This window comes from Kocuria sp. MNB10 (assembly GCF_054073685.1).
The window spans coordinates 2,638,474-2,695,018 of record NZ_CM133411.1; the positions used below are offsets into that span (position 1 = coordinate 2,638,474).

A 56,545-nucleotide genomic window follows, 5' to 3' on the forward strand; every position below is an offset into this window, starting at 1 on the left:
AGTATGCCGCGACCCGCCGCGTGATCCCGGTGCGCACCACGGTGCTCGCGGACTCACTGACCCCCGTGGGTCTGTACCGCGCGCTCGTGACCCGCGAGGGCGAACCCCGCCCGGGCACGTTCCTGCTCGAGTCCGCCGCGGAGGGCGGGGTGTGGTCCCGCTACTCGTTCGTGGGGGCCGGTTCCGTGGCCACGCTGACCTCCCGGGACGGGCAGGCGCACTGGATCGGTGACGCACCGGCCGGGGCACCGGTGGACGGTGATCCCCTCGACGCCCTGCGCGCGACCATGCAGTTGCTGCACACCGCACCCTTCGAGGGCGTCCCACCGCTCACGAGCGGGATGGTGGGTTTCGTGGGCTGGGAGGCCGTGCGCCGCTGGGAGACCCTGCCCAACCCGCCCGAGGATGACTTGCACATGCCCGAGCTGGCCATGAACCTGGTCGCGGACATGGCCGTGCACGACAGCAAGGACGGCTCCGTGCTGCTCGTGGCCAATGCCGTGAACGTCAACGGCACGGACGAGAACGTGGATGCCGCCTACCACGACGCCGTGTCCCGGTTGCGCTCCATGGTGACCCGCCTGGCCACCCCGCTCGAGCGCACTACGGTGTCCATCGCGGAGCAGGGAGCACCGGAGCTCACGGACGTGGAGTCCGTCGCGCGCCAGTCGTGGGACCGGGAGCTGTTCATGTCCGCGATCGACCGCGGCAAGCAGGCGATCGTGGACGGCGACATCTTCCAGGTGGTGGTCTCGCGCCGCTTCGAGGCTGAGTGCCACGCGAGCTCGCTGGACGTCTACCGCACGCTGCGCCGGATCAACCCGAGCCCGTACATGTACCTGTACTCGTTCGAGGACGTCCAAGGTCGGCCGTACTCGATCGTGGGTTCCTCACCCGAAGCGCTCGTGACGGTCACGGGCCGCCAGGCCATGACCCACCCGATCGCGGGCTCCCGCCCGCGAGGTGCCACGGTGGACGAGGACGTGGCCCTGGGCCAGGACTTGCTCGCGGACGAGAAGGAACGCGCGGAGCACCTCATGCTCGTGGACCTGGCCCGCAACGATCTCTCCAAGGTCGCCGAGCCCGGCAGCGTGGACGTGAGCGAGTTCATGGAGATCGAGCGTTTCAGCCACATCATGCACCTGTGCTCCACGGTGGTCGCGCGCATGCGCGAGGACGTCACCGCCTACGACGTCCTCGCCGCCACGTTCCCCGCGGGCACGCTCTCGGGCGCGCCCAAGCCTCGCGCGTTGCGCCTGCTCGACGAGTACGAGCCGCTGCGCCGGGCCGTCTACGGCGGCGTCGTGGGCTACATGGACTTCGCGGGGAACATGGACATGGCGATCGCGATCCGCACGGCGCTGCTGCTCGAGGGTACGGCGTACGTCCAGGCGGGCGGCGGTATCGTGGCTGATTCGGATCCCGAGTCCGAGGCCCAGGAATCCCTCAACAAGGCCACCGCGCCGTTGCGCGCCGCGCTGATCGCCCAGACCCTGCGCGAGCCGGGCACGGACACCCGGGCCTCCCGTCCCCCGAGGAGCTGACGTTGCTGCGCCGCACCGCACCCGCCGTCCTGGTCACGCTGTTGTGTGCCCTGGCGTTGTTCGCCACGACCACCGCCACCTGGATCCACGCGGACGTCCCCACGTCCCTGCAGTCGGTCACGGTGGACGTCCCCGGGGCCGACGCCGCTCCGGCCGTCACCGCCCTGGGTCTTGTCGCCGCCGTGGCCGCGGTGGCCTCCACGCTGGGAGGCCGGGTGCTGCGCATGATCGTGGGCGCCGTCGTCGCGCTAGCGGGCGTGGGCGCGGTGCTCGCGGTGCTGGCCGTCACGGGGGACTCGCGTGCGGCCGCGCAACCCACGGTCGGCGCGCAGACGGGTGTGATCAACGACGGCGGGGACTACGCCCTTACCGGGTGGCCGTGGGCCGCCGTGACCGCCGCGATGCTGCTCGCACTGTGCGGCGTGTGGCTCGCGGTGGTCGCCCGGCACGCGCGACGGCGCAATGCGCAACGCTACGATCGCGCTGCGGTCGCCGGCAGCGTGGGAACCGCCGCGACGACGGCCGCGATGCACCCGCGGGGTGGCGAGGCCTCGGCCGGGGAGACCCAGGCCGCGGAGCACGCGGACGACATCGACACGTGGGACGCGCTGACTCGCGGCGACGACCCTACACAAACCGACTGAACCGCGTGGGCTGCGGCGCGCACGCGCCGGGAAGTGGCACAATGGGGTCAGAGAATCCTCGGTCCCACGGCTCACGCGGGACCGGCAATCCAAGAGCCGAGCGGCTCAACCGGCACGGGAGAGTGGACACGCATGTCGAACACCGATCAGATCATCCTGGACCACACCGCCGCGGTGGGCCACGGCAACACCGTGGCCGCGTGGGCCTGTGTGGGCGTGATGACCGTGGGTGTCATCGTGGGCTGCGTGGGTTTCGTGATGGCTTCGGTCCCTGTGACGGTCGTGGGCATCGGTCTGATCATCGTGGGCGTGATCGTGGGCGGCGTGCTCAAGTCCATGGGGTACGGCAAGGGCGGGTCCAAGACCAAGTCCCACTGATCGCCGCAGGGGATCGGTACCGCATTCATCCGTCGATGACCAGTTCCGCGCTGTCGGGGAACTGGTCATCGTCGTCCGTGCGCCGGGTGCACCGCACGCCGGCGTGCACCGAGAACTAAGTGAGGAATCGCATGACGCAGCAGCACACCGGTACGGTGCTGGACCGGATCATCGAGGGGGTGCGCGAGGACCTCGAGACCCGGAAGGCATCGGTGTCCCTGCGAGACGTGCGCCATGCCGCCGCGGAACAGACTCCCGCGCTGGACGCCGAGTCCGCCCTGCGCGGTGCGGATCCCGCGTCCGTGCAGGTGATCGCCGAGGTCAAGCGCTCGAGCCCGTCCAAGGGTGCGCTCGCAGCGATCGAGGACCCGGCGCAGCTGGCCGCCGCGTACGAGCGCGGTGGGGCCTCCGTGATCTCGGTGCTCACCGAGCAGCGCCGCTTCGGGGGCTCGCTCGCGGACCTCGACGCCGTGCGCCGCGCCGTGGGCATCCCCGTGCTGCGCAAGGACTTCGTGGTCGAGGAGTACCAGGTGTGGGAGGCCCGCGCGCACGGTGCGGATATCGTGCTGCTCATCGTGGCGGCCCTCGACGACGCCACCCTGCGGGAGCTGCTCGAGCTGACCCACCACCTCGGCATGCATGCGCTCGTGGAGACGCACACCGAGGAGGAGATCGATCGCGCCGTCGCCGTGGGTGCGCGGATCATCGGGGTGAACACCCGCAACCTCAAGACCCTGGACGTGGACGTGGACACGTTCGGTCGGCTCGCCGAGCGGTTGCCACGCGAGGCCGTGATCGTGGCGGAGTCCGGTGTCCTGGGGGAGGAGCAGATCCGGTTGTACGCGGGCCACGGCGCCAACGCGGTGCTGACCGGTGAGGTGCTCGTGCGCGCCGAGGACCCCGCGCAGACCATCGGTCGCTTCCGGGAGGTCGGCGCAATGTCCCGGGCCGAGTACTTGGCTGGGGCCACCCCGAGCGCCGCGCAGGAGGAACTCGCCGCGGCCCAGGTCTCGGGGGAGGCTTCCGCACGGGACGCCGAGTCCCTCCGGCACGCCCCGGGCCCTTACTTCGGGGACTTCGGTGGCCGGTGGATGCCCGAGTCCCTCGTGGCGGCCCTGGACGAACTGACCGAGACGTTCGACAAGGCTCGTACGGATGAGACCTTCCAGGACGAGTTCCAACGGCTCTCCCGCGAGTACTCCGGCCGACCCTCCCTGCTCACCGAGGTCGAGCGCTTCGGCGCGGAACTCGGGGTGCGCGTGTTCCTCAAGCGTGAGGACCTCAACCACACCGGTTCCCACAAAATCAACAACGTGCTGGGGCAGGCCCTGTTGGCCCGGCGCATGGGCAAGACACGGCTGATCGCCGAGACAGGCGCGGGCCAGCACGGTGTGGCCACGGCCACCGCAGCGGCCCTGTTCGGCATGGAGTGCTGCGTGTACATGGGCGAGGAGGACACGCGCCGCCAAGCGCTCAATGTCGCGCGCATGCGGCTGCTGGGAGCGGAGGTCGTGGCCGTGAAGAACGGTTCCCGCACCCTCAAGGACGCGATCAACGAGGCCCTGCGGGACTGGGTCGCGTCCGTGGAGACCACTCACTACCTGCTCGGCACCGCCGCCGGACCGCACCCGTTCCCGGCTATGGTCCGCTACTTCCACGAACAGATCGGTGAGGAGGCCCGCGCGCAGATCCTCGAGCAGGCAGGCCGCCTCCCGGACGCCGTGACGGCGTGCGTGGGCGGCGGGTCCAACGCGATCGGGATCTTCCACGGCTTCCTGGACGATGAGTCCGTGCAGCTCTACGGCAACGAGGCCGGGGGTGACGGCGTGCAGACCGGCCGCCACGCCGCGACCATTACACTGGGCCGACCTGGCGTCCTGCACGGCGCCAAGACGTTCCTCATGCAGGACCCGGACGGGCAGACCGTGGAGTCCCACTCGATCTCCGCCGGCCTGGACTACCCCGCCGTGGGGCCGGAACACTCCTACCTGCACTCGATCGGGCGCGTGAACTACGAAGCGGTCACGGACGTCCAGGCCATGGACGCCTTTCGGCTGCTGTGCCGCACCGAGGGCATCCTCCCGGCCATCGAGTCCTCCCACGCGCTCGCCGGCGCCCGCGAGGTCGCTGCCCGCTGGGTCGCGGAACTCGGGCCCGAAGAAGCGGCGCAGAAGATCATCGTGGTCTCGCTCTCCGGGCGCGGCGACAAGGACGTGGCCACCGCGGGGGAGTGGTTCGACCTCCTCCCGCAGGACAGCCACGAGGAACGCGTGGCGCAGAAAGGCGAACAACTGTGAGCACCACCGAGCACACCCCTGCGGGCTTGACCGAACGCATCGTCCCGCGTGACCTCACGCGCAGCGCGGACTCCGCGCTGTCGTGGCGGATCGAACAGTGCAAGGCCGAGGGCCGCCCGGCCCTCGTGGGCTATCTGCCCGCCGGGTACCCCACCGTCGAGGAGTCCGCCGCCGCCGCCGTGGCCTTGGGTCGCAACGGCGCGGACATCATCGAGATCGGCATCCCCTACTCGGACCCCGTGATGGACGGACCGGTCATCCAGGCGGCGACCACCCAGGCGCTCGCCAACGGTTTCCGGGTCGAGGACGCGTTCACCGTGGTGCGCGCCGTCGCCGAGCAGACGGACGCGGTCCCCGTGGTGATGACGTACTGGAACCCCGTGCTGCAGGCGGGGGTGGACGAGTTCGCGCGCCGGCTCAAGGAGGCCGGGGGAGCCGGGATCATCACGCCGGACCTGATCCCGGACGAGGCCCAGGAATGGTTCGCGGCCTCCGAGGAGCACGGTCTGGACCGGATCTTCCTGGTGGCCCCGTCCACCACCCGTGAGCGCATGGATATGACTGTGAGCGCGGCCTCCGGCTTCGTGTACGCGGTGTCCGTGATGGGCGTGACCGGGACCCGGGACCAGGTGTCCTCGGCCGCCGAGGACGTCGTCGCCCGCGCACGCGGGGCCGGTGCGGAGCGGGTGTGCGTGGGCCTGGGGGTGTCCAGCCGCGAGCACGTGCTGGAGATCGGGGCGTACGCGGACGGCGTGATCGTGGGCACGGCTCTCGTGCGCGCGCTCGGTGAGGGCGGGCCGCAGGCCGTGGGTGAGCTCGCCGCGCACCTCGCGGGACGCGACTGATGCCGCCGGTGCTGCCCGCCTCCATCCCGTCCCCGAGCATCAGCAGCATCCACCTGGGGCCGCTCACGGTGCACTTCTACGCGCTGTGCATCCTGCTCGGGATGGCCCTGGCCATCTGGCTCACCATGCGGCGCTGGAAGCAGTGCGGTCAGGACCCGGACGTACTGTGGGACATCGTGTTCTGGGCGGTGCTCGCCGGGATCGTGGGGGCGCGCGCCTACCACGTGCTGATCACGGACCCCGCCGGGTACTTCGGGCCCGGCGCGGACCCCCTGGCCGTCTTCCGGATCTGGGAGGGCGGACTCGGCATCATGGGTGCCGTGCTGTTCGGCGCCGTGGCCGCGTGGTTCGTCTCGCGCAAGAACGGGTTGTCGCTCGCCGTGTTCGCGGACTGCGTGGCCCCCGGACTCCTGCTTGCCCAGGCCGTGGGACGGTGGGGCAACTGGTTCAACCAGGAACTGTTCGGCAGACCCACCACACTGCCGTGGGGGCTCGAGATCTCCCCGGCGTCCCCGAACTTCCCCGCGGGGCTGCCCGCGGACACGCTGTTCCACCCCACATTCCTGTATGAGAGCTTGTGGAACCTGCTGGGTGTGGTGCTGCTGCTCGCCATCGACCGCCGCATGCGGGACCCGCACGGGCGGATCTTCGCGCTGTACATGATCTATTACGGGATCGGGCGACTGCTCATCGAGCTGTTCCTGCGCGTGGACCCGGCCCTGATGATCGCCGGTGTGCGCGTGCACGTGTGGACCTCGCTGCTGATCGTCATCGCGGGCATCATCCTCTTCGCGGTCCTGGGTAGGCGTGTCCGCTCTCGTGCCGGGGCAGCGGCCGAGCCTGCCCGGGCCGGGCGTTCCTGACGCGTCCTCCGGGTCTCCGACCACGACGCCGCACGCGGACCCCGCAGAGCTCTTCACGACTCCGCGGGGCCCGCGTCGTCGTCCGTGCGATCCGTCACGCATGTTCGTGTGACATGGCCTACGTGGTAAATTACCCGAGCACCGTGCCTGTCCCGCTCATCCGTGGGACCCGCCGGTTCGATCCACGGCCCACGGGCCGCTTCCTTCCGCAACGGGGCGGACACGCGCGTCACCTGGATCCCGCGTCGCCCGCTGCGCACCCACCGAGTGCTCCCCGGGCCTCGTCCGACGCATTCGACCTGCCGGCCCTTGGTGAGGAGTACCGCCATGAGCAGTGACCAGATAGCAGCCCCGAACTCCCGCGAGCAGCATCGCGTGAGCACCACGGATCCCGTTCGCCGGGACGCACCCGAACCACGCGACGCCGCCGAACCGGTGTCCCCGTTCGAGCGTTTCTCGGCGGTGCCCGAGGATCAGGGCCTGTACCGCTCGGAGGACGAGAAGGACGCGTGCGGTCTGGCCGTCGTGGCCACCCTGGACGGCGTGGCCTCCCACGACATCGTGGACGCCGCGCTCACGGCCCTGCGCAACCTCGAGCACCGCGGTGCGGTAGGTGGGGACGAGGGCACCGGGGACGGCGCCGGTCTGCTGACCCAGATCCCGGACGAGTTCCTGCGCGAGGTGGTGGACTTCCCGCTGCCGCCCCAGGGGGCCTACGTGGTGGGCACGGCGTTCATGCCCACCGGCGGTAAGCACCTCGAGGAGCTCAAGCGCTCGCTTGAGGAACTCGCCCGCATGGAACGCCTCACGGTCCTGGGCTGGCGGGACGTCCCCGTGGTCGACGACGCCGTGGGCGCGTCCGCGCGCGCCGTGATGCCAACGTTCGTGCAGTTCTTCGTCTCCGACAGCAGTCACAACGAGCGGGCGGCGTCCCTGTTTGCGCAGGACGCAACGTCCTACGATCCCGTGGCCGCCCAGCTCGAACTGGACCAGAAGGCGTTCCGCGTGCGCAAGCGCGCGCAGAACAAGTTCGGGGTGTACTTCCCGTCCTTCTCGTCCCGCACGCTCGTGTACAAGGGCATGCTCACCACGGCTCAGCTCGAACCGTTCTACCCGGACCTGTCCGATCCGCGGTTCACGACCAAGCTCGCGGTGGTGCACTCGCGCTTCTCCACCAATACGTTCCCGTCCTGGCCGCTCGCCCAGCCCATGCGAACGCTCGCGCACAACGGTGAAATCAACACCGTGGTGGGCAACCGCAACTGGATGCGCGCACGCCAGTCCACGCTGTCCGGGGCCGTGCTAGGCCGCCAGCCCGAGGACCTGTTCCCCATCTGCTCGGAGGGCGCGTCCGACTCGCAGTCGCTCGACGAGGTCGCCGAGCTGCTCCAGCTCGCGGGCCGGCCCGTGACCGAGACCATGCTCATGCTGATCCCGGAGGCGTGGCAGAACCATGAGACCATGGATCCGCAGCTCAAGGCGTTCTACCAGTACCACGCCACGCTCATGGAGCCGTGGGACGGTCCCGCGTGCGTGTCCTTCACGGACGGCGTGCGCGTGGGCTCGGTCCTGGACCGTAACGGGTTGCGCCCGGGGCGGTTCTGGCAGACCGACGACGGTCTGGTGATCTTCGCCTCCGAGGTGGGCGTCGTGGACGTGGGGGAGCGCGTCGTCGTCCGCAAGGGCCGGGTGTCCCCGGGGACCATGTTCCTCGTGGACACGGACGAGGGCCGGATCGTGGAGGACAGCGAGATCAAGGCCGAACTCGCCGCCACCAAGCCGTGGCAGGACTGGGTGCGGGACTCGGTGCTGCCCATCACGGAGCTGCCCGAACGCGAGCACATGACCCACCCGCCGCACTCCATCCGGTTGCGGCAGAAGACCTTCGGCTACACCGAGGAAGAGCTCAAGCTGATCATCGGTCCCATGGCCGTAGCCGGCGCCGAGCCCATCTACGCGATGGGCACGGACACGCCCGTGGCGGTGCTGTCCAACCGCTCGCGGCTGTTGTTCGACTACTTCGTGCAGTCCTTCGCGCAAGTGACCAACCCGCCGCTCGACGCGATCCGCGAGGAACTCGTCACGTCCATGGCCGGTGCCGTGGGGCCCATGGCCAACATGCTCTCCACGCAGCAGACCCGGACGCGCCAGATCCAGCTGAACTTCCCGGTGATCGACAACGACCAGCTGGACCAGTTCGTGCACCTGGACGACGACGGCGTGCCCCTGAGCCTGCGCGTGCGCGGGCTGTACCGCCCCGTGGACGGTGCGGACTCACTGCGAGCCAGGATCGCGGAGATCTGCGAGAAGGTCTCCGCGGCCGTGAACCGCGGGGTGCAGTTCGTCATCATTTCCGACCGGGGTTCCAACGGCGTGTGGGCTCCCATCCCGTCCCTGCTGCTGACCTCCGCCGTGCACCACCACCTGTTGCGATCGGCGACCCGCACCAAGGTGGCCCTGATCGTGGAATCGGGGGACGTGCGGGAGGTCCACCACGTGGCCCTGCTGCTGGGCTACGGGGCGTCGGCCGTGAACCCCTACCTGGCCATGGAATCCGCCGAGGAACTCGTGCGCCGCGGGGAGATCCGGGGGGTCACGGAGGAACAGGCCGTGGCGAACCTCATCAAGGCGCTGGGCAAGGGCGTGCAGAAGATCATGTCCAAGATGGGCATCTCCACCGTGCAGTCGTACTGCGGTGCGCAGACGTTCGAGGCCCTGGGCCTGTCGAGCGAGCTCGTGGACGACTACTTCGCGGGCACACGGACCCAGATCGAGGGTGTGGGTCTGGACGTGATCGCCGCGGAGATCCAGTCCCGACACCGCCTGGCCTATCCGGAGGACGGCGTCACCGAACCGCACCGGGACCTCGCCACGGGCGGCGAGTACGACTGGCGCCGCGAGGGACCGCGGCACCTGTTCGACCCGCACACGGTCTTCCGGTTGCAGCACGCGACCCGCACGGGCCGCTACGACATCTTCAAGTCCTACACGTCCCGCGTGGACGACCAGGCCAAGGAGCTCGCGACCCTGCGCGGACTCATGAGTTTCGCGTCCACGCGCGAGCCCGTGAACATCGACGAGGTGGAGCCCGTGAGCGAGATCGTCAAGCGGTTCTCCACGGGTGCCATGAGCTACGGCTCGATCTCCGCGGAGGCCCACGAGACGCTCGCGATCGCCATGAACCGTCTGGGCGCCAAGTCCAACACGGGCGAGGGCGGTGAGGACGTCGAGCGGCTGATCGACCCCGAGCGGCGTTCGGCGATCAAGCAGGTGGCCTCTGGCCGGTTCGGGGTCACGAGCCTGTACCTCGCGACCGCGGACGACCTGCAGATCAAGATGGCCCAGGGCGCCAAGCCCGGCGAGGGCGGGCAGCTCATGGCGCAGAAGGTCTACCCATGGATCGCGCGCACGCGCCACGCGACCCCGGGGGTTTCGCTGATCTCCCCGCCGCCGCACCACGACATCTACTCGATCGAGGACCTCGCGCAGCTGATCTACGACCTCAAGCACGCCAACCCTCGCGCTCGCGTGCACGTCAAGCTCGTGTCGGAACGCGGGATTGGCACGGTCGCGGCGGGCGTGACCAAGGCCAAGGCCGACGTCGTACTGGTCTCCGGTCACGACGGCGGCACGGGCGCGGCGCCCCTGAACTCGCTCAAGCACGCGGGCATGCCGTGGGAGCTGGGACTCGCGGAGACGCAGCAGACCCTGCGGCTGAACGGGCTGCGCGAGCGCGTGGTCGTGCAGGCGGACGGCCAGCTCAAGACGGGGCGCGACGTCGTCGTCGCCGCGTTGCTGGGCGCCGAGGAATTCGGCTTCGCCACGGCGCCGCTCGTGGTGGAGGGCTGCATCATGATGCGCAAATGCCATCTGGACACGTGCCCCGTGGGAGTTGCCACGCAGAACCCCGAACTGCGCAAGCGCTTCACGGGCAAGGCCGAGCACGTGGTGAACTTCTTCGAGTTCATTGCTCAAGAGGTGCGCGAGATCCTCGCCGAACTCGGGTTCCGCAGCATCGCGGAGGCCGTGGGGCACGCCGAGGTACTGCGCACGCGGGAGGCCGTGGCGCACTGGAAGGCCAAGGGGCTGGACCTGAGCCCCGTGCTCGATTCGTTCCGCGCAGAAGGGGTCACGGACGGACTGCGCAACACCGGCGTCCAGGACCACGAACTCGAGAAACACTTCGACACGAAGCTCATCCCGCTTGCGCAACCGGCGATCGAACGCGGTGAACCCGTGCGCGTACAGGAACGCGTGATCAACACGGACCGCGCCGTGGGCACGATGCTCGGATACACCGTGACCAGCGCGCTCGGGACCCGGGAACTGCCGGATGACACGATCGACGTGACCCTGACCGGTCAGGCCGGCCAGTCGCTGGGCGCCTTCGTGCCCCGCGGTATCACGCTGCGGCTCGAGGGGGACGCGAACGACTACACGGGCAAGGGCCTTTCCGGCGGACGGATCGTCGTGCGGCCCCCGCGCGACGCCGGATTCGTGGCCCACGAGAACGTGATCGCGGGCAACGTGATCGGTTACGGCGCCACGAGCGGCGAGATGTTCTTCAACGGCACCGTGGGGGAGCGCTTCCTGGTGCGCAATTCCGGGGCCACCGCGGTGGTCGAGGGCATCGGTGACCACGGCTGCGAGTACATGACCGGGGGTGTAGCCGTGGTGCTGGGTGAGACGGGCCGCAACTTCGGGGCCGGGATGTCCGGCGGTGTGGCATACGTGCTGGACCTGGACGAGCGGGACGTGAACAAGCAGGCCCGCGAGAGCGGTGAACTGCACCTCGAGCACCCGGACGCCAACGACCGTGAGTTGCTCGCCGACCTCATCAAGCGCCACGGTGAGGAGACCGGGTCCGAGTTCGCGCGCCAACTGCTCGCGGACCCGGACCGCACGATGTCGCGCTTCACCAAACTGCTGCCGCGGGACTACTCCGCGGTGCTTGCACTGCGCAACGAGGCCGAAGCCGCCGGGGACGACCCGGACGGCGACGGCACCTGGCACAAGATTCTGGAGGTGACCGGCCGTGGCTGATCCCCGTGGTTTTCTCAAGGTCCGCACACGCGAGGACCGTCCCAAGCGCCCCGTCCCGGTGCGCCTCATGGACTGGGCGGAGGTGCAGCAACGCCAGGAGGCGGGGACGCTGCACGAGCAGGCCGGGCGCTGCATGGACTGCGGTGTGCCGTTCTGTCACCAGGGGTGTCCCCTGGGCAACCTCATCCCCGAGTGGAACGACCTCGTGTGGCGTGACCGGTGGGACGAGGCCTCCGAGCGGATGCACGCGACCAACAACTTCCCGGAGTTCACCGGGCGCGTGTGCCCCGCGCCGTGCGAGTCCTCGTGCGTGCTCGGGATCAACCAGGAGCCCGTGACCATCAAGCAGGTCGAGTACGCGATCGGCGAGAAGGCGTTCGACGACGACCTCATCAAGCCCTACGTCCCGCAGCGGCTCGTGGGCAAGACGATCGCGGTGGTGGGTTCCGGTCCCGCCGGACTCGCGGCGGCCCAGCAGCTCACGCAGGCGGGGTTCACGGTGGCCGTGTACGAACGGGACGACCGGATCGGCGGTCTGCTGCGCTACGGCATCCCCGACTTCAAGCTCGAGAAGTCCGTGCTCGAACGCCGGCTCGAGATCATGCGCCAGGAGGGCACCAAGTTTCGCCCGGGCGTGGAGATCGGCACGGACATCACGTGGGACGCGCTGCGCAGGCGTTACGACGCCGTGATCGTGGCCACGGGTGCCACGCGGCCCCGTGAGCTCGCGATCCCCGGCCGCGAGCTCGCGGGGATCCACTACGCCATGGACTTCCTCGTGCGAGCCAACCACCTGGTGGCCGAGGACCACGTCCCCGACCCCATCGACGCGCGCGGCAAGCACGTGATCGTGTTGGGCGGCGGTGACACCGGTTCCGACTGCATCGGCACCGCGCTGCGCCAGGGTGCGGCGTCCGTGACGTCGCTCGCGATCGGTCGCAAGCCTCCCGTGGACCGCGCGGACGAGGAACCGTGGCCCATGATGCCCCGGGTCTTCGAGGTCTCCACGTCCCACGAGGAGGGTGGCGAACGCACGTACCTGGCCTCCACGGTGGAGTTCGTGGGGCAGGACGGCCGGGTCACGGGACTGCGCGTGGCAGAGACCGAGTACCGCGAGGACGGCTCCCGCGGTCCCGTGGCCGGCACCGAGAAGGTGTTGCCTGCGGACCTGATCCTGCTCGCCCTGGGATTCACGGGCAACGAGTCCCGCGAGCTCACCGAGCAGCTACCCGTAGCGCTGGATTCCCGGGACAACGTGGCGCGGGACGAGACCTACATGACCGCCGTGGACGGGGTGTTCTCGTGCGGTGACGCAGGTCGTGGGCAGTCGCTCGTGGTGTGGGCCATCGCGGAGGGTCGGGCGTGCGCCGCTCACGTGGAACGCCACCTGACAGGCCAGACCCGGTTGCCAGAACCCGTGACCCCGTCCGAGCGGGCGATCGACCTGAGCCTGTGACCCGCCCGCGTCCGTGATCCTCCCGGCACCCGCCATGAGTCCTGCCATATCAATTCCCGGGGCTCGTTGCTAAGGTAGGAACGGACATCGGCGAAGCGGCCGCGGTCGGGCAGCACCAGGCTGCTCAACCCGGCCGCTTCGTCATATGCACCAACCATCCGCCATTCGAAAGGGAGTCACCCATGCGTCGAGCGAAGATCGTGGCCACCATCGGCCCCGCCATCTCCTCGTACGAGAACGTCACCCAGGCGATCCAGGCCGGAATGAACGTGGCTCGCCTCAACATGAGTCACGGTGACCACACCGTGCACAATACGTCCTACGAGAACCTGCGCCGGGCCAGCGAAGAGCTGGGCACCACGGTCGCGATCCTCGCGGATCTGCAGGGGCCCAAGATCCGGCTGGGCAACTTCGCGGACGGCCCCCATGCGCTGGACGTGGGTGACACCTTCACGATCACGATCGAGGACGTCCCCGGCTCCAAGGAGCTGTGCTCCACGACCCACAAGGGCCTGCCCGGCGACGTCAACGTGGGGGACCCGCTGCTGATCGACGACGGCAAGGTCGCCCTGCGCGCCACGGCCGTGTCGGACACCGCCGTCACCACCGAGGTCGTGGTCGCCGGGACAGTGTCCGACCACAAGGGCATCAACCTCCCCGGCGTGGCCGTCAACGTCCCCGCACTGAGCGAGAAGGACGAGGCGGACCTGCGCTGGGCCCTGCAGCGCGGCGTCGACATCATCGCGCTGTCCTTCGTGCGGGACGCCCAGGACATCACCCGGGTGCACGAGATCATGGCGGAGGAGGATCGCAAGATCCCCGTGATCGCCAAGATCGAGAAGCCTCAGGCCGTGGATGCGCTGCACGAGATCATCGACGCGTTCGACGGCATCATGGTTGCCCGCGGCGACCTCGGTGTGGAGCTGCCGCTGGAGGCCGTGCCGATCGTGCAGAAGCGCGCGATCGAGCTGGCCCGCCGCTGGGCGAAGCCCGTGATCGTGGCCACCCAGGTGCTCGAGTCCATGATCGACAACCCGCGCCCCACGCGCGCCGAGGCCTCGGACTGCGCGAACGCCGTGCTCGACGGCGCCGACGCCGTGATGCTCTCGGGCGAGACCTCGGTGGGCAAGTACCCCATCAAGACGCTCGAGACCATGTCGAACATCATCCTGGCCACCGAGACGCAGGGCATGGACCGCATGCCCCCGCTGGGGACCGAGCCCCGCACGCGCGGCGGCGCCATTACCCGCGCGGCGGTGACCATCGCCCGGCAGCTGGACGTGAACTACATCTGCACGTTCACCCAGACGGGTGACTCGGCCCGCCGGTTGTCCCGGTTGCGCCCGGAACGCCCGATCCTCGCGTTCACCCCCGAGAAGAGCGTGCAGGCGTGGCTGCAGTTGCTGTGGGGCGTCCAGCCCATCCGGGTGGATCGCGTGGAGCACACCGACGACATGACTCGTCAGGTGGACCACTACCTGCTCCAGCATGATCTCGCCAACACCGAGGACATGGTCATCATCTGCGCCGGTTCGCCCCCGGGCCACGCCGGGTCCACCAACCTCGTGAAGGTGCACCGCGTGGGCGACCTCCAGGACGCCGGCGAGGCGCCCCAGCGCGAACCCCGCGAGCGCGTGGGGCCGTGGGGCGGCATGGCCGGGTCCGCCACGTGGCGGGAGCCGTGATCGGTCGCTGACCCACGCGGGTCGGCCGTATGGCGGACCGCTGCGAGCGGTTCTCGTCGCGGCATCTGCGTGTGGGTGTCGATCCGATGTTCTAGTGGAGTAAAGGCAGTCCGGACGCCGTCCGAGCTGCCTTTACTCCACTCTGCGTGCTGACCGTGGACGCTGATCGATCGCGCGAACAGCGGCTGGGGCCCTACGGTCTCCGAAAGGTTTTGCTACGCGCCTTGATCACGGAGCCGGTCCCGCATGAGGGGTTCGAGCAGCGTGATGGGCAGGGGCCGGTCATAGGGAAGCGTGATGAACCCGGCGCCGTATTCCCCCCCCCCCCCCGCAGCCGCTACCCGTGACTGGTGGGGTGCGAAGAACTCGGGGGTGAACCGCAGGGAGCAGTGGTGCTTGAAGTTCTACAGCATCCACAGAGTGGTGTTGTCGTCGAGCACGGGCGGGCCTCCCCATTGCTGACAGGTTCCCGACCGGTCCACCCACCCGCCCGACCACGGATGCGGGGAGACCCACGACCCCCCGTGCATTCGCCCTGTCTTCGGCCACGAAAAACGGCCCCGCGGGTGCGAGGCCGTTCCAAAGGTGCTCCGACGGAGCGAGTTGTCGTGCCCAAGGTGGGACTCGAAAACGCCTCCCGCGCGTGTCGTGTGCCGGTACGGTCCGGAACGACGCGGAACTCTTCGGACCCCCAACTGGTCGACCCAGGGGCCTCGTTGACGCGGTCAACACGCACCCAGGCGCCCCATGGCCGCCCGCAACTCCTCGACGCTCGCGTAACGGAGGCGGTCAGTGAGGACGTGGGTGGTAACTCCGAGCTCCTGCGCGAGATGCCAATCGTCCAGTTGTGATCCGGTGTGCGCCGTGATCGCGTCCCAGGGTACAAGCAGACGCGCGGTGTCCGCGCGCACGCGATCTTCGATGGCCGGGGACTGATGGCTGTCGTGGCCGTAGCTGATGTGCACGAGCTCGTGCGTGAGCGCGCACCGCGCCTCTATGTCGGTTAGACGGGAGTCGAGCCAGATGCGCCGCCCGTCTGTGCATCCGCTGAGGTCCTGCAGGAGGATGCGGCTAACCTCGATGCCGCGATCGTATGTGATAGCCCAGGGGTCAAACATGCGTTCGAATGTAGTTGTGATCGAGGACACGGATAAGGCCCCACGTGGAACGTAGGATCCGTTCGCATCGGTAGGACCACTTTCGATGCAGATCAGTCTGATGAAGGTGCAATATCTGGTTCTGCGGGACCTCCATCTTGCTCGGCCTCATCCGCGAGTACGAGATACGGCTCGGGCGTCATGGATCCGAGATCAAGAGACGAGTCAGCTAGCCCGGATGTAACCAGCCGCAATTGCGTCGTAGCGAAGTCCCAGATGACGTGAGCTGCCCATGGGCCCCACTCCTTGAGGAACGCGTTCGCATCAGTGGGGTCCCGTGGGTCGAACTTGAATCCTTCCCCGGGGATGCAACTCGCTGCGACAGTAACGCCGGCCATGTGTGCACCTGTGGTAGTCGACGCGACAACTTGACCGAATAAGACTGGATGTTCTAGATCTTTCTCCGTAGTTGTTACGCCGCCCGACCACAAAGAGAATTGGGGTTCATCGACTCCGTCTTCGGGGTTTGCATCGCAGATCGAGCGGACGACATGCAGGAACCCTATGGTGAATGGGTGCTGGGGGTTGGGCTCGACGGGGCTCAACCACCTGCCTTCGGGCTCAGACGCCATGATTGCTCTTGGATGAGGGGAATGCGCGTGGTGCGTTCGCGGCCCACTCAGTGGGTGACACTCTGGTCAGAACCCAGGGAGCGGAGTCCTCTCCGTGGAGCGAGGGTATCTGGAGTGGCGTCACGTGAAAATCGATGCGGCCGCGTACGGCGTGCGCGTAACGCCGCACGGTCGACAGGTGGAGATCGCGGTGCCCACTCTCGATTCCCCGGACGTCGTCAACTGGAATGCCCATTCGTTCGGCGACGTCGTGGACGCTGAGTCGAGAAGCCTGCCGACAGCTAACGAGAGACCTGAAGAGCTCGCGCTCGTTGTCGAGTAGTTCCCGGGCCAGCCGTTGCGTCGGGGAGTTGGGGTCGATGCCCAGGATCTCGTCGATGGAGAGCGGCATAGTTCCTTCCCTTCTTATTTTTGGACGGCTACGGGAGCGTTTGTATGTCATGGTGCCACACGCTTCTGCGAACAGTAGACATCGAATGCCTCAAGGCGCGTGTGTGCCTCGTCAATGTCTGAATTCTGAATGGCTCGCCAGTTGGTCGTGTCTGGGCGTTTGATAGTCATGGACGCCAGCCAGAGTGCCCGAGGATAAGACTCTGGTTCGGCATAGTACATCCGGAACAGCACCTCTTCAGGACCTGTCGAGTCACGGAGGGTAGCGCCGGAGAACGCCGCGACTCGTAGCTCCAACACGTCCTCCCGGCGCGCGGTCACACAGACTCGGCCAGGTGCTCGCTCCCCATAGGGAAGTTCTCCTTGCTCTCCGAGCTTCATTGCGGCCCGCAACTCTTCGAGAAGCGTCTCCCGCTCGGTATCGCCCAGTTGGGCATTGATCTTGATCAAGTCAGCGTAGAAGTGCTTCCTATCGGGGGAAGCTCGGCAGGGATCCCATTCGCCGCCACTTCCACATGGCCCATCCAGATACCGGCTTGAACGCTTACCGGGTGGCTGTGTCGTTCTCACGCTTCACCCCAATCACCGCTGTCCTGTGATACCTCGGCCGCTTCGTCCTGCGCGCGCCGGCGCTCGCGGCCTTCGCTGGGTGCGTCGTAGGCGGCCAGTGCGTACTCGTCGGGAAGGGGCGGCGCGTCGTCCCCATCGTGTGCCGGGCTCTCCCCGGCGTGGTTCATGGGGGACGGTTGCGCCGGCTGCGCGCCGCGCGCTTCCGTCCGCGGTTCCTGCTCTTGGTCCTGGGGTTCGGGTTCATGGGTGTCTGCTCCTTCAGTGGCTGCGCGGATCACGTGCAGGATGGCGTCTTGCATCATCGGATCCAGCGTTGAGACGGTGGCCGGCAGGCGAACCTCGAACGGGCTGCGGGTCTCGCGAACGTCGATGCCGAACGATGCCGCGTAGGCCAGCACCACCGTCCGCTCGGGGATGTCCAGAGCGATCGACAGGGCTTTCACCATGTCCGCGCTCTTGGGCCACCCCTTGGGTCGGTTATTCGCGAGATCCGACAGCTGCTGCTTCGTGAGACCAAGACCTGCACTCTGCGCTCGCTGGGCGAGGGCTTCGTAGGACAGGTCGCTGGCCGCCTTCTGGGCCTTCACGAGTTCGCTGATCGTCTGCACAGATCCAATATCTCCACTGCCGGGGGAGCGGTCTAGCGGGCCGCAACACATACCGTCTACCACTGATTGACGTCCCCACCCTATCTAGGCGGCTACTAGAAAAACGCTATTGAAGCGACGCGACGCGCAATAACGGCGCGGATTGCGCGGTGGTGCACCCCTTGCACCGTCTACCAGTAGGCACTACTGTGTCTATCAGTAGTTGACAGATATACGCCTACTAGGAGACACTCAGATGCACAAGGTGACGAGACTGAAGCACCGTTGGCCGAAAGGAACTTGGATGCGACTCAAGAGCGCAGACACCTTGCGGGCATTGATGGATCAGGACGGGTTTTCCCACGGTCGACTCGCGCGCTACGCCGGATGCAGCAAGGGGTTTATCTCCCACCTGCTGGCCGGTCGCCGCAGCTCATGCACTCCCGAGCTCGGAGCTCGCATCGCGGAGGCGCTGAATGTGCCCGTCCAAGTCCTTTTCGACGTCCACAAGTCCACCAGCAGCAGTACACATGACAATCATGAGAGGACGGCGGCATGAGCCAGGAACTCACCCCGTTCGTTTACGACGGCCAGACCGTGCGGGTGATCGAGGTCGACGGCGAGCCTTGGTTCGTGGCGCGTGACGTCGCAACCGTCCTCGGTGCTCGCACATCATCGGACATCAGCCGCATGGCGGATCCCGAGGACAAGGGGTCGCACAAGGTGCGAACCCTTGGTGGCGAACAGAGCATGCAGGTCCTCAACGAGTCTGGCCTGTACACGGTTCTGATCCGGAGCAACGCGCCCATGGCCAAGCCGTTTCGTCGGTGGGTGACGTCGGAGGTGGTTCCGCAGATCCGCAAGACCGGCACTTACACCGTCGACCAGACCCCGCAGCTCCCGAAGTCGGACGACGAGCGGGTACTCGAGGCGATGCAGATCCTCAGCGCCCGGGTGCAGGAGGCGCAGGCCAAGGTCCTCGAGCTCACACCGAAGGCCAACGCCTGGGACGAGTTCCTCTCCGCCGAGGGCGATGTCTCGGTCAACGAGGCCAGCAAAGCTCTCTCCCGCAACACGCCGTGGCGCATCGGCGAGAACGGGCTGTGGGATCTGCTCTACGCCTCGAAGTGGATCTACCGCGACGCGCGCTCCCGCCCGCGTGCATATCAGACGCAAGTCAACTTGGACCGCCTCGCCGAGCGCGCGCAGACGTTCCTCGATCCGAGGACCGGCGACCCACGGCAGGCAACCCCGCAGGTCCGTGTCCGAGCGAAGGGCCTGGACGCACTGCGCCGGATCCTCGATGAGCAGCACCGCAGGAAGGCAATCGCGTGATGAACGACCCCGAGCTGTCCTACTTCGAAGGCCTGAACAAGGTCGGCAACCCGTTCGACGACCTCCTCGCGGAGGACGAGTCCCGGATCCTCGGCCGCAGCCTGGCTGTGCTCCTCGATCTCGAACACTCCTGGGAGGTGCTGGCCACCGCCGCGCGCGACGCCGCCACCATCCTCAACGGCGAAGGCATCCAACCCATTGTCTGGCAGGACCGCGCGCCAGCCGAGCGCGACGACTTCCTCATCACCACCCGTGAGGCGCTCTACATGACCGTCGCAATGATCGGCGACGCGAACCCCGCCACCCGCGCCGGGCTCCGCCGCATCATCTCCACCGCGGCCACCGTCGACTCCTTCCAACGCATCATCACCGGGCAGGAGGCAGACCGATGAGCACCCCCACGGACTTCACGCCCATGACCCCGGCCGAGGTCGCGCAGACCACGCTGTTGTACTCCGAGTCGGAGCTCAAGCGCATGGCCTCCCGCGGAGAGATCGCCCACCACCGCGGTGGCCGCGGCAAGATCCTGTTCTTCCCGGAGGACGTGCGCGCGCTCCTGCGCCACACCGCCGTCCGCCCGTCCGACAGGAAGAAGCCCGGGCGTGCATCAGACCAGGGCCCGGAGCCGGCGGCGGAGCTCACCCCGCCCACGGTCTCACCGTTCCGCACCACCTCGCGCTCGCGGGCTGCGCATAACGAGCGGGCGGCGTCATGAGCGCGGGGGAGGCCACCACCTACGAGCAGGTCACGTTCACGGACCTGCGTTCAGACACCGACCGGGAGGTCGTGGGCATGGTCCGTCACACGGACGCCCGCTCCCGCCGGATCGCAGTGGCGAGATTCGTCCAGCGCTGCCTGTCTCGGGCCGTGCGGAACTCCGCGCCGTTCGAGATCTCGTGGGGGAACTCGGGGACCGCCCCCGCACAAGTGTTCTTGGGGGACACATGTGCCGCGGACCTCGAGTTCTCCCCGGCCTCTTTCGATCGGGCACCCGCCCAGGACACGACAGGACAAGATCAATGAACACGATTCTCAACGCGGTCTGCGCGCTGATCCCGGACCAGCTCGAGGCCTGGTTGGCCGGCGGTGGGAACATGACCGTCCTCATGGCCGGCCTGATCGGCCTTGGCCTGTACACCTTGGCCCGTGGCGGGGTGGGTGATCGTCGTGGCTGAGCCGCAGTTCTCCCAGCGCCTCGCGGCGTTCGCCGCCGCGGTCACGAAGGCCATGACGGGCGCCCGTGAAGTGGTGGAAGCCCACGAGGAGCAGCAGCGCCTGGCGCAGTCCCGAGCGCGACGTCGTGACCTGGACCGCCCGCGCATATCCGTTCACAAGGGCGAGGTCGGCCTGTTCAGCAGGCTCCCCAACGCCGATCCTCGAAACCTGCTCCTTGCTGGTGGCCGGTTGTCTCAGGACTTCTGGTACGTCTGGGCACTTGAGCGGGAGCCAGGGTGCGGGAGCTTCACGGGCACATACGTCGGAGTTTGCGATACCTGGGACGAGGCCATGCTCGTCGCCCGTCAATACGCCGAGCGGAAACATGTGCTGAGCACCGTCGACGACGACGCAGCCGACTATGTGAGCTGGGGTGAGGTCCCATGCTGACTCTCTGCATCGTCACCAGCATCGCCACATGGCTGGCGGCTTCCGTGCCCGCGGCGCTGGTGTGTGGGCGCGCGATTGCTCTGCGTGAGGCGCACGAGGCCGGCCCGAGGGTGTGGGTCGCGTGAGCGGGTACGTCTACCGTGATCCCGCCCGCGGCGCCGCCCAGACCGCCGCGACGGCGGACTCGCATCGTCTGGCCAAGGTCGAGCAGCAGCGCGACCAGCTGGCCGCGCGCGTGAAGCTCCTCGAACGGGCGGTGACATCAGCCGCCGAGAAGCAGGGCTTCCTTCAGGCCTACAACCGTCGCCACCGCATTCGAGCGAAGGCCAGCACCGCCCGCGTGCGCGCGCTCCTCGCCGCCCTGCGGGCTGAGCGCGAGCAGCGGATTGACACGACGTCGCAGCGGCTTGCCGCGGAGCAGTCTCGCCGTACCCATGCGGAGGCGGCCCTGTCCCGCTCCGAGCAGCGCACGGACACTGTCCGGGCCGAGCTCGCCGAGGAGCAGCGCGCCCACCAGATCACCCGCGCTGAGCTCACCCAAGCCCGCGCCGAACTGGCGACCACACCACAGGCCCCAAGCGTCGTCCCGCTCGAACGCCGCATCACCGACCTCGAAGGCGCGCTCGCGGATAGCCAGAAGGTGCGTGATGACGCGGTCGAGGAGCGCGATGAGGCGGTGGCTCTGGCTATGGGGATGCAGGTGGCCATGGACCAGGCGCACACCACGCTCACCGCGGCGCTGCCCCAGATGTGGGAGATCCGTCGCCGCGCCCACCAGATCGAGGACCAGACCGAACCGAGCAGAAAGGCATCGTGATGCCCGCACCGTACGACTACACCGAGATCCTGCAGGTCCCTGCGGAGGAGCAGCCCGCGTTCTCCCGCCCGCCCAGGGTGACGGCCACGAGAAAGCTGATCCGCGTCATCGAGGACGCGCAGCGTGATCACGAGTCGCCGGAGGCGTTCGCGGATTGGTTCGCGAACTACCTCGAGGGATTCGGAGCCGCCCACGCGGCGGGCGTGTTCCCGATCAGCGCTGACGGAGCGGGCCCGCTGTGCTCGTGGTGCGGGGCGTCGTGGCCCGTATGTGGGCATCACCTCGTGTCCGACGAGGTTGAGGCCGACGCCGACCAGCTCGAGGCGGTGCTCTGATGGCTGGCGAGACCGTTGTCACGGTGATCGGGAATCTGACTTCTGATCCGGAGTTGCGCTTCACCCCGTCCGGAGCCGTCGTGGCTAACTTCACCGTTGCGTCCACCACGCGCACGTTCGGCCGGCAGGCCAACGAGTGGCGGGACCAGGAAACCCTGTTCCTGCGCTGCTCGGTGTGGCGAGACATGGCTGAGTCAGTCGCGGAGTCCCTGTCGAAGGGCACACGGGTGATCGTCCAGGGCCGGTTCAAGGTCTGCTCGTACGAGACGAAGGAAGGCGACCGCCGGTACACCACGGAACTCGAGGTGGACGAGATCGGCCCGTCCCTCAAGTACGCGACCGCGAAGGTCACCCGGAACGAGCGCGGCACCGGGAACGCGTCGCAGGGCTTCGGCCCGAGCCCGAATGGCGGACACGGCTACGCACCCCGCACCAACGATCCGGGCCCCGCGCCGCGGCGTGACACGTGGGACGCGGGCGCCCCGTCCGCTCAGGACGCATTCGACGGCATGCCGCCCGCCGATATCGAGCAGGAGCCCCCGTTCTGATGACTACCACCATGACAGACCTGTTCTGCGGTGCCGGCGGGTCCTCCACCGGAGGGATCCAGGTGCCCGGCGTGACCGTGCGCGTGGCCTCGAACCACTGGCCGCTCGCGGTGGAGACCCACAACACGAACCACCCGTACGCGGACCATATCTGCGCGGACCTCTCTCAGATCAACCCGAGCTACTTCCCGGCCACGGACCTGCTCTGGGCGTCCCCGGAGTGCACGAACCACAGCATCGCCAAGGGCCGCCGCCGCGCTACGGACACCCCGGACCTGTTCGGTCAGGGCCTCCCGGACGAGGCCGCCCAGCGCTCGCGGGCGACCATGTGGGACGTCCCCCGGTTCGCGGAGGTCCACCGGTACGAGGCGGTGATCGTAGAAAACGTCGTGGACGCCGCGAGATGGACCCCGTTTCGGGCGTGGCTGATGGCGATGGATTCGCTCGGGTACCAGCACCACATCGTGTACCTGAACTCGATGCACGCGTGGGCCGCGGGTGAGGCTGCACCGCAGTCCCGTGACCGCATGTACGTCGTGTTCTGGCGCAAGGGCAACCGCAAGCCGGAACTCGAAGCCATGCAGCGGCCGCCGGCCCACTGCCCCACACATGGGCAGGTGCGGGCGATGCAGGCGTTCAAGAACCCGGCGAAGCGGTGGGGCCGGTATCGCGCCCAGTACGTGTATCGGTGCCCCCGTGTGGAGTGCCGCAACACCATCGTGGAACCGGCGTGGGTGCCCGCGGCGTCAATCATCGACTGGTCGGACGTCGGCACCCGCATCGGTGACCGCCCCCGTCCGCTCGCGGCCAAGACCCTGGCGCGGATCCAGGCGGGCATCGACCGGTACTGGACGCCCACGCTCGTGCCCGTGGAGGGCCGGGACGGGAAGGCCGCGCAGCCTGTGACGGGCCCGGTGCGGACCCAGACGACCCGGAACGAAACCGGTGTGGCCCTGCCCCCGATGATGCACCTCGAGGCCGCTGGCAACACCTACGACGCCGCGGACCCGAAGCACCCAGCGCACGACCGCCGGGACGGCTACTACCGGGTGTGGGACGGAGCGGAGCCGCTGCGCACCATGCACACCACAGCATCGAAAGGCGTGGCGTTCCCCCCGTTCATCGCAGAGCTGCGCGGTGGTGGGTCCGACGCTCGTGCGGTGCGTGACCCGCTGGCTACGGTCACGGCGTCGGGGAACCATCACGCGTTAATCATGCGCAACAACGGCCCGGGCGGGACGGACGGCGCGCACCTGTCCACCCCCGTGACCGAGCCGGTGCGGACGGTGACCACAGCCGGGCACCAGTCCCTCGTGCGCCGCGGCGACAGCATCCGCGTGGACGACTGCTCGTTCCGCATGCTCACCCCGCACGAGATCCAGCGAGCGATGGCGTTCCCCGCGGACTACACCCTGCTCGGCACGAAACGCGAGCAGGTCCGCATGGCAGGCAACGCCGTCACCCCGCCCACAGCACGAGACCTCATCGGCGCGGTCACCGCGTCACTCAACTGAAGGAGCAGTCATGAGCATGCAAATCAAGTGGCAGGACCCCCCAGAGTCCGCCACCGGCCGGGGACGGCAAACGTCCCGCGAACGCGACCAACTCGTCGCTCAACTCAAGAACCACCCCGGCAAGTGGGCGCTGATCCTCGAGGACCAGAAGTCCTCCTCAGCGGCCACGTCGATGCGCAAACGCGGCTGCGAGGCCAGGACCGTCCGCCACCGCAACACCAACACGTATGACGTTTACGCCCGCTGGCCCGAACAGGACCTCGCGGAGGTCGACCCGTACATCGCCCGCCGTCGCGCTCGCGGCGTCCCCGAGGATGGCCGCGCCGCGTCGCGCCCGCCGGCCCCCGGTATCAGGGCTGTGTCATGAGCGCCCCCGCCCCGACGACCGCGCAGATCCTCGCGGACCCGGCCGCCCACCCGTACGTGGAGCCCGACCCCTGGTTCAGGTTCACCGGCCGCGCCGTCGAGTACAAGACCGGACAGACCCCGGGTTTCTACCCGTGGGCCCGGGTGCACTCAATCAGCGTCACCGCCCCCGACCACGACCAGGCCACCAAGTGGGCGCGCGACCTCCTCGGGGAGCCCCGCCGCCACGACCACTGGCACATCGAATGGACCGAGGTAACCCGATGCAAGTTCTGACCGTCCCCCTCATGCCCGCCTCCCAATGGGCCGACTACCTCGCAGCACTGCGCCGAGTCCTCAAAACCACCGACGACCCCGGAATGCTCGACCTCTGCCGCACCCGCTACGGCGCCACACCCTACGAAGCGGATGCAGCGCTCGCCACGATCCGCACCACCGGAAAGGAACCCCAGTCATGACGAAGTTATCCGGCAGTCTCCCGAAGGAGAACGGCCTGTCTCAGATCAACAGCCTGATGGTCGCCGACCCGCAGCGCACGTACCTGGTGGTCGGCATCATCCGCCCCTCGAAGATCACCACCGATGTGGACACGGGCGAGGCAGAGGCGACCGCAGCGATTCACCGTATCGAGGTCGTCACCGGCGCTGATCTCACCACAGCGGACCAGCTCGTGCGCCGTGCGATCGAGCGCCGCACCGGCATGGTCGAGCTGCCCATCGAGGTCGAGGACGAGCTCAAAAACTTGCTCTCCAGTGTCATCGACCCAGACACCGGCGAACTCAAGGAGGACTGACCCATGGCCAGATGCAACGCCGAGTTGTGCCCGATGTGGGACGGCGAAACCTGCCCCTGCCAGACCTACGGGCTGGACCCCGACGATCTCCCCACGTCGGGGATCTACACGACCACCGTGCCACCCGAGGAGGACTGACCCATGCACCCCACGATTACCCCGCGCATGATCCAGCTCGTGCTGGATACGTACGAGGACCACATGCTGGCAGCCCCTGCGGACGGGGACGGGCCCGACGGCCCCCTGGGTCATTGTGGGGAGTGTGACGCGCCCATCGGCCCGCACACGATCCAGACCCACGCACTCGAGGCGTCCGCCACCGCGCTGCAGTCCGAGCTCACCGCACACGACACCGAGCAGGCAGCAGTCCGCGCATCGCTTGAGGAAGCGCTCGCCGCGTGGAGCACTTATGGGCCCGAACCCCATGCGCACCGGGAAGCCCGACAGCAGGTGCGCCGCACCATGACCCGTCTCGGCAAGGCACTCGACAAGGCAGCCGAAACAAGCAGGCTGATCCGCCTCCGCGACGCCGCCGCCGCGGACCTCGAGAACCGGGTCGCCAAGGTACTAGGGGAACGCCATGACCACTGACACCGCCACCCCTGACGGCTTCACAGCCGGGGCCCTGGCGCTCGCCACGGCTCGCTACAAGTACCGCGGTATTCGTGACCAGGACGTGCACGCGTTCATGGCGCGGCACGGGCATCAGTCGGGTGAAGTCACCCTCGACACCCAGTTCTGGATGGAGATCAACAGGCTCCGCCAGGACCCGGCGACCATCGAGGCGTTCCCGCGCGAGTGTGCCGAGCTGACCCGCAGGGCTGAGCTGTGAGCCGGTTCGTGCCGGGGGAGCGCCGCGACCACCACAAGACATTCCATCTCGCCGGGCAGGTCACGTCCGATCACGTGGGTCACCTGGTGTCTGTGGGGACCACGGATCGCAGCTCACGCGGCATCCTCTGCGCCGTGGCCGCCGACGGTGACCAGGTGCGCCTGGACCTGCAGCTACGTGACGGTCGACAGGCCCCCGTGTGGGTGGAGTGCACCACACCGGTGCTGGTCCACCGCACGACGCAGGGGCCGCCCACTTGACCGCGAGCGCCGCAGGACGGCGTATCCCGACCACATGATCCACCAGATGGGAGACCCCCTCGTGCCACCACGTACGCAGCACACTGCCGGCCGCACCGCAGCACACCGCCCTATCCGCGCGACCCCCGCTCTGCGGGGACACCGCGCCACCTTGGGTCGGGAGCGCGACGGCTTCCCGCAGCACGCCGGGCGACCCGCGCGACCCTTGCCGACGGGCTGGGACACCGCGGCAGGACGTCTTGGAAGCGCGGGTCATGGGCAGGAGCGCGACTGATGCCGTGGCTACGAGTAGGGGACTCAGCAGCAACTAACCCGATCGTTGCAGAGGTGCGTGAGCATCCAGACGCGGACGACCGCTCGAAGATTGAGGTCTTCGGGTTCGTCACGCTGTGCGCGACGGTTGGGGCGCAGCACCTCACCGATTACGTCATCACGCGGGCGACCGCGGCTGATGTGGCCGGTTCGATGGAGCGCGCAGATCTGCTGCTCGAGCAGGCGACCTTCGCCGGGTACCTCGAACCCGTGATTGAGGTCGTTCGCGGCCACGAGCGGGCTCGCTGGCGGATCGTGGAAGACCCGGAGTTCATCCACATGCGCACCGCCGAGGAGGTCGAGTGGGAGCGACGTCGCAAGCGCGACAACTCCAACCCGGCCCTCACCATCCCGGTACGCCTGCGTGACGGCGACGCGTGCCGGTACTGCGGGCAGGTCGTCAAGTTCCGGGCCCGCACTGGGCGTCTGGCCGGGACCTACGATCACCGCAGCCCCGGCCGCGGCGCCGAAACACCGGACGATCTCGTGGTGGCCTGCACCCGCTGCAACAGCGGGCGCAAGAACAATCCCCACGCCGAGCGCGAGTACCCGCTGCTCCCGGTCCCGGATCGCCCGTACTACTCGCTGGACACGGTGGAGTACATCAAGAACAGCGAGTGGGCCCGCAGCAACGGCATCACCCCACCACCCGCACCAAGGACCAAGGTGCGGCCAGGGGAGATCCCACCAGGCCACACCCCACCCGAGGCCGGCACCCCCGCGGCAGGAGAGGACAGCGCGCCCACGAGCAGCAGCGACTCACCCGCCCAGGAACCTGACACCGCAGCCCCCACACCCGTGGAGAAGGCGCGACCAGGTATCCCCGCCGGCCGACCACCAGAGCGCTCTGCAGAGACAAGCAGAACTCGGCAGGAATCCGCAGGGAAGCTTCCTACGGTTCCTGACGGCATGGGACGGGGCGGGACGGGTCGGGCCGGTACGGGAAGGGACGGGGACCCAGCTCGACCACCCCAGAAACAGAACACGCCAGACAACCATGACCACCCACCCAAGGCGCGCGCATCAAGATCAAGATCACGACGCAGGGGAAGAAGGGGAAAGAAGAAGTGATGGACCAGAAGGAGATAGAGGCGTGGGTCCAGGTGGCCCAGGTACGCGCCTGCCGTGCAGAGCGCAACCAGAACCGAAGCGCACGAAAGGATGCGAAGTGAAAGCCGTAGACCACCAGGACCAGATGATCCTGTCCTGGAAAGAAGCACAGCTGCAGAACCACGTCATCCAGCTCGCCAAGGCCCTGGGCTGGGAACACTTCCATGCCTACGACTCACGGCGCTCGCCGGCTGGGTTCCCGGATCTGGTGCTCGTGCACCCTCGCAAGCGCATCTGCCTGGTGCGTGAGCTCAAGACGGAGAAGGGCACGTTCCGACCGAAGCAGGAGAATTGGATCGAGGGACTCCGCGCAGCCGGTGTCGATGCTGGGGTGTGGCGTCCGCGTGATGTCGTGTCCCAGCGGGTGCAGCTCGAGCTGTCTGCCGGCACCAGCTACGGCACTGGATCGATGGGGGAGAAGCCATGAACATGGACAGCTGTCCGGGTGATCTGACGCAGATCATTGCCGACCATCTCGGGGAATCCATGGTGACCGAATGGGTGATCGTGGCGAACTGCACTGATGCTGATGGGCGGCAGACGCTCCAGACCCTATCCTCGCCGGGCCTGATGTTCTGGCAGAAGCACGGCCTGTTATCCGTGGCTGCAGCGGCTGCACTGCCTCAGCCGGACTGGATGCTGATGGACATGGATGACCAGGAGGACGAGTCATGAGCGCACTGTGTGTCATCGACGGGGTGCCGGCGACCATGGGCAACCTCTGCTCATCATGCGTGACCAGCCTGCACACGACCGTGCTGTCCGTGCCGCGTCTGCTCCGAGAGCTGGACGTGACCATCACGAAGCAGGCCCGCCAGACCTCGTCCGCTGGCGGCGCGTCCAACGAGCGGCCGCTGGTGCTGAACCTCGCGGCCTCGGAGGTAGCCGACGAGGTGCGTGTTGCGCTGCGGACCGTGGCGCATCTGGGGGCGGGAGAGCGCGAGCGAGTGCCCGTGGCCATCGAGGACCTAGCCCCGTGGACCGCTCGGCACCTGGCGCACGCCGCTCGTCGGCCGGAGATCGCAGGGGCGGTCGCGGACCTGATGGCCGCGGTAGCGCGTGGGTGGCGTGCCGTGGACCGCGCCCCGGACCGCCGTGTCATCGGCGCCTGTGACTGTGGGGGAGTGCTGGCCACGCACCGCACCGAGGGAGAGGTGAGCTGCCCGTCGTGTGGTGTGCTGTGGGAGATCGAGGAGCGGGTGCAGGCGCGTGACGAGATGTTGCTCGGACTGGTCGTGGGAACCGCGGATCTCGTGACCATCTTCCGCAGCGTCCTCAAGGTCCGGCTCACGAGCGAGACGGTGAGGCAGTGGGTGCGCAGACAGCAACTGCGACCGGTGTCTGTGGAGCCGATGATGTTCCGTGCCACGGATGCCGTGGCCACGTGGCAGCGGCTACACAGCCACGAAACGAGCTAGGACGGGGCCAGGGCCGGCGACGCGGCCTAAGACAACACAGGCGCGCCTATGGACTTCTGCGGGCCTGTCACGCTAGTCTGTACTCAAATGGAATACGTGTCGGAAGATACGGAATGACTTGGAAGGCCCCGGCGGTGACGTCGGGGCCTTCTGCATGCCTGGCTCAGGTGTCAACGTCACCGCCGCGGGGGTCCCGTTCTTGACCCGCGGGCCACGGATCGAAGGGTCATCAGGCGTCCTGTCAGCCGGCGGATGGCCCTGCATCTGAGCCACTAGGTTCCCCCGGCACCGAGGAGCGATCGCTACCGCTCAAGTTGCCACCGCCGAGGGCGCACCGGCTCGCGGGCTACCGGTCGAACAACAGCCCGCACGACTTAGGGGGCGACGATGGCGCGTTCTTGGCGGCAGTGCGCAGGCGAGGCATGTGAAGCGGAAGCGATCTACGGGGCGTTCTGTTTTGCCTGCCAGATCCAGTTCGACCCCGGCCACATGATGTTCATCGAGTGGGATGGTGATGTCGATGAATGAGCTCGAGAAGTACTGGAAGCACGGCGTGGGTGCCGCGAAGATACGGTGGGGGACCTCCGGCGACTTCACTCGCTGTACCCGCCATCTCGCCAAGCACGTGGGCCTGGCCCGCGCCAAGCGCATCTGTGCCCAGTGGCATCATGAGTCCACTGGCTTGTGGCCTGGCCATCACGGCGGGGACAACCCGATGGGCCCGGGCTGATGCCGTGGGGATCGCAGAGCGGACGCACCGCGCCGCTGCCGCCCGACTGGCAGCGACTGCGCAAGGCGCAGCTCGAGGCCGACGGGTACCGCTGCCGGTACGTCTCGCCCGACACCGGGCAACGCTGCACCGCACCCGCGACCGAGGTGGATCACGCCGAGGCTGCTGAGGACCACGAGAACCTTCGATCATTGTGCTCGTGGCATCACGCAAAGCGCACGGGCCGTCAAGGCGCGACATCGCCACGCAGGGCCCGCGCAGCCCGTCCGCAAGAACGACACCCGGGGCTGGTCGACTGACCGGCCCCGGGCGACAGACGACCCTCTCCCCACCCTCGAGCGTCCCCCGCGAGGTCGCCCGGGCCGCCGGCACTCCCCGCCGCGGCCCGCGCCGCTGACCCAGGGGGGGGAGGGGGTCCTCCCCGGCCCTCCCCGGCTGGCCGCAGCGTCCTGCTTCTCGCGGTCTGTACGGGTCTGGGGCATGGCATGGGGGTGGCGTAACCGAGTGGCGAAAGGCGGTGGCGAATGCCTCGGGCCTACTGCCGCCAGTGCGGCGCTGACCTGGACCAACGCATGGCCCCCGGTCGCCCGCGGGCCTACTGCTCGTCGCGCTGCAAACGGCTCACGGAGTACGAGGTCAGGCGCCTGCAGCGGCGCCTGGAAGCCCTCGAATCCATGGCCGCCGAAGTCCGCGCCCGCCAGTCCCCGTGGGACGAGGGACGCCTGGAGATGCTCAACCGGCAGATCGAGGAGGCAACCGACCGGCTCGGCGCGCTCGTCGCCTGACCGGTCACGAACCGTGCTGACCCCCTGACAAGGGGCGATGCCCCGGCATGGGAGGTGCACGCATGGCAGGAGTCGGACCGGCCCCGAAGGACAACGCGGCTCGCCGCAACAAGGGCCCCGAGAAGACCTCGCTGCAGGCACCGAACGTCGCCACCGATCTGGTCATCGGAGACGAGGCTCTCGGCCCGGAACTGCCCAAGGGCTCCTGGGTACTCCCGGAAGCTCAGGACTGGCACCCCATGACGCAGCAGTGGTGGGACCACTGGCGGCGTTCGCCGCAGGCCTGCCGCATGCTCTCCCAACCAGACTGGGACTTCCTCATGGACACCGCGCTCCTACACCACGTCATGTGGACCAAGGGCCGGTGGGAGTTCGCCTCCGAGGTCCGGATCCGCGTCGCCAAGTTCGGCGCGACCCCGGAGGACCGGATGCGTCTGCGACAGGACATCGTCGTACCCGACGCCATGTCAGCTGGGGATGCCCCCGGAGCGTCCGTCACATCCCTCGACTCGCGGCGCTCGCGGATCAAGGACTGAGCCGCGGTGCCGCACAAAATCGTGCGCCCTCCTGGTTCGACGCGTTCGCGCACCCTCGGGTGGCTGGCGCTGTGGTGGATCGAGACGTTCGTGGTGCACGGCCCCGGTGACGTGCAGGGAGAGCCGGTGCGGCACGGGGACGAGTACTCCACCTTCGTGGTGGACTGCTACGCGCTCGACGCGGACGGTGGCCGTTTGGTCGACTCGGCGTTCTTCTCCCGGCCCAAGGGCTGCGACAAGTCCGGCCTCGGTTCGCGTCTGGTGCTGTTCGAGGCGCTGGGCCCGTGCCGGTTCGCTGGCTGGGCGCAGGGCGGGGAGACGTACACGTTCCTCGGGCAGACGTACACGTACGAGAAGGGCGAGCCCATGGGCAAGCCTGTGAGTACCCCGTACGTGCGGATCCTCGCGACCGAGGAGGGCCAGACTGGCAACGTCTACGACACGATCTACTTCAACCTCACGGACGGGCCCCTGGCCGAGCTGAAGGCCTACGGGCTGGACTGCGGGCTGACCCGCGTGGCTCTGCCCTACGGCGGGGAGATCACACCCTCCACGGCCGGCGCGTCGTCCAAGGACGGTGGCAAGGAGACCTTCGTCGTTGCGGACGAGTCGCACCTGTACAACACCAAGGCGCTGCGGGAGATGCACTCCACGGTCACCCGCAACCTGGTGAAGCGCAAGAAGTCTGCGGGCACGTGGTACCTCGAGACCACAACGATGTACCTGCCCGGCGAGGAGTCGGTGGCCGAGGCCACGTACAAGTACATGCAGCTGGTCGAGGAGTCCATGCAGGCCGTGGCCAACGGCAAGAAACCGAAGCTGCGCGGCCGCATCCGCATGCTGTTCGATCACCGCTGGTCGGACCTCGTGGACCTCTCCGACGAGCAGAAGCTCGCGGAGGCAGTCGCCGAGGCCTACGGCGAGGCCATGGATTGGAACTCGCTCGAGGGCGTCGTGGACAAGATCTTCGACCCGCGCACGACACCGTCCGAGTCCCGTCGCTACTACCTCAACGCCCTCACAGAGGCATCCAACGCATGGCTCACACCCGCGGAGATCGCGCGCGTGAGTGACGGCATGCCGGTCAAGATGGGCGGCTGTCTCCGCAAGGGCGACCGCATCGCGCTGGGCTTCGACGGCGCCCAGACTAACGACGCGACCGCGCTCGTGGCCTGCCGCATCGAGGACGGCACGGTGGACCCGCTGTTGATCATCGAGAGACCGGACGGGCCCGAGGCGGAGGACTGGCGCGTAGACGAGGTCGCGGTCGACGCGGCCGTGGCCCAGGCGTTCAAGGACTACCAGGTGGAGGCGTTCTTCGCGGACCCGCCGCACTGGCAGGACCGCATCGACGCCTGGGAGCTGGAGTACGGGGAGCGGCTGGCTATGAAGGCCGGCCACGACGCGATCCGCTGGTGGACCAAGCGCGACGCCCCCATGGCGCTCGCGCTCGAACGGTTCCACCTGAACCTCACGGCCACCGAGAACGGTGCGCCCGTGGTGCGCATGTCCGCGAACCCGGTGTTCGTGCGGCACATGACCAACGCCCGCCGCTGGCCGCGCCGTGGAGGCGTGGTGATCGGCAAGGAGGGCAAGAACAGCGTCAGGAAGATGGACGCCGCGATGGCGGCCACTCTGGCGTTCGAGGCCCGCGCCCGCGTGCTCGCGGGCGGGGAGGCCCCCGAGGACGACTTTGTGCCGTTCAAGGTGGGGGCGCGCCCGTCGCCGCCGGCGGCCGGGGAACGTGGCCGACTTGCCCGCCGTGCTGCTCTGCGGCAGCGGCTGGCGTCCATGCAGTAACCAGGAGAGAGGGGGACCGGATGCGGTTCGAGTCTGCGGCAGCGAAGATCCCCGGCTCTGACGAGTGGTGGATGGCGCGCCTGTCCAAGAAGATCGGCGACGACCTGCGCACGGTGTCGCTCCTGGACGACTGGATGGACGGCAAGCCGCCGCTGCCCTACCCGGACAAGCTCACCCCCGCTTTCCACCGCCTGCAGCAGCTCGCGCGTCTCAACCTCGCCGAGCTGATCGTGGCGGCCATGCTCCACCGCATGCAGCCCCTGGCCTGCCGCACCTCTGTGGACCAGGACTCGGACGGCGACGACGTCGTGCGCGACGTGTGGGAGAACTCCTCCGCCCAGGACGCGTTCGCCCAGGCCATGGAGTGGATGCTCGTGGCCCGCCGCGGCGCGCTCATGGTCGGACGTGCGGACCCGTCCGATCCCAACTCGCCGGTGCGGATTACCGCTGAGCACCCGTCCCAGTACGCATGGGAGCCGGACCCCGCGAACCCGGGCCTCGCGCTCGCTGCTCTCAAGATCTACCGCGACGACCCCAACGATCGTGACATGGCCGTGCTGTACCGCCCGGACCGCATCAGGGTCGCGTACCACCAGGGCCCCACGATGCTCCCGAAGCGCAATGCCCCTGCCTGGCGCATCCTCCCCACCGTGTGGGAGCTCGAGGACGAAGCCTACGAGAACACGCTGGGCGAGGTGCCGGTCTACGAGATGGAGAACCGCCGCGGGCTGGGGGAGTTCGAGCGGCACCTGCCCACACTGGAGCGCATCAACCACACGGTGCTCCAGCGCATGGTGCTCATCGCCATGCAGGCCTTCCGCCAGCGCGCGCTCAAGGGCGCCCCACGCCACGACAAGGACGGGCAGGAGATCGACTACGACGAGATCTTCGAGGCTGATCCCGGGTCCATGTGGGTGCTGCCTGCGGCCGTGGAGATGTGGGAGTCCGGGCAAGCTGACTTCACCCCGGTGCTGTCCTCCATCAAGGACGACATGATCGCGCTCGCGGCCGCGTCGATGACGCCGCTGCACATGATCCACCCGGCGGCGTCCGAGGGCTCCGCGGAGGGCGCGGCCACCCAGCGTGAGGCCGTGATCTTCAAGATCGAGTCAACCTCTCGGCGCGCGGACACCGCGATCCGCCGGGCGACCTCCGCGGCCCTGCGCCTGAGCGGTCACGCCGAGCGTGCTGGAGTGGAGAAGCTGAAGATCGTGTGGGCGAACCCCCGCCGGTCCTCGCTCACCGAGCGAGCCGAGTCCGCCCGCGGCGCGAAGGAAGCCGGCGTGCCGTTCGAGCTGCGCATGGAGAAGTTCGCGGAGCTCACCCCGGCCGAGGTGGCCGAGGCCAAGCGGCAGCGCAAGACCGAGCTGCTCGAGCAGGCCGTGCTCGCGCCCACCATGACGGCGGCCGCGTCCACCACTGGGGGCACCGATGAGTGACCTCCGGTACCTGGACGTGCTGCTCACCGCGCACGCCAAGGCCACGATCTCCCTGGCGGAGATGGCCGTGCGGCAGCTGGCCGCGCTGTGGATCACCGTCGACCGGATGAAGCCCGAGGGCGGTGCCTGGTACGACGGGGATCTCGTGCGCGCCGCCGGCGCACAGGCGGCCACGATCATGCAGACCGCGATTCACGAGTCCCGCACCGAGGCTGACGCCTACATCGAAGAGGTCCTCAAGGACCTCGACATCGAGTGGCCCGACGTCCCCGAGATCGACACCTGGGAGTACGAACGCGAGGAACGCGCGGACATGCTCCTGGACGAGGTCGCAGAACGCCCCGCCGAGCAGCGCCGCTACCAGACCTCCATCGGCAAGACGGACGAGGAAGCACTCGCCGCGGCCGTGGACCGCGCCTCGGTGATCGCCCAGACGGACATCGCCGACGCTTCGCGCTCGCGGGCGCAGAAGATCTACCGGGCCACGCCGGTGGTGACGGGATACCGGCGCGTGATCCGCCCGGAGCTATCCAAGACGGGCACGTGCGGGTTGTGCGCGGTGGCTTCGCACCAGCGGTACAAGCTCGACGAGCTGATGCCGATCCACGATCGGTGCAAGTGCCAGACCATGCCGATCACCGAGGACGCGGACCCGGGCGGGGCGATCAACCGCGCGGACCTCAACCGGTTGTACGAGGCCGCGGGCTCCACGCTGGCGCAGGACCTCAAGCGGGTCAGGATCAGCACGGGCGAGCACGGCGAACTTGGTCCCGTCCTCACGGACGCTGGTCTGGCTATCCCCGCGGGATCCGCGCGTCCGGGCCGCAAGAAGCCGCCGCGCAAGCCAACGTCCAAGACCCGGCGTGAGGCGCCCAAGTCCGGCGGCTCCGCCGCTGACAGGGAGAAGCAGATCGCCAAGCGCGAGGCCCAGGCCGAGGCGCTGACGGATTCCCTCGAGAACCTGAAGATCCGGCAGCGCAAGGGCAAGGAAGACCTGGCCGAGGCGATCAGCTGGCAGACCGAGCGGATCGCCCGACTCAAGCAGGAGATCGCGCAGATGAGGTACGGGAAGTGACGGTGCACCTGGTGTGCGGACCGCCCGGCGCCGGCAAGACCACCCACGTGGCCCGGCACGCCGGCCCCGACGACGTCGTCATCGACCTGGACGAGATCCGCCGCACGGTCGGCCCGGGCCAGGCGTCAATGTGGCGTATGGCCGCCGAACGCGCCGCCGCCGAGCACAAGGACTCGGACGTGTGGGTGATCCGAACCCTCGCGGACCCCGCCCAGCGCGCGGACGCTGCGGCCCGCCTGGGCGCCGAGGACGTGCAGGTACTGGCCACCCCGGCCGCGCTCGCCAAGGACCGTGTGTCCGCCCGTGACGGCACGGACGAGGCGCACGCCCCCATCGAGGACTGGTGGGAGATCTACCAGCCCCGGGACGGGGAGACCACGATCCACCCGGATCGAGACGGAACACCTGACAAGGAGGCTCACACCATGCCCCAGCCCACCTACCCCACGCCCAAGGAAGTCCAGGGCCAGAACGCCCACGAGCTCGAGCAGAGCACGGGCGAGTCCGGCGGCGACAATCCCCAGCAGCAGGGTGCTCCGGGGTCTCAGGAGCAGCAGCGCGACCGGGGGTACCCGGAGAACACGCCGCTGGCGGAGATGACCACGGATCAGCAGGTCGCGTACTGGAAGCACCAGTCCCGCAAGCACGAGCGTCGCGCGAACGAGCGCGCCGACTACGAGCAGCTTGCGGAGAAGGCCTCGAAGTGGGAGGAAGCCCAGCGCGCCGGCATGAGCGACACCGAGCGTGCGCTGGAAGAAGCCCGGGCCCAGGCGCGCAACGATGCGCTGCGTGAGGCCCGTCAGGAGTCCGCCGAGAGATTGGTGGCAGCAGAGTTTCGCGCCGCGGCACGCGACGTGGACCCGAAGGTGCTCGAGGGATTCCTCGAGGACCTGAACTTCTCCCGGTACATCGGGGAGGACATGTCGGTCGACACCGCCAGGATCACCGACCGCGTCAACGGCCTGCCCAAAGCGGGCCACACCATCCCCGCACCTCCGAACGCCCAGGGCTTCCGGCGGTTCCAGGGGAGCTCATCTGTCGAAGCCGGGCGGGCCATGTACGAGGCCCGCCACGGCGCAGAACCCAAGCCCTAAGGAGGGATCATGCCCCGACTCACCTCGGAGGCGTTTGGCGGTGGCGATCAGTCGTGGCTGGGCTCCAGCCACAGCATCGCGAACTGCCGCACGGAAACGCTCGACATCTCGGCCTTCACCAAGGCCACCCACTACCCGGACGGGTACATCCCCTCCGGCACCCCGGTGTGCAAGACCGGCGGTGTGCTCGTGCCTCTCACCGGTGACAACGCCGGCGACTTCGCGGGCCACGTGTACACGGACCAGTCCGTGGCCGGTGCCGCGGACCTGCCGGTGCCCGTGTTCTACCACGGCACCGTGAAGACCGCCCGCGTGCCGGGCGACTTCACCGCGCCAGCCGCCCAGCCGCACACCACGATCGTCTACATCTAAGGAAGGGGGACGACACCATGGCAATCTGGACTGACGTCATCGACCCGGCCACTCTGACCGGCTACGCTCGCGCCTCCCTGGCCGAGTACGAGGCCAAGAAGGGCACCCTCGCCCAGTGGCTTCCCAACCGCACCGTCACCGACACCGTCATCAAGCTCGTGCAGGGTGACGCCGGCCTCGTGGACGTCGCGAAGTTCCGCGCCTACGACGCGGAGCCCGAGATCGGCCGCCGTCGCGCCGGCCGTCGCGTGACCCTGGAGCTGCCCGCACTGGGCCAGAACATCCCGGTCAGCGAGTACCAGCAGCTGCGCACCCGGAACGCCTCGGACACCGCCGTGCTCAACGCGATCCAGACCACCACCGACACGGTGGTGCGCGCGGTCGCCGACAGCATCGAGCGGATGCGCGGCATCGTCCTGGCCACCGGCAAGGCCACCATCAACCAGGACAACTTCCGCACCGACGACGACTTCGGGCGCCGCCCGGAGAACACCGTCACCGCCGAGGCCCTGTGGAACACCCCTGATGTGTCCCGCATGGCTGACCTGCAGGCCTGGCACGACACCTACGTGGACGCCACCGGCGAGCAGCCCGGAGCCATTGTCCTGTCGCAGAAGGCGTTCCGCGCGCTCGCCGGCGGCAACGAGTTCCGCACCGTGCTCAACGGTGGCGGCGCTCGCCTCGGCACCCGCGCGGAGATCCAGGCGCTGCTGGACTCCGAGGGCATGGCACAGATCGTGACCTACGACCGCCGCGTGTCCGTGGACGGCGTTGCCACCCGTGTGCTCCCCGAGAACACGGTGCTGATGCTCCCCGCGGCTGGGCCCACGACCAACGAGTCCGGCTCCCCGCTGGGCTCCACGATCTGGGGCCAGACGCTCACCGCCACGGCCCCCGAGTGGGCCATCGAGGACGTGGAGCAGCCCGGCCTGGTCACTGGGGTGTGGCGCAACCCGAAGCCCCCGATGATCGCTGAGGTCATCGCGGACGCGATCGCGCTGCCCGTGCTGGCCAACGCCAACCTGTCCCTGGCCGCGAAGGTCCTGTGATGAGGCTCCTCGCCAGCACCTTCGCGACGTCGCCCACCGGCGAGAAGGTCTTCCTGGCGGCCGGGACCGAGGCCCCCGAGTGGGCCCATGGTGTCATCACCAACCCTGCCGTCCTGCCCCAGACCGCCACGGTCGAGCAGGACGGCGGGACGGTCCCGGCCCCGGAGAGCGAGCAAGAGCCGGCATCGGCGCCCGACGAGGACGCTGAGCTGCGCACTGCGCTCGAGGACAAGACCGTGGACCAGCTCCGCGACCTCGCCCACGAACAGGGCCTGCCCACCGGTGGCAAGAAGTCCGAGCTCATCGACCGTCTGCTCGGCTGATCTGCAGCACCAGAGGAGGACGTCATGGCCAACGCGCTGAACATCGGGCTGGACCGGGTCAAGCTCGAGTACGACGGGGTCATCCCGGACACCGAGGAGGACTACGTCCAAGCCCTGGTCGACAAGGGCGTGCGCGTCCTCCTCGCGGACTGCCCCGGGCTCCTCGCCAGAGTGAAGTCCGGGGCCACCGACCCAGAGCTCGCGCAGGACGCTGTCGTGGACGCCGTCCTGCGCGTGCTCCGCGACGATGACCCCACCATCCAGTCCGAGTCCGAAGGCGGGTACAGCTACAGCAAGCGCGCGCTCGCCGCGTCCCCGGACATCTGGTACACGGACAGGTGGCTCGCCCGCCTGGGCTGCACCAAGGGCGAGGAGGCCGGACCGAGGACAGCTCGGGTCGGCATGCGCCGCGGATGGGCTCTGCCATGAGCCTGCGCTCCGCGCCCCGCCACACCGTCACCATCACCACCGTCCAGCGCGTCCCGGACGGCATGGGCGGCTACGAGGAGGTCGAACAGCCCCCGGTCACCCGGCGCTGCAACGTGTACCCGCTTTCCGCCACGGAGCGCTACGAACTCGGTCTGCAGGCCGTGACCACCTACCAGGTGTTCGACCACGAGCAGCAGCTCAACCCGGGCGCCGGCCCCTGGCCCGGCGGGAACCACACCCGCATCACCTGGGACGGCCGCACCTTCCAGCAGGAGGGCGAACCAATGGTTCACACCATGTCCCGCCGCACCAGCCACCAGCGCATCGTCATGACCGCGCTCGCGGCGAAGGCGCGGTGACCACGTGGCGTGGGTTGATCCCAGGGCGTCGCTAATCGCGGCGCGCATCGCGTCTGAGGACGCGGTGTTCGACGCGGCCGCCGACGAGGTGGCTGCGCAGGTGCGGGCGAATGCGGCCGGTTCCAAGCGGACCGGCCGGTTCCTCGCGTCGATCAAGGTCGAGCGTGTCTCGGGCCCGTCAGGGGTCACGGACCGTCTCGTGTACTCCGACGACCCGAACGCGATGTCCATCGAGTACGGGCACTTCACGGACGGCGAGAAGCCGTCCTGGGTGCCTGGGAAATTCGCGTTCAGGAAAGCGCAGCGGGGGTGAGCATGCCGAGAACACTGCCCGTGCAGCGGGCCTTGCACACGGTGCTCACCCAGATCGTCAACGACCCGCGGGTCACGGTCACTGCGGAGCCCGACGTGGACGCGTACGAGCACCTACCCATGGTGATCTTCGCGGCCACCTCGGACGGGCGGATCGCCAACGCGGATCTCGCGCTGGGGGAGTCCTGGGCCGTGGCCGTGTCGGTCTGCGCCAAGACCAACCGCGCCGCCGAGGAGATCGCCGCCTCGGTGGCGTACTTCATGGCCGACCTGCAGGACCACTACCCGGTGATCCGTGACGGCGCCCAGCAGCTGTGCTCCGTGGCGTACGCCGATGTGATCAGCCTGCCCGACAGAGCGCCTGTGACCGCCACGGTCGCCAAGGACGTGGCCCAGTACAACGGGTCCTTCCGCGTCCTCCTCACCCCGTAGCACGGGGCCCCAACACATTCTTCCCGGCCCGTGCTGGGCCACACCCCTGGAGGTACCTCATGGCACTCGATGCCGGAAAAACCATCATCCCGTTCCGCGGCAACGTGCTCGTCGCCCCCGTGGACACCGCGCCCATCGACATCTCCTCGTTCGTGATCGGCGATGAGAAGACCTACACCGGCTGGGACTCCCTCGGCCACACGTCGCGCGAGAACTCCGTGGCCCTGGAGAAGGACGGCGGCGACGCCGAGCAGAAGGGCTCCTGGGAGGACGAGGGCCTGGACGCCGTCTACGAGCCGACCGCCTGGTCCTCGACCGTCAACGCGCTGCAGATGGACCGCGCGACCTTCGAGCTCGCATTCCCCGGTGGCGAATGGGACGAGGCCACCCAGTCCTACGACGTCGGCAACATCGGCACCGTCGAGCGCGCCGTGCTCGTGATCTTCGCCCCCGGCGACAAGCGCGCCGGGTTCTACATGCCCCGCGGCCAGATCACCCTCGGCGACGCCCCCGAGCTGGACGTCGAGGAGTTCTTCGAGCTGCAGCTGCGCATCCAGGCGCTGTCCTCGGAGACCACCCGCAAGCGGTTCCGCTGGTTCGCCACCCACCCGTACAAGGCGCTCGCGGCCGCGTGACACACTCCCGCCCGCTCGTGGCTCCGTGAGCCGGCCACGGGCGGGCGGGGCTCCACCCACACCAACAGGCTCACACCGACAGCGCATGCTCACAGGAGGCTCACATGGCTACGACCACCCAGACCCGCACCCGCAAGACCCCGCAGGACCGCAAGCCCACCCAGGCGTCCGTGGACGCCGCGAAGCAGGAACGTTTCGAGGACGTCGAGGGGCACGAGCTGCTGATCCCGTTCTCTAAGATCAAAGGCTCGGACCAGGCGCGCATGATGGCGCGCATGCTCAAGCTGCTCGGCGCGGAGTCCATCGAAGACGTGGACCAGGAGGTCGACGTCTCGAACTTCGACCTGGACGAGGTCGCGGACTTCATCGACTGGGTCGAGGACCGCTACGCGGTGGACCCGGTCAAGTTCGCCGCGTTCACTGCGGGCCGGGGCGGCATGGAACGTGCCATGAACCTGTGCATGGCCTACGCCGGTGAGATGGGGGAAGGCGACGGCTCCGAGAATGGCTGATCTCGGAGCCCGCCGTTATCGGTGACCTCGTCGGTCTCTACGGCTTCGACCCGCTCGATGCCGTGACCAACGGGGACTCGGACCGGCTGCTCGTACTCGAGGCGCTCATCGCGCGTCTCGGGCACGACGCCCGCTCCGTGGCCCGCGCCGAGACACTCGGCAGCACAGCCCACGTGGACTGGACCCCAACCGCGTACATGACGGCCAACGTCGTGGACCGGGTCGGCCAGCTCGCCGCGATCACTGCGGTGTCCGGGTCGAAGAAGAAGCCGCGATTCCCGCCGCCGGTGGACCGCCCCGACGTCTCTTCCAGCCCCACCACGCTGGAAGAGGTCGACGCGATCATGGCCGGCGCCTGACACACAGAAAGGCCCCCGCACCTGCGGGGGCCTTTCGCATACCCATGTGAGGGGGAACCGATGGCCGGCGGCAAGGAAGTCGGGCGCGTACAGATCCGCGTTCTCCCGGACTCCACGAACTTCGGGGCCGAGCTCAAGCGCAAGCTGCAGCAGATCGAGCGCACCGCGAAGGTCACGATCAAGACCGCGCTGGACACGACCGGTCTCGCCGGTGAAGCAAAGCGCGCGGCCGCTGCGGCGGGCAAGTCCGCGAAGGTCACCCTCTCCACCGCCCTGGACTCCAAGGGCGTACGCCAGGCCGTGACCGACGCCAAGAGGCAGGCCCAGTCTGTCGCGGAGAAGGCTCCGATCAAGGCGCCGCTGGACATCGACACCGAGCGGGGCTGGCAGGAGCGCGTCACCCGCGAGGTCAAGGCCGCCGCGGCCCGCCTCGAAGCGCAGATCCCGCTCACCGTCGACGGTGAGCGGATGCGCGCCGACCTCGCCAAGACGGTCAAGACCGCCGCCGAGAACCTCAACGCCACCGTGCCCGTGGACGCCGAGCAGGCCGCCGCGTTCCGCTCCAAGGTCCAGGCAATGGTGGACCAGATCGAGTCCCGCGCCGCGGAGCTCAAGATCGCCGCGGACACCGCCGCCGCCCGCCGTGACGCCGACGACCTGCGCGACAGCATCGACGGCCGTAAGGCCACCTTCAACGTCGACGCCGACACAGGTGTGGCCGCCGCCCGCCTGGCTGTGCTCGCCCGTGACCGCATCATTAATCTCCATGCGCGCCTGTCCACCGGCTCCGTAGGCAAAGTCACCGCCGCGCTCGCGGGCCTCTCCGGCGCCCGTGTGGCCGGGGACGCGATCCAGCACGTCAGCGACGTCCTCACCAACCTGGACCGTTCCGTGCCCCGTGTGGCCGCGCTCGGCACGGCCTTCGTGAACCTGGGATCCGCCGCGCTCGCGGGCACCTCCAACATCCTCTCCCTCGCCGGGTCGGTCGCGTCGATCGCCCCGGCCGCGCTCGCCGTGCCCGGAATCTTCGCGGGCATCGCCGTTGGTGCGACGACGATGATCCTCGCGCTCAAGGACGCCGGCAAGGTCCTCGGAGACTTGGGCCCGCAGTTCTCAGCGCTGCAGGGATCCATCAGCTCCTCGTTCTGGGCCAAGGCCGAAGCACCCATCCGCAGCCTCGCCGCCTCCGCACTGCCCCTGCTCGAGACGAAGCTCTCTGCCGTGAGCTCGTCCATCGGGACGTTCTTCGCGGGCATCGCCAAGGGCCTGTCCACGAAGCTGTCCCTGGGCCAGCTCGGAACCCAGATGGACTACCTCAAGTCCTCCATCGACATCGCCGCCGGCGCAGCGCAACCGCTGGTCCGCGCCATCATGACCCTCGGCACCGCCGGAGCCTCCTACCTGCCGCAGCTCGCAGGCTGGTTCACCAAGCTCACCACCCAGTTCGACGCGTTCATCACCAAGTCCGCAGGGGACGGGTCTCTCCACCGGTGGATCACCGGGGGAGTCTCAGCACTCCAGGACCTCGGCCGCGTCATCGGATCCACCGCAGGGATCCTCGGGGGCTTCGCCACGGCGGCAGCCAACGCCGGCGGTGCCTCGCTTGGCGCGCTCGCAGACGGCCTGCAGCGCGTCAACGCCGCCATCAACGGGCCCGTGTGGCAAGGCGCCCTCACCACCGTGTTCCAGGGCGCCCACGACGCCATGGCCGCGCTCGCACCGGGGGTCTCTGCCCTGGGCTCCGCGTTCCTCTCCCTGGCCCCGACCATCGCCCAGGTCATGACCCTGGCCGGGCAGGCTGGATCCGCGCTGCTCGAGGGCCTGGGGGCAGCACTGCAGAACCCCGTGTTCCAGTCCGGGGCGACCGCCCTGTTCCAGGGCATCCTCACCGGCGTGCAGGCCCTGCAACCCGCGTTCCCCGCCCTGGGCGCGGCCGCGGGCTCCCTCATGTCCGTGCTCGGCACACTGGCCTCCACCATCGGCCCCGTGCTCGGCACCACCATCCAGGCGCTCGCCCCCGTCTTCACCGCCCTGATGGCCGCCATCCAGCCGATCATCCCCGTGCTCGGTCAGGCCCTGGTCTCCGCCATCTCCGCGCTCGCACCGATCCTCGTGGCCGTCGCCCAGGGGATCGCGAACTTCACCAACGCGTTCCCCGGGCTCGCCGCCGTGATCGGAGTCGTCGCAGCCGCCGTCGTCGCGCTGCTCCCCGTACTCGTCTCCGTGATCTCCGGAATCGTCGGGTTCGCCACCACCATCGCCGGGGCCATCGGAGCGTTCGGTGGCTTCGCCGCGATCGCCGGGGTGCTCGGCACCGTGTTCACCACCCTGGGCCCGGTCATCGCCGCGGTGGGCGCAGTCGTCGCCGTATTCCTCGCCGGCCTGGCCGCGCTCGCGGCGATGTTCGCCTACGCTTGGTCCACCTCAGAGCCCTTCCGGGCAGCTGTGATGGGTCTCGCGCAGGCGTTCATGGGGCTGGTGGCTACCGTGGCCGGCGCGCTCATGCCGATCCTGACCTCCCTGGCGGGCGCTGTGTTCCCGGCACTGATGGCCGTGGTCAACGCGCTCGTCCCGGTGTTCACGCTGGTGATCCAGATCATCACGCAGGTGATCACGATCCTGACGACTCTGGTCACCTTCGTGCTGGGGATGCTCATGCCGGTGTTCCAGGCACTGCTGCCGGTCATCACCACAGTGTTCTCGACCATCGCGTCGATCATCACCGCGGCGATCGGCATCATCCAGGGAATCCTCACGGTGTTCCTGGGGCTCCTGCAGGGCAACTGGTCGATGGTCTGGCAGGGCCTGGTCATGATCGTGCAGTCTGTCTGGTCGTTGCTGACCGCCATCGTCACCGGGGCAATCGCGATCCTGCAGGCCATCATCATGGCCGGCCTGACCCTGATCACGACGATCTGGTCGGCGGCCTGGAATCTGCTGGTCACGGCGGCGACAACGATCTGGACGATCATCACGACCGCGATCACCACGGCTATGACCCTGATCCAGACCGTGATTCAAGCGGGCCTGGCTCTGGTCTCAGCAGTATGGACCGCGGCGTGGACCGCGCTGGTCGCAATCGCAACATCGGTTTGGGCCTCGATCACCGCAGCAGTCTCGGCCGCCATCTCCGCTGTGCAAGCGGTCGTCTCTGGTGGTCTCTCCGCAGTGCAGGGCGTGGTCTCCGGGATCATGTCCGGGATCCTCTCGCACTTCGTCTCCGCATGGGCGTCGATCACCTCGGCAGTCTCCTCTGCCATCTCCACGGTCCAGGCCGTCATCTCCGCTGGCATGTCCGCGGCGCTGTCGATCGTCTCCGGGATCATGTCCGGGATCCTCTCCGTGGTGTCCTCGATCTGGGCATCCGTGACCTCGGCGATCAGCAGCGCGGTCTCCGGCGCGGTCTCGGCAATCTCCTCCGGGTTCAGCGCCGCTCTCTCCGCAGTATCGTCGGCGATGTCCGGAATCGTCTCTGCAGTGGCATCCGGCGCCGCGTCCGTGGTCTCGGGCTTCAGCTCCATGGTGTCCTCGGCGATCAGTGTCCTCTCGGGCATGATCGGGCAGGCGGCCTCCATCGGCGGGCAGATCATCGCGGGCCTCGCCTCGGCGATCAGCGGCGGCGCGGCCACCGTGGTCGGCGCTATCAAGGGCGTCGTCAGCGGGGCCATCAGCGCCGCCAAGGCCGCGCTGGGCATCCACTCCCCGTCGCACGTGTTCCGCGGGATCGGCCAGTACACGGTGGCTGGCCTGACCAAGGGCCTGACGAGCTCGGCGCCCGAGGCGAAGAAGGCGTCCGCGAACCTGGCCAAGGGCATCACGCAGGTGTACCAGAAGAACGCTGAGGCCCAGCGCAAGCGCCTGGGGAAGAAGTCCATCCTGGGTGACCCGAAGGCCCAGGCAAAGGCGTTCTACGACACCTACGCCCGGGCGTCCACGGATGCCCTGCAGAAGCTCGCAGCCAAGCGAGACGGGCTGCTCAAGCGCCTGGACGACCAGAAGAAGAAGCTGGACGACCTGTACAAGGCACGCGACGACAAGGCCGCCTCGCTCAAGGACCAGTACATGGGGTCCTTCGACCTCAAGAAGTCAGCTTCTGGGGGCATCCAGGGGATGATCCGCAGCGCGAAGGAAGCCGCCGCGGCGATCCACCAGATGCGCGTGAACATCTGGAAGCTCAAGACCCAGGGCTTCTCGCAGAACATGATCAACGACATCGGTGCCATGGACCCCGCCGACGCGAACAAAGTCTCCCAGCAGATCCTGCGCGGCACCAAGGCCCAGAAGGCCGCACTCAAGAAGCAGTACAGCGCGCTGCAGTCCCAGTCCGCCGGCGCCGGCAAGCTCGTCGCCAACTACATGTACTCCACCGGCATCCAGGCCGCGAACGGGCTCATCAAGGGTCTGCGCTCGCAGCTCGCCGCGGTGGACGTCGCGTCCAAGGTCCTCGCGGACCGGCTGGTCGGCACGGTGCGCCGGCGCCTGGGCATCCACTCCCCGTCACGGGTGATGGCCGTCCAGGGTCGCTTCTCCGCGGAGGGCTTCGCCAAGGGGCTGCGGGACAACGCGCACTTGGCCGACATGGCCATGCAGGCCCTGGTCCAGTCTCCGAAGGTGCCGCAGATCCCGTCGAGTATCTCGGTGGACGGCGCCACCGGGGGGCAGGAGCAGGACCCGATCGTCACGCTCCTGCAGGAGATCATGCGTGCCCTGCAGGCGGGCTTGACGTTGGACGGCCGGCGAGTGTCCGAAGCACTTCTTCTCGCTGACCGCAGAGCACGGAGGAGGTAAACGTGGGTGCATTCCTAGGACCGCTGAACAACTTGGTCGAGCTGACGCAGTGGGCTGAGAGCCAGTCTGTGAAGACGGGGCAGGATCCGTCGTTCTTCACAGGGCTAGACGGTAGCCGCACAGCGTTTGTGCAGCCGCGTGTGGCCCGTTCTTTGCGCGAGTGGGACGTCTCAATGTCCAAGGCTCGCCCGACTCAGGCTGCGGCGTTCTTGGCCCTGTGCCTTGGCGCCTATGGCAACGGGCCTTTTCTGTTCTGTGATCCCCTTGCACAGGTCACGAACATGTTGACCCCCCGCCAATCGTTGTGCGATCCGGGGACGTTCTCGCAGGCCACCGCGGCTCCAGCACTATTGGCCGTCCCTGGGCTGGGGGACATGCCGGCGATCCTGGGGATATCGGGAGTCCAAAGGGTCGGTGCGTTCACCCCGGTCCAGCCTGGCCGGGCGGTGACAGTCTCGGCCTGGGTGAGCAGTGATGGGCCAGTGACCCTGACAGCTGCGTGCATGAACGCGGCGGGAGCTTTGACGAACCGTGGGGAGGTCACCGACAAGGGGTTGGTCCGCCGTCGTCGTGTGAGCGCAACCGTGGTCCCGGCCAGCAACGCGCGCGCTGTGGATCTGCGGGTGACCTCGGACAGTCCCGTGACCATCGCGTGTCCGGCGATCAGCTGGACTTCGTCCATGATGCCGTGGTCGCCCGGCCGTGGTACGAGCCAGGTGGTCGTGCACAGCCTGCAGGAGCAGATTGAGCAGGCATCCCCGTCAGATGAGCGGCGGCAGAGAGTCTCGTATTCGGCGACGGTTACGGAGGTGGGGGCAGGTGCGTAGCGGCCAGTGGTCCAGCGAATCTGTACGCGAGGTCTCAGCGGTCGTGGAAGGTCTCCCGTACCCCACCTCCGCGGTGTCTGTTACCCGAGACCTTCCCTCCCCCCTTCCCGGACAGGCCGCGGCAGTCGGAGGGCAGTCCGCTGCGACCTCGAACGTAGAGGCGTACCAGGCCCCGACGGTCAATGGGCGCGTGGCGACTCCCTACACCACTAAGGATTGGCCCGAGCCGGGTGCCCGCACCGCGGTCAAGGTGAGCGATGGGAAGACCGCGCACCGGATCTTCACGGGAGCCGTCGATGGCACCCAGTCGAACTTCTCGGACAGCAGCCTGAGCGTCCCGCTGGTTGACGACACGGATGCTCTCTCGGTTCCGGTCTCTCACCGGCCGGTGTTTCGTGAGATGCCACCCAACGCTACTACCGGCACCGAGCGTCAGCGTCTGACCGGCCTGCTCAACGTGTTCCCGGTGAACGTCGCGGCACGTGCGGCAGGGTTCTACAACACACCCCCCATGGGCGGGTACTGCGTGCTGTCTGTCCCGCTGGTGGGCTGCACCTGGCCCGAACGGGGTGTACTTGTCAACTCCTACCGGGTTTCCAACATCGCCCAATGGGGCCGGTTCCACCCGGGGGCGTACACGGACATCACGCCCGGATCGATTTACATGACCGATTGCTACGCCACCTACAAGGTAGACCCGTGGAACCGGCCGTGGAGCGGGGGCATCCAGTCGAACAGGCCCTTGTCGATCACGCTGTGCGCGCGAAAGGACCAGCGAAGCTCCTCCTACGTGGCCTGCCGGTGGGTGGGGAGTAGCTACGAGCGGGAGATCCGGCTCGCGATCACGGGTGAGCGCACGATCGCGGCGAAGATTCTTCGGGAGGGCGAGGAGACCAACATCGTCGTCCTTCCTGGTGGTGACGCTGGGCCGTGGGAGTGCGTGACGTTGCGTGTGCGCCGTATGTCTACCACGGTGCTGGAGTTCCAGATCACGACGGACACGGGAGTCGTGAAGACGACGCGCACGGAGATAGGCGGCGCAGTCATGCGGGATACCCAGTGGGATGAGGCACGCCTGTACATCCCCACTGGGAACGGGCTCAACGGTGTGCAGATCAACTACACGGGCAGCGCCACGGAGGCCGAGACGTTCCGGCGGACGTTCCAGTACCGGCCGGACACGCCCCTGAAGAACCTCACTGTCATGCCTGCGCTCGTGTCCGAACCTGCGGGGCAGGTCATCAGGGAACAGGCAGAGGCCGAATGCGCAGCGGTGTGGATCGACGAAGACGGGATCCTGCAGTGGCAGGGCAACAGGTACATGAAGACCCGGCCCATCGTCCGGTCCCTGACCTCATCGGAGCTCGCTGATGCCCGACTAGACATGGACAAGCAAGACGTTCGTCGAAAAGTCACGGTGAAGTACACGACCTGGTCGACCCGTACGTCCCGGCGCTCCGCGATCGTCGTGCACGAGGGATCGAAGGACGAGTACGTCGCGGGCGACCGCGCCGAACTGGTCATCAACCCACCGGAGACACAGCAATGGGTCCAGGTGGATTCCACTCCTCGTGAGGTCTACGGAGACACCAACGCCGGCCTGCTCAATACGGGCCAGGGCAGCTACCACGGTTTCACCGCGGTCGCCTCTGACGGGTCGGAGATCCTCAACGCTGGAAGCGGCAAGACCAGCATGACGTTCGAACCAGCAGGGCCCGACGCGTGGCGGTGGACCCTGGACGTGCAGTCCCTGCCCACGGGAGCGGACCGGATTCGCACTGCGACCAGCAGCGAGGACCTCAGCTACGTCAAGACCGCCTACCGGGACAAGGGCCTGCCGCTACTGCGCGCCATGGGGATCGCTACCGCAGCACCCTCGGAAGAAACGTCCTCAGCCCAAGGTCCGTCCTGGGCACCCGATCTGGAACACGACGTGGGGTGGCACATCCAGGACGCCGCCACCGCGAAGCAGGTAGCGGACATAATCGCCGCTGACCTGACGACCCCAAAGCCTGGTATCTCCGACCTGTCGATCCTGCCGGATCCCCGTCTCCAGCTCGGAGACCGGATCCGCGTCACGGATGAAGTACGAACCGGGCTCTCCATCGTCGGCGTCATCAGGCGCATCGACCACAAGATCGCCGCCGGCAGCCACGAGATGACCGTCGACCTCCTAGTCACCGAGGTGACCGCCGCCGCCGTCACCCTCGACGAGTTCGACGCCTGGTACAACGGCCTGTCTCTGGCCCAAGTGGACGACAAGTTCAAGCAGGAAACCCTCGCGCAGCACGACGACTCACCGCTGAGAAAGTAAGGAGCTCCAGATGCCCGCACTCACCCCGTCTGGAATTAGCTACCCCACCCCCACCGACATCCACCCATCTGCGGCATGGTGGTCCGCGCTCGCGGTGACCACGGACAACGCGGTCACCGCTTCGCAGGACAGCACGAAGGCCTGGGCGACGAGCAAGATCTCAGACGCGCAGACGGAGCTGCGTGATTACGTCGATGGGGCGATCTTGAACTCCGTGCTGGGTGGGGCCACTCAGGCGCAGATCGACGCTGCGGTGACCCGGGTGCTTTCGTCTCAGGCGTGGAAGGACCGGCAGTCCAGGGTCGCGTTGGTCACCGACTTCGGCGCCAAGGGCGACGGGGTCACGGATGACACGGCGGCTATTCAGGCGGCGTTGGATAACGCGGCTCAGGCCCCGGTGCACTTTGCGAAGAAGACCTACGTCGTGTCTGCTGCGCTGCGCATCCCTTCCGGCGCGATTCTCATCGGCAATGGCGCAACCCTGAAACCGAAGTCAAGCATCACCTCGCTGTTCACGATCCGCGGGACCGCGGAACAGGTGGAGGTTTCGACGACGGGAACGTACAACGCCGGGGACTCCGTCTTTACCACAGCTGTGCCCCACGGTTTCCAGGTGGGGGAGACCATCCGCATCGTTGGTCAACGCCAGATCGCCTCCGTGGACGCGCCTTACGAGGACCGTCTGGGTATGGCCACTGGCAATAGCGGGGGTCCGTGGAACGGTGAGTACCTGACGATCAAGGAGATCCTCTCCGCCACGAAGTTCAAGACCCTCACCGGCGTGATCTTCAATGCCTACCGCGCCGACAAGTTCCAGGAGACTCACCCGCAGTCACGGACCCAGACCACGGTGAACCGGATGTACTGGCACCAAGGTGCCCGCATTGAAGGGTTCCGCATCGAAGGTGACATCGGCACCACCATCTCGGCGGACTACGCCAAGGACCTGATGATCCGTGACGTCCACGAGGTGCGCGCCAGGGACAACGGCGCACTGGTCTCCTTCACGGGCTGCTACCGGTGCACCGTGACGGAATCCGAATCCGCGTACGTGGGACCACCGTCGAGCTCGGTGGCCCTCTACCAACGACCCGTGTTCCGCTTGATCAGCTCCCAAGCATGCGTTGTGGACAGGTGCAAGTCAGACGGCGGCAACCAGGTCGTGGACCAGACCTATCATCAGTCCTACAAAATCCCCACGATCGCGTGCGTGGTGCGTAACTGCGAGTTTTCCGGGTACGCCAACAATGGTGTGACCACACACCCCGGGTGCTGGGGCGCGATTATCTCGGGCAATGACTTCCGCGGTGGCGACCCCGATGGGGAGAAGTCTTCCGGGATCGGTCTGCGTTCCCCGTATTCGTTGGTTGTGGGCAACATGCTGGCAGGTGTGCCTCGCGCCGGCCTGACCGGTCCGGCTATTACGTGGGGTGCGAACTACGGCATCAACCTTTATGACGGTGGCGGGCACCACGACATGATCGTGGGCAACTGGGTCCGCGGTTATGACCTGGGGATCACCGTCACTGACGGTAACGAAGCGCCCGAGCGGCACGGTGAGCTGTACACGCAGATCGAGGGCAACTACCTGCTGGATAACTACTACGGGGTGATTCTGCGGAAGTCTGGGAACGGGGATGGGTCGGTGTGGTCGGCGGTGTCGATCAGTACTAACTACATCGCCTCCCGCCACAACGGTGCTGTGGGGATCCAGACCGACCAGAACGACGGGTCGAGCAGGGCCCCTGTGCTCACTGGTAACCGGATGCACTTCACTGGCACCAATTCGGTGCCGGTCCGGCTAGGACGGATGACCAAAGACCCGGTGCTGGTGTCCAACGTGGTCACCGGAACCGCAACCATCCTGTACGAGACCCAACCCAACGCGGTCAACGGGACGATCGCGCTGGCCGCCAATGTCGTGGTCAACGCGTCCGGTGTGACCCTCTACCCGCCTCCCGGCACTGGCGGGGGTGGTGGGTCCGTGAAGGTGGTCCCTGATCCGTCGGTGGCCGGCGCTTACTTGATTGGAGACTGACCCATGCCTGTTCGTGTGCCTTCTATCGACACCACAGGGGCGCTGCTCGGTGCTACTGGAGATTGGGTTCGGGGTCTTGCTCAGTCTGTGGCGCCGAAGAGCATTGACGCCACGACGAATCTGAATGACGTCACCATGTCGGGCTTCTACGCCCAGGTAAATTCTTCGAATGCGTCACTGGAGAAGAACTACCCTGTGGCGTTGGGTGGGACTCTGCAGGTCCTCAACGCCGGGTCAGGTGTGGTGTACCAGATCTACACGCTCCGTGAGGGTGAGGTGTGGACCCGCAATTTCTACGTCGACGCATGGCGGCCGTGGGCGAAGGTCGGTACACCTCCGGCTACCTCACCCGCACTCGGGACCGGGGACCTTGACGAGGTAAAGGCCCAGGGGACCTATGTTCAGACGGCGGACGCAAATGTCACCGATGCGCGTCATTACCCGCCGATAACGTCCACATATAAATCCGGCGTGCTGAACGTGGTTGTGGGCGGTGGGATCACCAATCAGGTGTACACAGCCTCCCGTGGCGGTGAGGTATGGACCCGCAACTTCTACATTGACACGTGGCGACCGTGGGCGAAGGTTGGTGGAACCGGCACCGGGAGTGGGACCACCTTTGATGACACGCAGCTCCGCACCGACATGGCGGCTAGGGACGCGCAGACTCTCACGGACGCGAAGGCCTACGCTGACACGGTCGCAGGCGGTGGGGGTGCTACTGCCGCGGATGTGAACGCGGCTCTTCTGTCCGCCCAGAATTACGCCGCTGCCGGGGACCAGGACTTGCAGGGCCAGATCGACGCCCACGACACGCGGCTCAGTGCCGTGGAGGCCCTGGGCGGCCTTGAGCCGGGCGACACCTCCGACGCGGCGGTGGCCTCCCACCTGGCGGACCGCCAGTCCATGTCTCGCGCAGCGTTTGACGCCGCGGTGCTCGACAGTGTGGTGGATCCCACCACGGAGGTGGGGTCTTATGTGGATTCCACTTACATGCGGGTGGATCGGGCGCACGAAATTTTCGTTACTTCCTCCGATGTTCGCAGGATTATCACCGATCCCAATGCCCGCATGACCTTGCAGCCGGGGGACTTTCTCCTGTCCCCGCCCACCGTGGAGAAACGCACGACTTTTTATGGCACTGCGGTGGGCCAGGCACCGGGGAAGTGGACACCACTGTGGGGGACCGCGCCGTGGACTGTGGAGGCTGACACGGACGCACTATCCGGGAAGGCTCTCAAAGTCACAGGAACCGGCACAAACTTGCAGATGCTGACGTGGGATGTCCTGGGTGCTGCGGTGCGTGACGTGGAACTTCTCGCACGGTGGCGGGTCACCGACCTCAAGGCGCTGCCCCGGTTTGTTTTCCACGCGGGCGGTGACTTCGCCACCCGAAACGGGCAGGAGATCTACCTGGCCGCGTCCGGGCAAATCAACTGGTGGACCCGCAACGCGGGGGTATCTGGCGGCGGCACCGGAGCAAACCCACTGGGTGCACCCATAGTGGGCACCTGGTATCGGGTGCGCGCCCGGATCTACAACAACACGATCTACTTCAAGGCGTGGGCGGACACCGCAGTGGAACCCGGCAACTGGCAGGCGTCCCCGTCCCGACCCACAGTCCTAGCCCCAGGGCGGGTAGGTATCGGCTCCGCTGGACCCGGGACTTTGGAAGTCGATTGGGTCACTGCATCACTTGATGGTGGCATTGCCCCGGAGATGGAGGCCTGACATGGCGCAGACATACTTCGAGACCAACGGGACGGTCGGCACCTACCAGGACGGTGTGGACTGGCTTTTCGCGCAGGCGGCCGAGCAGAACACGGTGCCCATGCGGGTGATCGCGGTGGGCAGGTCAGTGCAGGGGCGCACCATCTACGGTGCCATTGTGGGTGCTGAGCCCGCCACCGCGGAGGATGTGGTGCTCCTGACCTGCTCTATCCACTCTGGGGAGACGTCGTGCCGGGAGTCCGGGATGCAGTACATTCGGCAGCTCGTAACCACCACCGACCAGACGGTGCGTGACTACCTGGCGACTACGTCGTGGATCATCATCCCAACCACGCAGGCGGACACCTACGGGCAGCACGACAAGAAGAACGCTAACGGTGTGGACGTCAACCAGGACGTGCTCGCCTTATCGCAACCTGAGACCCGGTCTATCGCTGGGGTCGTGCACCGGTACCGGAATCTGACCCTCGTACTCGACTCTCACGAGGGCGGTATGGAAGCCGGTGACTATGCCTTGTCCCCGCCGAGTGTGAGGTACGGCGTACACCCAGCCGTGCAGTCTCTCTCCAAGGCCCTGTCCGATTCGGTCATCGCCGGCCTTATCGCGAATGGGATCGACGCGCGCGAGTGGATCGCGTGGGATTCGATTTGGCGTTACCGCAACGGCGTCGCCACCGAATGGGACCGCCCAAACATCCTCTTCGAAACCGCAGTCACCGGTGACGTGGCATGGCGGGTGGGTAACTCCCTCAAGGCTTACGAGCAGGCGAGGCTCCACCACGCCGCTAACCGCACCGCCTACCGCGACGCCGTCACCGCGTCCAAGGGCAGAGAACTCGTCCCGTCCTACACGCCCGTAACTCGGATATGACCCCACCGCCTACCACCTCACGGGGTGCCCCCTCGCATTGGAGGCAAGATGCCTGACCACGCACCCAGACCCACGCATGATCCACCTTGGCTTTTCGACAGGCTCATCGCCAACATCCTTTCGGTCCGTGACTGCGCGCTAGCTGTCCTCGGCGGAGGTCTCGTCGGCGTGGACGCGCTGGTTCCGGACGGCCGGTGGGTTGCGTCCCACTCCCTGGCCTCAATCCCGCACATTCTGCAGGTAATCATCGCCGGGTTTCTCGTGGTCGGCGGTGCGGTCACCATAGTTGGTGTCCTCGTGCGCCACATTGGCGCACGGAAAATCCCGCCGCTTACGACGATCATGACCGAGAAACTCGGGTGGCTACTACTCACCTTCGGGTGGGGCATCACAGCGGTCGCCATCTACGGCAACGGTCAGCTTGGCTCCACCCTGGCCTTGGTGATCGTGGCGTGCTTGTCCCTCGGGTCCGCCGCGAAGTGCGCCCTGTTGTGGTGGTTGGAGTCCCAGGTGCGCGCTGAGGTGAAAGCACAGGAGCGCACCACCTCAGCTCTACGCATGTTGAAGGGGGACGCCGAATGAGCCTCAACGAATGGCTTTCCCAAGCGGACCCTACGCAGGTGCTCGTCGCGCTCCTGTCCGGCACTGGTCTGCTGGCGACCCTGGTCACCCTGCTGATCTCCTGGGTGCGATCCAAGCCGACCCACCAGGAGCAGGAGAAGGCCATGGAGACGGTGGTCGCGCCTGCGCCGGACCGGGACGCGCTGCACATCGCCCGCCAAGCCCTCGAAGCATCGGCAACAGACCGGGCAGCCGTGACCGCGTTGCAGGCCCGCCTGGATGACATGGGGGGAAAGGTCGACCGGGTCACCGAGATCAACGGCCAACTGTGGCAATGGATCCGCGACATCCGCGGCCAGTGGCACATCGTGCGCCTCAACGAAGACCCACCACCCGAGCCGATCATCAAGAACTCATGAACCCCGCCCCGGCGGGGTTTTCTCATGCCCCACACGGGGCAGGAAAGGGGGTGGTCGGCATGGACCTCACGGTGACCTACCGCGGCCCAGACGGCATGTCCCAACAACTCTGGGACGAAGTCCGCGCACGCTACGGCGCCCGCGCCCAGAACAAAGGATTCATCACCGGGTACATGGCAGACGCTCGCGCCGGATCCACCGGCGGCCACTTCGCTGACCGCCACGGCATCACCCACGCCGTGGACATCGGCGTCGACATCGAAGCCGACGGAACAGGACTCCTCCCGGCCGACGCACTCGCGCTCGCCGAGCACCTCCGCGCGCTAGGCGCCGGCGGGCAGCACCCGTTCTCGAAGCGCGGCTACCTGATCCATGACCTGTCCACGACCACCACCCCGGCCCCGCGCATCGCGGGGTTCCACACCGGGTGGAAGTGGCAGGTGTACACCGGGGCGTCCCCGCACTCGGACCATATACACGTCACCACCGGTGGTGACCAGCAGTGGGGCGGACCCCCGCAGCTGGACCCCGCCGTGTACAACTCGCGGGCATCATGGGGCGTCCAGCAGAAAGGGGCAGTCGTGTCCACCGATACACGAGCGGCCGCGGAGATCGCCGAATGGCTGGACCACGCACCCGGCCTGGCCATGGACCCTGACGGGTCCTACGGTCTGCAATGCAAGGACGTCCCAGACCAGTTCGGAATCGACGTATACCAGGTGGGCCTGTTCGTCGCGCTCGCTGGCGGGGACGCGCGCACGGTCCTGGATGGGGCCTCGCCGCGGTACTACGACGTGATCCGCAACGACCCGGGTAACCCGGGCCTCATCCCGCGCAAGGGTGACGTGATCGTGTGGGGCGGCAACGCCGTGAACCCCTACGGACACGTGGCAGTCGTCCTCAAGGCCGACCAGCAGGGCGTGGACGTCGTCCAACAGGACGGGTTCAAGGCTCCGCTGAAGGCGTTCTACTTCAACGACGGCAGCGTCCGTTACTACTCGCAGTACCCGGCGCACGTGGCGCGGCTCGGGTACTGGAACGCCGGCACGGGCATGGTCTCCGGCTGGCTGCGTCCAAAGGCGTCCGCAGTGGTCTACACCGGAGCGGACCGCCGCGGCTACGGCACCGGAACGGCGCCGACCGCACAACCCACCAAGCAATTCGATCTATTGGAGTGGTTCACCATGGCATCTCAGAAGGAAATCAACGCCGCGCTGAACGCGTGGGCGACCAGCACCGAAGGGTCGGCCGCGCTCGGCAGGGCGGTCCTGGATCGCAAGTTCAAGGACAGCAAGGGACGGCAGGTCAGCCTCGCGTACATCGCGAAGTACGACAAGGAGAACTGGGACTTGGTCCGCAAGGTCTCCCGAGGCGTGGAAGCGATCACCCGCGCGGTGGCCCCGAAGGTGCTCGGGCTGTCCGTGTGGGGCTACCTGAACGAGAAGGTCAACGGCCCCGACGACGCGTACGAACTCCTCG

General features: G+C 67.7%; 61 protein-coding genes (2 of these 61 running past the window's edge). 58 read left to right on the forward strand and 3 right to left on the reverse strand.

What is annotated here, in order from left to right; all coding sequences use genetic code 11:
* The 9 genes from ACW9PK_RS12025 to pyk all read left to right on the forward strand — a co-directional run.
* Positions 1-1,544: the 3' portion of an anthranilate synthase component I gene (locus ACW9PK_RS12025; RefSeq protein WP_457015990.1), read on the forward strand. It extends 46 nt beyond the left edge of the window; 1,544 of the gene's 1,590 nt are visible here — the last part of the coding sequence; its start codon lies beyond the left edge, outside the window; its stop codon occupies positions 1,542-1,544.
* A 2-nt stretch (positions 1,545-1,546) separates the two neighbouring features.
* Entirely contained in the window at positions 1,547-2,188 is a 642-nt protein-coding gene (locus ACW9PK_RS12030; protein WP_368835354.1) for a Trp biosynthesis-associated membrane protein, read from the forward strand.
* A 132-nt stretch (positions 2,189-2,320) separates the two neighbouring features.
* The gene (locus ACW9PK_RS12035) at positions 2,321-2,566 is read left to right on the forward strand and encodes an HGxxPAAW family protein (RefSeq protein ID WP_098054460.1); all 246 of its coding nucleotides are present in this window, start codon (positions 2,321-2,323) and stop codon (positions 2,564-2,566) included.
* A gap of 131 nt (positions 2,567-2,697) precedes the next feature.
* Complete coding sequence (locus ACW9PK_RS12040) at positions 2,698-4,863, forward strand: bifunctional phosphoribosylanthranilate isomerase/tryptophan synthase subunit beta (protein ID WP_457015992.1); 2,166 nt, start codon at positions 2,698-2,700, stop codon at positions 4,861-4,863.
* A 38-nt stretch (positions 4,864-4,901) separates the two neighbouring features.
* The gene (gene trpA / locus ACW9PK_RS12045; RefSeq protein WP_457017225.1) at positions 4,902-5,708 is read left to right on the forward strand and encodes a tryptophan synthase subunit alpha; all 807 of its coding nucleotides are present in this window, start codon (positions 4,902-4,904) and stop codon (positions 5,706-5,708) included.
* A complete protein-coding gene (gene lgt, locus ACW9PK_RS12050; protein WP_457015993.1) occupies positions 5,708-6,571 on the forward strand; it encodes a prolipoprotein diacylglyceryl transferase in 864 nt (287 codons plus the stop codon). The genes trpA and lgt overlap by 1 nt, the downstream gene beginning before the upstream one ends.
* 327 nt (positions 6,572-6,898) lie before the next feature.
* Complete coding sequence (gene gltB / locus ACW9PK_RS12055; RefSeq protein ID WP_457015994.1) at positions 6,899-11,614, forward strand: glutamate synthase large subunit; 4,716 nt, start codon at positions 6,899-6,901, stop codon at positions 11,612-11,614.
* Entirely contained in the window at positions 11,607-13,070 is a 1,464-nt protein-coding gene (locus ACW9PK_RS12060; protein WP_035962101.1) for a glutamate synthase subunit beta, read from the forward strand. The genes gltB and ACW9PK_RS12060 overlap by 8 nt, the downstream gene beginning before the upstream one ends.
* A gap of 182 nt (positions 13,071-13,252) precedes the next feature.
* The gene (gene pyk / locus ACW9PK_RS12065) at positions 13,253-14,755 is read left to right on the forward strand and encodes a pyruvate kinase (protein WP_064846830.1); all 1,503 of its coding nucleotides are present in this window, start codon (positions 13,253-13,255) and stop codon (positions 14,753-14,755) included.
* A gap of 725 nt (positions 14,756-15,480) precedes the next feature.
* On the opposite strand, the gene ACW9PK_RS12070 is transcribed toward pyk, so the two are convergent.
* On the reverse strand, positions 15,481-15,873 hold the full coding sequence (locus tag ACW9PK_RS12070; protein WP_457015996.1) for an ImmA/IrrE family metallo-endopeptidase: 393 nt from the start codon (positions 15,871-15,873) through the stop codon (positions 15,481-15,483).
* Between the two features lie 735 nt (positions 15,874-16,608).
* On the opposite strand from ACW9PK_RS12070, the gene ACW9PK_RS12075 reads away from it, so the two are divergent.
* Positions 16,609-16,806 (forward strand): hypothetical protein, encoded by a 198-nt coding sequence (locus tag ACW9PK_RS12075; RefSeq protein WP_457015997.1) that lies wholly within the window; start codon positions 16,609-16,611, stop codon positions 16,804-16,806.
* A gap of 116 nt (positions 16,807-16,922) precedes the next feature.
* Here the strand turns inward: ACW9PK_RS12075 and ACW9PK_RS12080 are convergent, their stop codons facing one another.
* Both ACW9PK_RS12080 and ACW9PK_RS12085 read right to left on the reverse strand, forming a co-directional pair.
* Positions 16,923-17,324: a hypothetical protein gene (locus tag ACW9PK_RS12080; RefSeq protein WP_457015999.1), complete on the reverse strand. Its 402-nt coding sequence runs from the start codon at positions 17,322-17,324 to the stop codon at positions 16,923-16,925.
* 116 nt (positions 17,325-17,440) lie between these two features.
* Positions 17,441-18,052 (reverse strand): hypothetical protein, encoded by a 612-nt coding sequence (locus tag ACW9PK_RS12085; protein ID WP_457016000.1) that lies wholly within the window; start codon positions 18,050-18,052, stop codon positions 17,441-17,443.
* A 283-nt stretch (positions 18,053-18,335) separates the two neighbouring features.
* Between ACW9PK_RS12085 and ACW9PK_RS12090 the strand changes: the two genes are divergently transcribed.
* The 48 genes from ACW9PK_RS12090 to ACW9PK_RS12325 all read left to right on the forward strand — a co-directional run.
* Positions 18,336-18,590, forward strand: a complete 255-nt coding sequence (locus ACW9PK_RS12090; RefSeq protein ID WP_457016001.1) for a helix-turn-helix domain-containing protein — start codon at positions 18,336-18,338, stop codon at positions 18,588-18,590.
* The gene (locus tag ACW9PK_RS12095; RefSeq protein ID WP_457016002.1) at positions 18,587-19,366 is read left to right on the forward strand and encodes a BRO family protein; all 780 of its coding nucleotides are present in this window, start codon (positions 18,587-18,589) and stop codon (positions 19,364-19,366) included. The genes ACW9PK_RS12090 and ACW9PK_RS12095 overlap by 4 nt, the downstream gene beginning before the upstream one ends.
* Positions 19,363-19,758: a hypothetical protein gene (locus tag ACW9PK_RS12100; RefSeq protein WP_457016003.1), complete on the forward strand. Its 396-nt coding sequence runs from the start codon at positions 19,363-19,365 to the stop codon at positions 19,756-19,758. The genes ACW9PK_RS12095 and ACW9PK_RS12100 overlap by 4 nt, the downstream gene beginning before the upstream one ends.
* Positions 19,755-20,081, forward strand: a complete 327-nt coding sequence (locus ACW9PK_RS12105) for a hypothetical protein (RefSeq protein WP_457016004.1) — start codon at positions 19,755-19,757, stop codon at positions 20,079-20,081. Before ACW9PK_RS12100 ends, ACW9PK_RS12105 begins: the two co-directional genes overlap by 4 nt.
* A complete protein-coding gene (locus ACW9PK_RS12110) occupies positions 20,078-20,389 on the forward strand; it encodes a hypothetical protein (RefSeq protein ID WP_457016006.1) in 312 nt (103 codons plus the stop codon). Before ACW9PK_RS12105 ends, ACW9PK_RS12110 begins: the two co-directional genes overlap by 4 nt.
* The gene (locus ACW9PK_RS12115; protein WP_457016007.1) at positions 20,386-20,541 is read left to right on the forward strand and encodes a hypothetical protein; all 156 of its coding nucleotides are present in this window, start codon (positions 20,386-20,388) and stop codon (positions 20,539-20,541) included. The genes ACW9PK_RS12110 and ACW9PK_RS12115 overlap by 4 nt, the downstream gene beginning before the upstream one ends.
* Entirely contained in the window at positions 20,534-20,971 is a 438-nt protein-coding gene (locus tag ACW9PK_RS12120; RefSeq protein WP_457016008.1) for a hypothetical protein, read from the forward strand. The genes ACW9PK_RS12115 and ACW9PK_RS12120 overlap by 8 nt, the downstream gene beginning before the upstream one ends.
* Positions 20,965-21,096, forward strand: a complete 132-nt coding sequence (locus ACW9PK_RS12125; protein ID WP_457016010.1) for a hypothetical protein — start codon at positions 20,965-20,967, stop codon at positions 21,094-21,096. Before ACW9PK_RS12120 ends, ACW9PK_RS12125 begins: the two co-directional genes overlap by 7 nt.
* Entirely contained in the window at positions 21,093-21,788 is a 696-nt protein-coding gene (locus tag ACW9PK_RS12130; RefSeq protein WP_457016011.1) for a hypothetical protein, read from the forward strand. Before ACW9PK_RS12125 ends, ACW9PK_RS12130 begins: the two co-directional genes overlap by 4 nt.
* The gene (locus tag ACW9PK_RS12135; protein WP_457016013.1) at positions 21,785-22,123 is read left to right on the forward strand and encodes a hypothetical protein; all 339 of its coding nucleotides are present in this window, start codon (positions 21,785-21,787) and stop codon (positions 22,121-22,123) included. The genes ACW9PK_RS12130 and ACW9PK_RS12135 overlap by 4 nt, the downstream gene beginning before the upstream one ends.
* Positions 22,123-22,671: a single-stranded DNA-binding protein gene (locus ACW9PK_RS12140; RefSeq protein ID WP_457016014.1), complete on the forward strand. Its 549-nt coding sequence runs from the start codon at positions 22,123-22,125 to the stop codon at positions 22,669-22,671. Before ACW9PK_RS12135 ends, ACW9PK_RS12140 begins: the two co-directional genes overlap by 1 nt.
* Positions 22,671-24,185, forward strand: a complete 1,515-nt coding sequence (locus ACW9PK_RS12145) for a DNA cytosine methyltransferase (RefSeq protein ID WP_457016015.1) — start codon at positions 22,671-22,673, stop codon at positions 24,183-24,185. Before ACW9PK_RS12140 ends, ACW9PK_RS12145 begins: the two co-directional genes overlap by 1 nt.
* 10 nt (positions 24,186-24,195) lie before the next feature.
* On the forward strand, positions 24,196-24,552 hold the full coding sequence (locus ACW9PK_RS12150) for a hypothetical protein (RefSeq protein ID WP_457016016.1): 357 nt from the start codon (positions 24,196-24,198) through the stop codon (positions 24,550-24,552).
* Complete coding sequence (locus ACW9PK_RS12155; RefSeq protein WP_457016018.1) at positions 24,549-24,827, forward strand: hypothetical protein; 279 nt, start codon at positions 24,549-24,551, stop codon at positions 24,825-24,827. Before ACW9PK_RS12150 ends, ACW9PK_RS12155 begins: the two co-directional genes overlap by 4 nt.
* Complete coding sequence (locus ACW9PK_RS12160) at positions 24,815-25,009, forward strand: hypothetical protein (RefSeq protein WP_457016019.1); 195 nt, start codon at positions 24,815-24,817, stop codon at positions 25,007-25,009. The genes ACW9PK_RS12155 and ACW9PK_RS12160 overlap by 13 nt, the downstream gene beginning before the upstream one ends.
* Positions 25,006-25,344 carry a hypothetical protein gene (locus ACW9PK_RS12165; RefSeq protein WP_457016020.1) on the forward strand — a complete coding sequence of 113 codons (339 nt, stop codon included), beginning with the start codon at positions 25,006-25,008 and terminating at the stop codon, positions 25,342-25,344. Before ACW9PK_RS12160 ends, ACW9PK_RS12165 begins: the two co-directional genes overlap by 4 nt.
* A gap of 3 nt (positions 25,345-25,347) precedes the next feature.
* Positions 25,348-25,482, forward strand: coding sequence for a hypothetical protein (locus ACW9PK_RS12170; protein WP_457016022.1), 135 nt, complete (start codon positions 25,348-25,350; stop codon positions 25,480-25,482).
* 3 nt (positions 25,483-25,485) lie between these two features.
* Complete coding sequence (locus ACW9PK_RS12175) at positions 25,486-25,935, forward strand: hypothetical protein (RefSeq protein WP_457016024.1); 450 nt, start codon at positions 25,486-25,488, stop codon at positions 25,933-25,935.
* Positions 25,925-26,176 (forward strand): hypothetical protein, encoded by a 252-nt coding sequence (locus tag ACW9PK_RS12180; protein WP_457016025.1) that lies wholly within the window; start codon positions 25,925-25,927, stop codon positions 26,174-26,176. The genes ACW9PK_RS12175 and ACW9PK_RS12180 overlap by 11 nt, the downstream gene beginning before the upstream one ends.
* Positions 26,173-26,436 carry a hypothetical protein gene (locus tag ACW9PK_RS12185; protein ID WP_457016026.1) on the forward strand — a complete coding sequence of 88 codons (264 nt, stop codon included), beginning with the start codon at positions 26,173-26,175 and terminating at the stop codon, positions 26,434-26,436. The genes ACW9PK_RS12180 and ACW9PK_RS12185 overlap by 4 nt, the downstream gene beginning before the upstream one ends.
* Positions 26,437-26,763: 327 nt before the next feature.
* Complete coding sequence (locus ACW9PK_RS12190; protein ID WP_457016027.1) at positions 26,764-27,819, forward strand: hypothetical protein; 1,056 nt, start codon at positions 26,764-26,766, stop codon at positions 27,817-27,819.
* A 97-nt stretch (positions 27,820-27,916) separates the two neighbouring features.
* On the forward strand, positions 27,917-28,285 hold the full coding sequence (locus ACW9PK_RS12195) for a VRR-NUC domain-containing protein (protein ID WP_457016028.1): 369 nt from the start codon (positions 27,917-27,919) through the stop codon (positions 28,283-28,285).
* Positions 28,282-28,533, forward strand: coding sequence for a hypothetical protein (locus ACW9PK_RS12200; protein ID WP_457016029.1), 252 nt, complete (start codon positions 28,282-28,284; stop codon positions 28,531-28,533). Before ACW9PK_RS12195 ends, ACW9PK_RS12200 begins: the two co-directional genes overlap by 4 nt.
* A complete protein-coding gene (locus ACW9PK_RS12205; protein WP_457016031.1) occupies positions 28,530-29,276 on the forward strand; it encodes a hypothetical protein in 747 nt (248 codons plus the stop codon). The genes ACW9PK_RS12200 and ACW9PK_RS12205 overlap by 4 nt, the downstream gene beginning before the upstream one ends.
* Before the next feature lie 1,254 nt (positions 29,277-30,530).
* Positions 30,531-30,791 carry a hypothetical protein gene (locus tag ACW9PK_RS12210; RefSeq protein ID WP_457016033.1) on the forward strand — a complete coding sequence of 87 codons (261 nt, stop codon included), beginning with the start codon at positions 30,531-30,533 and terminating at the stop codon, positions 30,789-30,791.
* Positions 30,792-30,853: 62 nt separating this feature from the next.
* Entirely contained in the window at positions 30,854-31,327 is a 474-nt protein-coding gene (locus ACW9PK_RS12215) for a phage terminase small subunit (protein WP_222126522.1), read from the forward strand.
* Between the two features lie 6 nt (positions 31,328-31,333).
* The gene (locus ACW9PK_RS12220) at positions 31,334-33,127 is read left to right on the forward strand and encodes a hypothetical protein (protein WP_457016034.1); all 1,794 of its coding nucleotides are present in this window, start codon (positions 31,334-31,336) and stop codon (positions 33,125-33,127) included.
* A gap of 20 nt (positions 33,128-33,147) precedes the next feature.
* Entirely contained in the window at positions 33,148-34,566 is a 1,419-nt protein-coding gene (locus ACW9PK_RS12225) for a phage portal protein (RefSeq protein ID WP_457016036.1), read from the forward strand.
* A complete protein-coding gene (locus tag ACW9PK_RS12230) occupies positions 34,559-35,641 on the forward strand; it encodes a hypothetical protein (protein ID WP_457016037.1) in 1,083 nt (360 codons plus the stop codon). The genes ACW9PK_RS12225 and ACW9PK_RS12230 overlap by 8 nt, the downstream gene beginning before the upstream one ends.
* The gene (locus ACW9PK_RS12235; RefSeq protein ID WP_457016038.1) at positions 35,638-36,735 is read left to right on the forward strand and encodes an AAA family ATPase; all 1,098 of its coding nucleotides are present in this window, start codon (positions 35,638-35,640) and stop codon (positions 36,733-36,735) included. Before ACW9PK_RS12230 ends, ACW9PK_RS12235 begins: the two co-directional genes overlap by 4 nt.
* Positions 36,736-36,744: 9 nt before the next feature.
* Positions 36,745-37,107 carry a hypothetical protein gene (locus ACW9PK_RS12240; RefSeq protein ID WP_457016039.1) on the forward strand — a complete coding sequence of 121 codons (363 nt, stop codon included), beginning with the start codon at positions 36,745-36,747 and terminating at the stop codon, positions 37,105-37,107.
* Positions 37,108-37,124: 17 nt separating this feature from the next.
* Entirely contained in the window at positions 37,125-38,156 is a 1,032-nt protein-coding gene (locus ACW9PK_RS12245) for a major capsid protein (RefSeq protein ID WP_457016040.1), read from the forward strand.
* Positions 38,156-38,479 carry an SAP domain-containing protein gene (locus tag ACW9PK_RS12250; protein WP_457016042.1) on the forward strand — a complete coding sequence of 108 codons (324 nt, stop codon included), beginning with the start codon at positions 38,156-38,158 and terminating at the stop codon, positions 38,477-38,479. Before ACW9PK_RS12245 ends, ACW9PK_RS12250 begins: the two co-directional genes overlap by 1 nt.
* A 24-nt stretch (positions 38,480-38,503) precedes the next feature.
* Positions 38,504-38,908: a Gp19/Gp15/Gp42 family protein gene (locus tag ACW9PK_RS12255; RefSeq protein WP_457016043.1), complete on the forward strand. Its 405-nt coding sequence runs from the start codon at positions 38,504-38,506 to the stop codon at positions 38,906-38,908.
* Positions 38,905-39,267 (forward strand): phage head completion protein, encoded by a 363-nt coding sequence (locus ACW9PK_RS12260; RefSeq protein WP_457016045.1) that lies wholly within the window; start codon positions 38,905-38,907, stop codon positions 39,265-39,267. The genes ACW9PK_RS12255 and ACW9PK_RS12260 overlap by 4 nt, the downstream gene beginning before the upstream one ends.
* A 4-nt stretch (positions 39,268-39,271) precedes the next feature.
* A complete protein-coding gene (locus ACW9PK_RS12265) occupies positions 39,272-39,580 on the forward strand; it encodes a DUF5403 family protein (RefSeq protein ID WP_457016047.1) in 309 nt (102 codons plus the stop codon).
* A gap of 2 nt (positions 39,581-39,582) precedes the next feature.
* Positions 39,583-40,011, forward strand: coding sequence for a hypothetical protein (locus ACW9PK_RS12270; protein ID WP_457016048.1), 429 nt, complete (start codon positions 39,583-39,585; stop codon positions 40,009-40,011).
* A gap of 59 nt (positions 40,012-40,070) precedes the next feature.
* Positions 40,071-40,646, forward strand: coding sequence for a phage tail tube protein (locus tag ACW9PK_RS12275; protein WP_457016050.1), 576 nt, complete (start codon positions 40,071-40,073; stop codon positions 40,644-40,646).
* Positions 40,647-40,750: 104 nt separating this feature from the next.
* Positions 40,751-41,158: a hypothetical protein gene (locus ACW9PK_RS12280; protein WP_368814363.1), complete on the forward strand. Its 408-nt coding sequence runs from the start codon at positions 40,751-40,753 to the stop codon at positions 41,156-41,158.
* 62 nt (positions 41,159-41,220) lie between these two features.
* Positions 41,221-41,517 (forward strand): hypothetical protein, encoded by a 297-nt coding sequence (locus ACW9PK_RS12285; RefSeq protein WP_457016051.1) that lies wholly within the window; start codon positions 41,221-41,223, stop codon positions 41,515-41,517.
* Between the two features lie 60 nt (positions 41,518-41,577).
* Positions 41,578-46,305: a hypothetical protein gene (locus tag ACW9PK_RS12290; RefSeq protein ID WP_457016052.1), complete on the forward strand. Its 4,728-nt coding sequence runs from the start codon at positions 41,578-41,580 to the stop codon at positions 46,303-46,305.
* A gap of 1,017 nt (positions 46,306-47,322) precedes the next feature.
* The gene (locus ACW9PK_RS12295) at positions 47,323-49,446 is read left to right on the forward strand and encodes a hypothetical protein (RefSeq protein ID WP_457016054.1); all 2,124 of its coding nucleotides are present in this window, start codon (positions 47,323-47,325) and stop codon (positions 49,444-49,446) included.
* 10 nt (positions 49,447-49,456) lie between these two features.
* Positions 49,457-51,484 (forward strand): glycosyl hydrolase family 28-related protein, encoded by a 2,028-nt coding sequence (locus ACW9PK_RS12300; protein ID WP_457016056.1) that lies wholly within the window; start codon positions 49,457-49,459, stop codon positions 51,482-51,484.
* 3 nt (positions 51,485-51,487) lie between these two features.
* The gene (locus ACW9PK_RS12305) at positions 51,488-53,215 is read left to right on the forward strand and encodes a pyocin knob domain-containing protein (RefSeq protein WP_457016058.1); all 1,728 of its coding nucleotides are present in this window, start codon (positions 51,488-51,490) and stop codon (positions 53,213-53,215) included.
* A gap of 1 nt (position 53,216) precedes the next feature.
* Positions 53,217-54,086 (forward strand): M14 family zinc carboxypeptidase, encoded by an 870-nt coding sequence (locus ACW9PK_RS12310; protein WP_457016060.1) that lies wholly within the window; start codon positions 53,217-53,219, stop codon positions 54,084-54,086.
* A gap of 48 nt (positions 54,087-54,134) precedes the next feature.
* Positions 54,135-54,668: a hypothetical protein gene (locus ACW9PK_RS12315; RefSeq protein WP_457016062.1), complete on the forward strand. Its 534-nt coding sequence runs from the start codon at positions 54,135-54,137 to the stop codon at positions 54,666-54,668.
* Entirely contained in the window at positions 54,665-55,066 is a 402-nt protein-coding gene (locus ACW9PK_RS12320) for a hypothetical protein (RefSeq protein WP_457016064.1), read from the forward strand. Before ACW9PK_RS12315 ends, ACW9PK_RS12320 begins: the two co-directional genes overlap by 4 nt.
* 59 nt (positions 55,067-55,125) lie before the next feature.
* Positions 55,126-56,545 carry the 5' portion of a CHAP domain-containing protein gene (locus ACW9PK_RS12325; protein WP_457017227.1) on the forward strand. The gene runs 47 nt beyond the window's last position, so the window shows 1,420 of its 1,467 coding nt (coding positions 1-1,420); the start codon lies at positions 55,126-55,128; the stop codon falls past the right edge of the window.

Bases quoted from the DNA above. Each gene is read 5' to 3' on its own strand.
- ACW9PK_RS12260 (WP_457016045.1), top strand. From the start codon at position 38,905: ATGAGCCTGCGCTCCGCGCCCCGCCACACCGTCACCATCACCACCGTC.
- ACW9PK_RS12070 (WP_457015996.1), bottom strand. From the start codon at position 15,873: ATGTTTGACCCCTGGGCTATCACATACGATCGCGGCATCGAGGTTAGC.
- pyk (WP_064846830.1), top strand. From the start codon at position 13,253: ATGCGTCGAGCGAAGATCGTGGCCACCATCGGCCCCGCCATCTCCTCG.
- ACW9PK_RS12275 (WP_457016050.1), top strand. From the start codon at position 40,071: ATGGCACTCGATGCCGGAAAAACCATCATCCCGTTCCGCGGCAACGTG.
- ACW9PK_RS12155 (WP_457016018.1), top strand. From the start codon at position 24,549: ATGAGCGCCCCCGCCCCGACGACCGCGCAGATCCTCGCGGACCCGGCC.
- ACW9PK_RS12255 (WP_457016043.1), top strand. From the start codon at position 38,504: ATGGCCAACGCGCTGAACATCGGGCTGGACCGGGTCAAGCTCGAGTAC.
- ACW9PK_RS12250 (WP_457016042.1), top strand. From the start codon at position 38,156: ATGAGGCTCCTCGCCAGCACCTTCGCGACGTCGCCCACCGGCGAGAAG.
- ACW9PK_RS12215 (WP_222126522.1), top strand. From the start codon at position 30,854: ATGGCAGGAGTCGGACCGGCCCCGAAGGACAACGCGGCTCGCCGCAAC.
- ACW9PK_RS12270 (WP_457016048.1), top strand. From the start codon at position 39,583: ATGCCGAGAACACTGCCCGTGCAGCGGGCCTTGCACACGGTGCTCACC.
- ACW9PK_RS12110 (WP_457016006.1), top strand. From the start codon at position 20,078: ATGAGCGCGGGGGAGGCCACCACCTACGAGCAGGTCACGTTCACGGAC.
- ACW9PK_RS12320 (WP_457016064.1), top strand. From the start codon at position 54,665: ATGAGCCTCAACGAATGGCTTTCCCAAGCGGACCCTACGCAGGTGCTC.
- ACW9PK_RS12105 (WP_457016004.1), top strand. From the start codon at position 19,755: ATGAGCACCCCCACGGACTTCACGCCCATGACCCCGGCCGAGGTCGCG.
- ACW9PK_RS12125 (WP_457016010.1), top strand. From the start codon at position 20,965: ATGCTGACTCTCTGCATCGTCACCAGCATCGCCACATGGCTGGCGGCT.
- ACW9PK_RS12095 (WP_457016002.1), top strand. From the start codon at position 18,587: ATGAGCCAGGAACTCACCCCGTTCGTTTACGACGGCCAGACCGTGCGG.
- ACW9PK_RS12310 (WP_457016060.1), top strand. From the start codon at position 53,217: ATGGCGCAGACATACTTCGAGACCAACGGGACGGTCGGCACCTACCAG.
- ACW9PK_RS12200 (WP_457016029.1), top strand. From the start codon at position 28,282: ATGAACATGGACAGCTGTCCGGGTGATCTGACGCAGATCATTGCCGAC.
- ACW9PK_RS12290 (WP_457016052.1), top strand. From the start codon at position 41,578: ATGGCCGGCGGCAAGGAAGTCGGGCGCGTACAGATCCGCGTTCTCCCG.
- ACW9PK_RS12115 (WP_457016007.1), top strand. From the start codon at position 20,386: ATGAACACGATTCTCAACGCGGTCTGCGCGCTGATCCCGGACCAGCTC.
- ACW9PK_RS12225 (WP_457016036.1), top strand. From the start codon at position 33,148: ATGCGGTTCGAGTCTGCGGCAGCGAAGATCCCCGGCTCTGACGAGTGG.
- ACW9PK_RS12300 (WP_457016056.1), top strand. From the start codon at position 49,457: ATGCCCGCACTCACCCCGTCTGGAATTAGCTACCCCACCCCCACCGAC.
- ACW9PK_RS12315 (WP_457016062.1), top strand. From the start codon at position 54,135: ATGCCTGACCACGCACCCAGACCCACGCATGATCCACCTTGGCTTTTC.
- ACW9PK_RS12205 (WP_457016031.1), top strand. From the start codon at position 28,530: ATGAGCGCACTGTGTGTCATCGACGGGGTGCCGGCGACCATGGGCAAC.
- ACW9PK_RS12140 (WP_457016014.1), top strand. From the start codon at position 22,123: ATGGCTGGCGAGACCGTTGTCACGGTGATCGGGAATCTGACTTCTGAT.
- ACW9PK_RS12280 (WP_368814363.1), top strand. From the start codon at position 40,751: ATGGCTACGACCACCCAGACCCGCACCCGCAAGACCCCGCAGGACCGC.
- ACW9PK_RS12230 (WP_457016037.1), top strand. From the start codon at position 34,559: ATGAGTGACCTCCGGTACCTGGACGTGCTGCTCACCGCGCACGCCAAG.
- ACW9PK_RS12165 (WP_457016020.1), top strand. From the start codon at position 25,006: ATGACGAAGTTATCCGGCAGTCTCCCGAAGGAGAACGGCCTGTCTCAG.
- lgt (WP_457015993.1), top strand. From the start codon at position 5,708: ATGCCGCCGGTGCTGCCCGCCTCCATCCCGTCCCCGAGCATCAGCAGC.
- ACW9PK_RS12240 (WP_457016039.1), top strand. From the start codon at position 36,745: ATGCCCCGACTCACCTCGGAGGCGTTTGGCGGTGGCGATCAGTCGTGG.
- ACW9PK_RS12035 (WP_098054460.1), top strand. From the start codon at position 2,321: ATGTCGAACACCGATCAGATCATCCTGGACCACACCGCCGCGGTGGGC.
- ACW9PK_RS12175 (WP_457016024.1), top strand. From the start codon at position 25,486: ATGCACCCCACGATTACCCCGCGCATGATCCAGCTCGTGCTGGATACG.
- ACW9PK_RS12160 (WP_457016019.1), top strand. From the start codon at position 24,815: ATGCAAGTTCTGACCGTCCCCCTCATGCCCGCCTCCCAATGGGCCGAC.
- ACW9PK_RS12180 (WP_457016025.1), top strand. From the start codon at position 25,925: ATGACCACTGACACCGCCACCCCTGACGGCTTCACAGCCGGGGCCCTG.
- ACW9PK_RS12040 (WP_457015992.1), top strand. From the start codon at position 2,698: ATGACGCAGCAGCACACCGGTACGGTGCTGGACCGGATCATCGAGGGG.
- ACW9PK_RS12150 (WP_457016016.1), top strand. From the start codon at position 24,196: ATGAGCATGCAAATCAAGTGGCAGGACCCCCCAGAGTCCGCCACCGGC.
- ACW9PK_RS12305 (WP_457016058.1), top strand. From the start codon at position 51,488: ATGCCTGTTCGTGTGCCTTCTATCGACACCACAGGGGCGCTGCTCGGT.
- gltB (WP_457015994.1), top strand. From the start codon at position 6,899: ATGAGCAGTGACCAGATAGCAGCCCCGAACTCCCGCGAGCAGCATCGC.
- ACW9PK_RS12170 (WP_457016022.1), top strand. From the start codon at position 25,348: ATGGCCAGATGCAACGCCGAGTTGTGCCCGATGTGGGACGGCGAAACC.
- ACW9PK_RS12145 (WP_457016015.1), top strand. From the start codon at position 22,671: ATGACTACCACCATGACAGACCTGTTCTGCGGTGCCGGCGGGTCCTCC.
- ACW9PK_RS12090 (WP_457016001.1), top strand. From the start codon at position 18,336: ATGCGACTCAAGAGCGCAGACACCTTGCGGGCATTGATGGATCAGGAC.
- ACW9PK_RS12245 (WP_457016040.1), top strand. From the start codon at position 37,125: ATGGCAATCTGGACTGACGTCATCGACCCGGCCACTCTGACCGGCTAC.
- ACW9PK_RS12210 (WP_457016033.1), top strand. From the start codon at position 30,531: ATGCCTCGGGCCTACTGCCGCCAGTGCGGCGCTGACCTGGACCAACGC.